The following is a 56,937-nucleotide window of genomic DNA, read 5'->3' as shown; positions in this document are numbered from 1 at the left end:
ATCACCAAGGCCAAAATTCCGCTCAGTCAGGCCGTAACCGTTGCCGAGCAGCACGCCAATGGCAAGGCGTCGCGCGCCGAGTATGAGAACTCGAAACAAGGCTGGGTCTATGACGTGGAAGTCGTCAGTCGTGCCAAGGTCTTCGACGTTCGGGTCGATGCTGACAAGGGCACGGTCATCTCGTCTGCCGAGGACAAGGCGGATCACGATGACGACCACGACAAGCAAGACTGACCTCCCGCCAATGTGGCCGGATCACGCTTGACGCAGTGATCCGGCCCGGAGACCCCATGGAACATCTCAACCAAACACTCTTTCTGTGGCTTAACGCGCCTGAACACCCGAACGCCTTCGTGGTGACGCTGGCCACTTTCTTCGCGGAATGGTTCATCTGGACCATCCCGGCCTTGATCGGCATCGGCTGGTTGCGCGGCAACGAGGGCATTCGGAAAACGATGCTCATTGCATCGGCATCGGGTCTGATGGGGTTGCTCATCAATCAGCTCATCGGTTTGGTATGGACGCATCCACGGCCTTTCATGATCGGTCTGGGCCATACCCTCATTCCCCATGCCGCCGATTCGTCCTTTCCGAGCGACCACCTGACGCTGTGGTGGGCAGTCGCCCTCAGCTTCCTGCTTCAGCCACGACTGCAACGCGCGGGCGTCGCATTGGCCTTGTTGGGCGTACCCATCGCCTGGGCCCGCATCTATCTGGGAGTCCATTTCCCCTTCGACATGTTCGGAGCCATCGCAGTCGCCGCGTTCAGCGCTTGGCTGACATTGCATGTCGCGGGCTGGTATCTGGGATCGATCTACCGACTTGCCAGCGGCATCCATCACCGGATTTTCGGCAGGCTGATCGCGCTGGGATGGGTGCGCGAGTAAGCCTATGGCCGGGCTAAGTCTGTCTGGTCAGACTAACGGCCAGCCCTTTCACATCGGCAGGAGAACACCATGAACAAAATGCCCGCTACCAGCTTCACAGATTGGCTCAACAAAGTCCCCGAAGTCACGCTGTCGTTCTGGATCATCAAGATCATGTCCACCACGGTGGGCGAGACCGGTGCCGATTTCTTGGCGGTCAACGCGGGCTTGGGCCAGGGTGTAACTCGCACCGTCATGGCCGCCTTGCTGGCAGCCGCCTTGGTCACGCAGTTGCGCACCCGCCGCTACACCCCTTGGATTTACTGGATGACGGTGGTGCTGGTCAGCGTGGTCGGCACCCAGATCACCGACCTGTTGACCGATGGCCTGGGCGTCAGCCTGTACATCAGCACCTCGGCGTTCGCCGTGGCGCTCTCCGCGATCTTCTTCGTTTGGTATCGGGTCGAGCGCACCCTGTCCATCCACGACATCGTGACGCGCAGCCGGGAGCTGTTCTATTGGGCGGCCATCCTCTGCACGTTTGCGCTGGGCACCGCTGCCGGCGACTTGGCTACCGAGGCATTGGGCCTGGGCTTTACCTGGGGCGCGGTGGATTTCGGTGGGCTGATCGCCATCACCTATGCAGCTTGGCGCATGGGCGGCAACGCCGTGCTGACCTTCTGGATCGCCTACATCCTGACCCGTCCCTTCGGGGCCGCGCTCGGCGATCTGCTGACGCAGGCCAAGACCTATGGCGGCCTCGGCATGGGTGCCATGTGGACAAGCGCCCTGTTTCTCTCGGTGATCATCATGCTCGTAGCCGTCGCACAGATCGGCATGAACGCAAGCCGCTCTGCCCAACCCGCCGAGTAACCCTCTTTCTAACTCTCAACGAGAAATCATGCCTATGCAGCACTCAATCGCTCGTCCTGTGGCCGCCGTGTCGGCAGTCGTGCTCCTGGCCCTGGCGGCTGGTTGTTCCAAACCGGCCGATCAGATCAACGCGAGCGCAGCACCTAGCACACCGGCCCAGACTGCCTCGGCACCGCAGGGCAAAACTGCGTCCAAACTGGGCGACCTATCGGCCTTCCGCAGCATCGCCGCTGACGTAGCCGCCATCGTTGAGAAGGGTGATCTACCCGCCGCCAAGACCCGCATCAAGGATTTGGAGGTCTCTTGGGATTCGGCCGAGGCCGGATTGAAGCCGCGAGCCGCCGACGACTGGCATGTGCTCGATAAAGCCATCGACAAGGCGTTGGCCGCCCTGCGTGCGGACTCGCCGAACCAGGCTGATTGCAAGGCGGCCATGACCAACTTACTGACAGCCTTCGACACGCTGCAAGGCAAGGCCTGATGAGTGAGTTCCCCATGAAAACATCCACTGAACACGCTCTGACCAAAGTGCCCGAAGTCACGCTGGGCTTCTGGCTCATCAAGATTGCCGCCACTACGCTTGGCGAAACCGGCGGCGATGCCGTCTCGATGTCCATGCACCTAGGCTACCTGGTCGGCACCGGCATCTTCGCGGCGATCTTCCTGGCCGCCGTGATCGCACAGGTCAAGGCGAAAGGCTTCCATCCCTTCCTGTACTGGACCACCATCATCGCCACTACCACGGTCGGCACGACGCTGGCCGATTTTGCAGATCGTTCGCTCGGAATCGGGTACGCTGGCGGTTCGACCTTGCTGCTAGCCTTGCTGCTCGGCTCGCTATTTGTCTGGCATCGCACCCTCGGCTCTGTGTCGGTGAGCACTGTCAGCTCACCCAAGGCGGAAGCCTTCTACTGGCTGACGATCATGTTCTCCCAGACGCTGGGCACGGCGCTGGGTGACTGGACGGCTGATACGGCGGGCTTGGGCTACACGGGCGCGACCGTCGTGTTCAGCGGGTTGCTCGCCTTGGTCGTGGCGGCCTACTACTGGACCGGCGTGTCCCGCACGCTGCTGTTCTGGGCGGCGTTCATTCTGACCCGTCCGCTGGGCGCTGTGGTCGGCGACTTTCTAGACAAGCCGCTGAGCGCGGGTGGTCTGGCGCTGAGCCGCTATTCGGCATCGGCCACGCTGCTCGCTTTCATGCTGACGGCAATCTTGCTGTTCAGGCAGCGGGCGGCCAGGACGACGCATTGAACAACGATTGAAAGGAGGGAGATGCGGGTATTGCTGGTCGAAGACGATCCCATGATCGGTGGAGCCATTCAGGGCGCATTGAAGGATGCGTCCTATGCGGCTGACTGGGTGAAGGATGGGCAAACTGCGCTCACCACAATGGCTTGCCAGCACTACGACCTGGTGCTTCTCGATCTGGGCCTCCCTGGCAAGGATGGGCTGGAGGTGCTGGCCAGCATCCGCGTCAAGGCTAACCCGATTCCCCTGCTCATCATCACGGCGCGCGATGGCCTGGATGATCGTCTGCGCGGCCTGGACGGTGGGGCCGACGATTATGTGCTCAAGCCTTTCGCGATGGCGGAGCTGCTGGCCCGGATGCGCGCAGTCCTGCGGCGCAAAGGCGGAACGGCAGCGCCCGTGCTCAGCAACGGCGTAGTGTTGCTCGATCCGGCCACCAAAGAGGCCAGAGTCCATGGCGGTTCTCCGCTTCAACTGTCCAACCGCGAGTTCTCGCTGCTGCAAGCATTGCTGGTGCGACCCGGGGCCATTCTCTCGCGCAGCGAGCTGGAGGATCGCATCTATGGCTGGGGGGAAGAGGTCGAAAGCAATGCCGTCGAATATCTGATCCACGCGCTGCGACGCAAGCTCGGCAGCGAGGTCATCAAAAACGTCAGGGGGGTCGGATGGATGGTCTCAAAAGGCGCTTGAACGAATCGGTTCAACTCAAGCTGTCCTTCACCCTGTCACTGGCCATCCTCGTGGTGGCCATCGTGGCCGGTGTCTTCTCGTTCCTGTCGGCCTTCAACGAGGCCCACGAACTAAAGGACGATGTTCTGCGCCAAGTGGCGCAGCTCACGGATCGGCAGCGCCTGTCTCCGGCCCCTCCCACCACCGATGCCCGACTCAAGGATGTCGATGAAGAATCGCGCGTAATCGTCCAGCGCTTGGGTGAGGCCAATCCCTCTGCGGCAGGCGTGGATGCTGGTGGAACACTCCCACTCCCGAAAACCTTGGCCGATGGGCTGCATACGCTGGAGGTCGGTGGCGAGACATTCCGCGTGCTGGTCAAGACAACAGCTGCCGGTGAACGCATTGCCGTGGCTCAGGAATCCGGCTTTTGTAATGAAATCGCCCGCGATCGGGCGCTACGTACCGTAATGCCCTTCCTGATCCTCGTGCCGGTGCTGCTGTTAATCGTCGCTGACCTGGTGCGCAAGACGTTCCGGCCCATTGCGGCGCTTTCCAAGGAAATTGACCGGCGTGCCGATCAGGAACTGCACCCCGTCGAAGACCGTCACCTTCCGGTCGAGGTGCGCCCGTTCGCAGTAGCGATCAATCGCCTGCTCACCCGTGTCGGCCAGTCGATGGAGTCCCAGCGCCGCTTTGTGGCGGATGCGGCGCACGAGCTGCGCTCGCCACGGCGTTGTCAAGTTGGCGGCTGTAGGCCAACTATGCGGCATACGCGTAGTTATCCTTATCAGATAACTGTCTCGATTGCGGCAGAGACAGTCCAATCATGCCAATTGCCGAGGCGTTCTTTTAGTATGGCGCGATGATGTGCAGCGTTCATCTGATGTCTTGGAAGCGCGAAGTGCTGACGGATCGGGCCGAAGCATGAAAGAAAAGCCTGCGTGCGACGCGCATCGCGAAAGCCACACATCTGGCGTTCGCGCCTACGGGTTGGCTGGTGGCTATTCTCGGCGCGGTTGTTTACGCGTGCGGCCGCTTTGACGAAAACGTGCTCTACCTGAGCGAGCTCAGGAATATCAGCCTTCGCCGCCGGATAACTGCGCAGTTGGTCGGTAACGATTTTGCGCGGCACCGGGTTTGAACGCAGCACCCGCCGAAAGAAGCGCTTTGCCGCGGCCTTGTCGCGATGCTTTTGCACCAGCACGTCGAGTTCGGCACCATGCTCGTCGACCGCGCGCCACAACAGATACGGCTCACCGCGCAGCGTCACGAACATCTCATCTAAATGCCAGGTGCTGCCTGGCTTCCGCCGCACCGCCTTGGCGCACTGAGCGAATCCAGCGCCAAACTTGTCGCACCAGCAACGGATCGTTTCGTACGTGACCACGACGCCACGCTCGAGCAACAACTCCTCGATGTCACGCAGGCTCAGGCTGAACCGGAAGTACCAGCGAACGGCGCAGCTGATGACGATAGCAGGGAAACGGTGGCCGTGATAAAGCGATTTGGTCTTCTTCATCGCTTCATTCTACCGCCACATCTCCAGCAACCTGACAGTGCCGCCGATATCACTGACCTGCTGCCGTTCAACTTCTGGAAGCCTACGGATTCAGCGCGTGAAATCGCTTGATCCAACAACCGTATTAACACGACTCGCGCCGATTACCGCGACGCGGTAAGCGCAGATCTATCGCCACGCAACTTTACCGGTCCCGTGTGCCAAATTGAGCGCTTACGGTCATCCTGACTGTCATCCAGTCTGGCTTATCAATGCTATATGAACCGGTTACCTCAATCTCATTGATTGTGACCGTAATATCGTTCCAAAACGTGGGCGCATTTTTGCGGTTTCATCATTTTCCTCTTTTCTTATCAGTGAGCGACAGTCAGTCGATACATAGCAAACAGACGCCAGCCTACGAAGCTCGCAGAACCTAGAACAAACGCGGCGAACTGCCATCGGCTATAACGATGTGCCCTTTCGGAGTTACTTTCGAGCGCTGAGAGGACGCCACTAACCGCCGCGCCTAGAAACGCACCTGGAGGTGGTTGATCAGTGTGCGTTCCCTCACGCAGCTTCAAGAGGTTGAAATTGGCGTATAGCGATGTCTGCATCCAGTGCAGATGCTTGCATCCGAAAAGGAAGCTAAGTGCCCATGCGAAGATCGCACCGCGGAAGTTTTCCAGCTAGTTGTCGCCTCGACGTTTTGAATTCAGGCTGCTTTTAATTCCTGGTTACGGGGTCGTCGAATGCCGACGGTCGGCTCAGCACGATCGGGATTCAGATGCACGACATGAACGCGCTGCCAGTCCCGCGTGGCACCTTTCCATCGTAGCGGATGACGTTCGCGCGCAACCTCGTAGAGCGCCTTGCGGCGCTCGAGGATGTCCTGATCAAGATTCGCATGGCGCTGGGCCGGTGTCACGAAACGGATCGCACTGTGGCGGTGTTCGTGGTTGTACCAGCGCACCAGTTCTGCAACCCAGGTGCGGGCTGCGAACAGGGTATCGAACGCCTCTAACGGATAAGCGGGCCGGTACTTCAGCGTTTTGAACAGCGATTCCGAATAGGGGTTGTCGTTGCTCACGGCGGGGCGACTCAACGACGGCATCACGCCCAAGGTCTGCAAGGTGGCAAGCATCGTGGCGCCCTTCATTGGGCCGCCGTTGTCGGAGTGCAAAATTACCTGGTTGGGCTGTATCGCCTCACGCGCGCATAGATCCTTGAGCACCTCGCTGGCCTGAGCGCTACTCTCTTCGGCGTAGACCTGCCAGCCGACGATCTTGCGGCTGAACACGTCCATAAACAGATACAGATAAAAGTACTGCCCGCGGATCGTCGCCGGCAAGTACGTGATGTCCCAACTGTAAAGCTGATTCGGCGCGTCCGCGCGAACCGCTCGTGGTTTGCCGCACGATTTGACCGGCCGTTCACTGCGCCGATGGGCAAGCTGCTTCTCGGCTTTCAGCACCCGATAGAACGTCGACTCCGAGGCGATATAGCGTTGCTGGTCAGCCAGTCGAGGCACGATCTGGCTCGGCGGCAAATGACCAAACTCGCCTAAGTTCGCGACTGCCAGCAGCTCGGTGCGTTCTTCGGCGCTCAGCTTGTGAGATGGCTGGTGGTGTCGTAACGAGCGCCCGTCCACCGCGTCAGGTTCGCCGCCTCGCCAACGCTGAACCGTCCGTGCGCTCAGCCCCAGCATCTCACACGCGGGCGCCTGGCGAGCCCCGGCCAGCGTCGCCTCGCTGATCAGGCCGATCAATGTTTTGCGCTCTTCAAGGCCCGTCATTCGGCCTCGCCCTCGAACAGCGCACGATACTTTTTTTGCAGCACCAACAGCGCCGCCGCCTCCGCTAGCGCTTTCTCCTTGCGGTTCAATTCGCGCTGTAATTGCACGTTGGCTTGCTTCAGATCCCGTACATCCTGGGCGTTCTCACGCCGAGCGCCGGTCCTGCCGACGGCGCAAAAGTCCATCCGCCACTGGGTGAGATGATGAGCGAACAGCCCCCGCTCACGACACCACGCGTTCAGTGCTTCGTCGACCAGGCCGTGGCTCTCATGCAAAGCCAGCAGCCGTTCTTCCGGCGACCAGTCTTCTGGACGTTTTGCATGTCCGGAGTCCGAGCTCCGGTTCGCAGCGGCGCTACCTCTCATCCACTTCCTTAATGTCAGTAAATTCATGTTCAATTCGTCGGCCACCGATCCAACGGTGCGGCTTCCGCGCTGCAGGACTTTCGACAGCGCTTGCTCTTTGAACTCGACAGAATACGTTTGTTTTTCCTTCAACCTGCACCTCTGACTCTTCAATTTAAGAAAATTCAGAGGCGACAACTATTGTGACACCGGGGGCACCGAAAAAAGGGATGAGCCACATCGATAGCTTGTCTCCATCCGCCTTTTGCAGCGCGTATCCTATCGCCGCACCAGCAGCGGCCAAAAGGAAGTAGGTGTACTTGTCCTGTCCGTCGTGATGGCGTTTCCACAGCTCGTCAGAATCAACCTGGCTCATTTCTCTTCCGAGGGTCAGCTAACCGATTTCGATAAATCGAGTTTCAGCAACGTCGTCAGCTGAAACCCCGCGAGGGCCGCATCGAAGTTCGGCATGGTCCACTCGCAAACAAAAAATACCTGCTCCAACTGCGCAACGATGCGGTCGCAACTGTCAATCGACATGTTCATTTCACGCACTTCCTCAACAACGGCCTTCCGGTCGATCTTTGCCGAAAGCTGATGCCGCTGGACACGCGAAGCCGCAAGTTCTTCTACTGCGGTTGCAACGTGCCTTGCGGTCCAATCATCGGCGTCTGGCAAGAGCCGTGCGGCGATTTCTTTACTGGTGTAGAGAGTCGGAACGGTCATGGTCTGCTAATTAGTAGATGCTTACGCAGCAGTGGGCGATGGAGGCTTTTCCGTCGTCGGGGGTGGCGCACCGCCGGGTATGTGCGTCATTCGCGAAGGTCGGTCTCCCGAGATGCCAGTTACGATCGGTCGTCAGTGCGGGAGGCTAGATCGTCATTAACTAGCCACATTCGATCTCCTTCTGGGGCTTCCGGGAAATTCGGTGACTGTAGCGGTCGGAATTCGACGGCAAGGCGATTAGTTGCGTCGAGATCGGACGAGAGATCGGTATTTAGTTTTCGTAGAGTGATCTTCCAGTTCTTCATCGGAAGATCGTTCTTGACAAACCAGAAGCTGAATGGAAAGAACTTGAAAACGTGTCCATACATGATATCGCCTGCCGATCCGGCAAAACCCATGGCGCCGTGCTTTAAGATTATGCGCCACCGATAGGGATACAGCCAGTAGTAGATATCGATGTTCGCAGGGAAAGCCGCATTCGGATCCATAAAATAGGCTCGAAGTGCGGAATCGATTGGGGGAGCCACTCCGTTCGATCGGACGTCGTTGACCGCATTGGCGGCCAACAGATGCCCTACGATCGACCTCACAAATCGATCGGGAAGATAATCAAACAACTGAATCCTGGGGAGAGACAGGCCGCTCGCGGCGTAATTCATGAAGCATGCATGAACCTGCCGAACCACCGATCCCAGGGCAGGGTCGTAGTGAATCCTAAGCCGCGTGCTGTTGCATTCGTTGCATACGGTTCTGAAATGTAGCCCGCTCTGGGACATGGATGGCTTGCTTCGAACCTCGCTTGGACTGGTTAGGCCGTTGCCAAATAGATGCTGTATTACGCTATCACGCACGTTGCCACAATTCTTTGGCGGGACGTGATCCCTGGTGAGCGAACCGAAGTCTCTGCATATGGCACAAAATCCGTCAGGTGGCCCGTAAGTGGCAAACCGCTTCATTATTTCGTTCGAATACTTGGCCATTCAATTCGCCGTCCCTTGGTTCTTTTCCTTCTCACAAACCGGCTGCGGTTCGTCGCACGCGCGCCGTTACTTTCGCTTTTGCCTCTTTCTCGAACAGTTCGTTCTCGGTAATTGCGTCCCCAAGATACATCGCCGTGACCCATCCACCGTGAAAGTCTTCAAACAGAGGCAAAGCATTCTTCACAGCGTTCCGCTGCTCCTGATCGTCCGGTAGTTCAATGACGACCGTCAAGTATTGCTTACCCATGATAGCTTCCAATCGGCATCCGGCCGTCGCGGTGCGCGCAGCGCGCGCCAGTGCTTTTCCCGGTTAATTCGTAGCCGTGCGCCTCAGCCGCGCGAAGCTTTGATTTGCCTCAACAATTGCCTGGAGCCGGGTCTCCCGCACGAGCCTGTCGTATTCATTGACGACGACGACAAGTGCGTCGACTAACTCAGCCGCGAATTTCCATTCGCCGGCAACGCTGCCTTGATTCATATCACTCAGCAGCCGCTTTTCGACATCGTCCAGGAACGACGCATCGAGTCGCCCAAACCCGCCTTCTGTCAAAAATCCCGTCAGCAACAGTATCTCTGCCATACATACCGCCGCGTCCCGATCAACCTTCCCCTGGCGTATCCGCTCAAAAGCGATTCTGACAGGAAGGACCAACTCATCTGCCGTCCCGCGATCCATCGGCAGAAAGAGCGCCTTCTTATGGCGGGATTGCTTCGCGAGCCCCGAGGGTCGTGAGTTTCGATTGCCAGGACGATTCATGAATTGCTTTTCCTATTCCGCGAACACTTCCTGCAAGGTACGCAGGGTGTCCAACATCGTTTTATCGGCAATCGCGCCTTCTTTCTTTACCAGTCGCACCTTGTCTACCGCGCGAATCTGATCCAGCAGGATCATCCCCTGTTTCCGCTTGAACGTCACGGGTATGCGAAACGGCGCAGGGCGTCCCTTGGAAGTCATCGGTGCGACGATGACCGTTCGCAGATGGTCGTGCATTTCGGGCGGCGATACCACCACACAGGGCCGCGTCTTTTGAATCTCGCTACCCAGCGTCGGATCGAGCGCAACGAGCCAGACTTCGCCGCGCACTACCATGCAAGCTCCGCATCGTCGGCGTTGTCAAACTCGCCCATCACCAGCGCGTCGTCACCGCTCTCAGCAAGCGCCTTGCTCGCCTCAGCCCAACCTTCGCGAGCCTTCTGACGAGGGCGACGAAGCACAATCGCGTCGTTTTCAACTTCCATTTCCACTTCGTTGTCCAGTCCCAACTGCGCGAGGACGGGCTTTGGAATCAGCACGCCCTGCGAATTACCCATCCTGCGAATCGTCGTTTTCATAAATTCACCGTAAGTACAATGTTATGCCATTGTGCATGTCACGTCAACACAATGTTATTACGCTGGCCGCTACATGTCACTATCGGCCTACAGGCCATCGTGGATCGCGGCAAGTGCCGCTTTCATGTCGCTCTCGGTGACTTCAAGATACGGAGCCACGTGGTCGAGGTGTGAATGACCAAGCAGCAACTGGACCGTGTCAAGCGAGTGGCCCTGAGCTACCAGACGGCTCGCGAACGTCCTGCGCCCGCTGTGGCTGCTGTGTCCCGCACCGAGACCAGCGGCACGGTACAGACCGGTAACATAGCTTTGAAGGCTGTCGGCCGCGAGGTATTCGACGGTCTCACCACCAAAGTTGACCCGCCGCTTAACGCTCAACTCGAATGCGCCGCCCTTCTGCGTGAGGATTAGGCGGGTGTGGGGCATGAGGCCGCGATACTCCCTGCGGTCCAAGGCAGCGCCCGCACCGCGTTGGTAGCGCCATTCGATATAGCGGTCGAACGCAGCAATGGTGCGCTCGTGCGACAGATAGATACATCGAGGGCGGCCACCCTTCGTGATCGAGCCACGCAAGCTGACTTCTTCGCGCCTCGTCCCCGATCTGGCAAGCACGTCGCGGATTTCGATGCGCGCGATTTCTATGACACGCATACCGCATGCAATCCCGAATAGAAGTATTAGGGTGTCGCGTTCGGGGAATCGGCTTGTCGCCTCAGTGACGCGCAGCAGATGGCGAAATTTGGCGGGAGTAAGGACTTTGGCGCGTTTGGGTTCCATGTTTCCTGTCTCGGAATACGCTCGAAAATCGAGCCGGTTACGAGAGAAAAAAGCGTCGGGCGCTCCTTTCCAGTCTAACGCAGACGAATGCTCACTTCCTCGGAAAGAACGTTGCCCACCGAGATGAACAACACGGATGAATAATTGAAGGAGGTATGCGCGCCCGTCAGACGGCAGTGCCTGGCGAACGGGCAAAAAAACCCGACCGGTAAGGGTCGGTTAAAAGTTCTGCCAATTCCGAGGAGAACCTGAGAGAGGCGGCGTTATGCCAGCAGTTTGCCCTGCCTCTTCAGGCCCGTTTTCGCATGCGAAATAGCCATGCGATCCACGTCATGGCATCTTATAGCCTCGATCGCATGCTTCAATCAGCGCGTTGTGGACTGCGAGCGGCATCGACGCCCGCAATTCCGGCTTCAGGCTCGTGATCCCCTTGTCGACAACGTCGGTCGCCTGGGCGAGCGTGACCCGGTTCAGACACGCCGCGAACACGGGTTGCGTTTGCTGGAAGAACACGCGATCCGCGTCTAGTACACCAGCCACATAGATCTGTCGCTCCGCCGGCGGCATTGACTGGTAGTGATCTGGCGAGACGGTTTGTGCTATTCCGGCCGGCGTCTGCGCGACCGCCGCCGACACCATCACGCTGGTTGTCAGCGCAAACAGAGCTTGTTTCATTTGCATCCTTTGTTCCTCGATTCAATTTGTCACAAGCGATCAGGTCTGCCAAGACCGTGCGCAACGATGCGCCGGTATGCGACCTCTTTCTAACGGCAACTAATCCAGTTTTCTTGACCTTGGAAAGTGGCCACAGGGATCAGGCCGCGTACGGTTGCTCGAGCGTTGCTTCGGCCAGCTGCCGGCGCAGCGTCATCGCTTTCGCCTGTGAACAGCGGAAGAACTTGCGGATCTCGGCGACCGTGCCGCGCGAGCGGCCCGCAGCTACCTCTTCAGCGATGCGCGCGACATCGGCGCTGACGGTCCTGGCCACCAGCATCGTGACCTTCTTGTCGTGCGCCTTTGCGGTCGCGTCATCGCGGTTACCGGTCGCCACCGGAGTGTGACTGGCAGTCACGCCACTCGGACCCGGCAAACCGGCGTCAGTCGGGGCAATCAACTGCTCATGACTCGCGCGAACTGCTGCGTTACCGGGCGCTACTGTCGCGTTACTGTCCGTCCCCACCGGCTGACTGCCGGGCCGGTTTTCCTGCAGTGCAAGTAGCCATCCAAGGCATGCAACACCCTCAAGCAGCGCCCCGAATGCGATACCGACGGCGAGGTCTACCTTGCCCGTCGACATACCGAGCAGCTGGGCAACGCGATCGGTAACCGGGTCTCGAGTCGCTTCATCGCGCCAGATGGCCTCACGATCCCGCGCCGCGCTCAGCCGGTCGGCCGATTGCTCGCGGCGCCGGGCAGGGTTCGAGAAGGACACGAAGATATGTCACACCGGAATCAGGCCACCGGGCAAGGCAGGCGTCACGCATGCCTATTTTCCGGATGGCGTGCTGCGGCATGCTGGAGTACATGGCCGCGCTTTACCTTGGGCAGGACTGAACAGCGTGCAGATCTCTGCGTACGCCACAGCGTACATGCGCCAACCTGACTATGCTCCTGAAACGGTCAGGATCCTCTTTGACGCGTTGCGCAATCCGATCGCGCAACGCAGTATCGCAACAGGGGTTTGGGCGGACCGTCACGACGAGTTCCGCGGCCGCAGACTGACCTGGAAGGTGCTTGCAGATCGCGTTCGGCCAGCCATCCGGCTCGTGGAAGAGGTCGGCGAGGTGCACCGCGATTCGCGGTGGCCGTGCCGCTATACGCACCGGGTACATGTCCATCTCGGCAGTCTGTGGCGCGACATAGCCGCATCAGTACCGGCCTACGTCGACAGTCTTACATTAGCGTAATCTATGGACACGATTAGCAGTTTTTAAGGACTTCAACACCACCTCGGCCTTCTCTCCCTCAGCTCGTGAAACTGCCAAGTTCCTAAGCAAACGCATCGTCCTGATTGACGGCCGCCAACTGGCCCGGCTGATGATTCGGTACAACGTCGGCTGCCGTGTTGAGGAAACCCTCCACCTAAAGAAGGTTGACGAGGAATTTTTCGAGTAGCAGCCGTCGTCAACAGGTCGATGACGCGACATACGCAACGGCCGTCGAGCGTCCGTAGTCAGATCGGAACCAATCTTCGGATGTCTGCGATAGGGCTTGGTTCAACGTCTGCAACTGTGGCCGGTTTGCGACGGCCGCGCCAAGTCGCGTTCGGTAAAACGTTCGTTTTATCGAACGCTCCGGCGTGAACTGCCGGAGCGTTCGTCCGGCCGAATCACGGCGTAGCATGAACACCGCATAGCACCGAGGGCTGCCGTTTTCGGATCGAGCCCCTTGAACTGGAAAGAAAGGTATCCACCTCACCATCCAGCGCCAATGAGAGCGCAACGCCGAACACTGCCTTTAGTGGCAGTCGAACGTCGTCCTCGGCAATCAAGTCCCAAATTCGCGTGGGCGCACCTGCATATTTTGGGTGTCCAATCACCTTAACGTTCAAGCCAACTGACAAACACACCTTAGCCATGGGATCATCTTGCCGGACCTAAAATAAATGGACGTTACTTGGCATGCCTCCCCTCGCCGTCGATCCTGCTGTTACCGCCTTTCGCCGTGTGACCTCTAAACAATGGCACGCGCTTTCAGGTAAGGCCGCGATTAACACCGCACTCGCAATCTTTAAGGAAAATCACCCACCCCAAGCTGACCTTATCGGCGTGGAAGCGGCTGAATACCTGGAGCAATTCATAGCAGCCACGCAAGAGCATATTCAGCGTGCACATTCAGGGTATGGGGGCGTACGCTGGCTATGGTATTTGCGGAGAGCGCCGGATGCCTTCTTTTCCGGAAGTTATGGCACGACCATCGGATACGATAGATTCCTTGCGGAGATCATGTCGTCAGCCTTCGCTAGGGAGGACCGGAGCGAGTTAGCCACCCGAATCACGTTCAAGGTTGACGACGCTGCTATCCGTCATGTCGCCTCGTTCGTCGGTCGGGTAAAACTGCTTTCGCAGCTACATATTCTCTATCGACGCGTAGGCAAAGGTGCAACGCTTGATGCACGTCAGCCGATCCTAGTCGCGAGGACTCCAGCCGACGTTGAAAATGCGATTGCAATATATGATCAGCGGCACGACCGTTCACATGAATTCTTCGGTTCAGGTCTTGGTTTGGCCACTGTCGAGCCAAGTTCCTCGGATTTCGTGGAAGCGGCTGAGCGCTTCGGCCTGACCGCCTTCTTGTCCTTTGGCTGCCACCCGAGCTACTACCCCTCCATCCAATACCCGGACGCTAATGGCGCTCAAATGGAAGTGACGGTGGAGGCGCGTCATATGCTCAAGGCATTAGATTTACGGAATGTTCTCCAGCCTTTTGATGGTGAAGCTGGGTCGCCCGAGTACTTGCGCGATGTCGCACCGCTAATCCAACTACTCGTCATGTTGCCTGCTTTGATGACACAGGCCCCTTGGGCGTTCGGGTCCATCCTACAACAGGGCTACTTCTTCTATGGTGCGAAGCGGCTAGAAGCCCTATTCGACGCCTATCTTCCAGAAGTCGCAGCCATACTCACAAGAGAAACACCGGGGTTCCGATGGTCTACCAAGGCTGCCGAATGGCTGGAGGACGTCAACCAGGTCAACGCGTCCCCGTGGCCCTTAATAGCTGGCAACGTTTGTCGCCGATGCGCGGAGCAGTACCTGCTCGACATTACTGGCTCCTCCCACGCATTTCTGCAAAGACTCGAAATGTCTAGGGCGCCAACGCTGGGCAACGTGCGCGGGGCAGCGTTCGAATTCCAGTGTCAAGAGATTATTGATCGGTCACCTTGGGCACCCCCGCCAGCCATCAGGGAACTTCGCGGGCGACCACTTCGGCGTGCCGGCCAAAGACTCACGGACATCGATGCTTTGGCAGCAAGGGACGGAGTACTATTGATTGTTTCATGCAAGAGCAGGATCTACGACCGTGAATACGACCGGGGTACTTACCGTGTCGTCCAGAATGAGCGATCCAGTATTGACGAAGCAGTGACGCAATGGGATTCGGTTGTAGAAGGACTCAATCGTGAACCTACCGGCGACAACTTCGACTTTTCAGCCTTCAAAGAGATTTTCGGTGTCGTATGCACGCCTTTCCCCGTTTATACCAGCAGCCAACAGAGCTTGAGATTTGTCAGGGAAGGACTGCGAGCGAGTTGCTCCGCGCACGAGTTGCGGGACTGGTTGCAATAGCGGTCAGCAACTACGGCGAATATAACTGACGCGAGTCCGCGCTGCCGCATGAACGGGTAATTGGGTTACCTGCTTTTGAATCGCGGGCTTCTCAGGATCATGGGGAGTCTCTACCGGCGTGGCAGACCTGCTTACAAGACGGCGTAACTGATCAGTTCATCCTGATCCTGGCCATCTCGTCATGTGTTGCCGCAGCGGCAGCGCGGAGGCGCTGCAATGCATCGCGAACAGCGTGCAGCTCGGTTCTTACGCCGATGGCCGAAACAGCGTCGATCATGTCGACACACGCAGCCATGGCACGAGAACATCCTTCATCGATGACCCGACAAGCTTCATAACGCTCAGTCGCAGATTTTGCCTGTGTATTGTCCATAGGCGGTCTCCTTTCGCGCGAGTAAGACCGGTTGATTCTGAGGCTTCGTTATGGGCTAGGAATGCACACGTGTAGCCGCAACGCACCATCAATGGAATCAAGTACTTGCCAAGTTCTGACGACGGTCCGTCAAACTCCGTATCGTCGTTGCAGCACATCCTTATCCAGCAAGGCTTTGCCGTTCAAAACGTGCCGATCAGGTCGGTCCGATCGGCAACTGCCACGACATCCCCATTGTGACCTTTTCGAATACGGGCGCTTCCTGCATCCCTCCTTCGGCACCGATCTCGCCGTCATGAGCGTTCGGTGCGAAGCCGAGTTCGAGCAGACGTTGGCGTTCGGCTTTCGCGTCGTCGACGCAGACTGCGACATGGCGTACCCGTCGCCATGCGTATAGGGTTCGGCGCGGGGGCGTGGATGCGCCGGCAAGATCCGTCTCGTTGTCGCCACCTGCGGATGCTGAAGTCCTTGCAGCCGCCGGCTTTCAACGAAAAGAAGGGGACCGTCATGCCAAACAGAACCCCCCTGCTCCAGCGCGCGGCAGCCGCCGCTGCTTTCTTTGTGCTGATCGCGAGCCATGTGGCCCGCGCCGAAGATAGCGTCGCGCCGGTTCATCCGGTCGCTCGCGATATTGCCCAGGAAGAGCGCAACCGCGCGCTAGTCGTGAACTTCTACGATGCGGTGTTCAACCGGCACGATCTCAGGACTGCTAGCACCGAGAGGTGGCTCCGGGAATTCGGACAGTTCCTTGAGCGGAAAAGCTGGGGCGTGAGTCGGTCATAATGGCCGGCGACAAGGAACCAGAAGATGACGAAACGAAACCGACGGACACACTCACCGGCGTTCAAGGCAAAGGTGGCACTCGCAGCGCTGAAGGGCGACAAGACGCTGGCAGAGCTGGCCCAGCAATTTGATGTCCATCCGAACCAGATCACGGACTGGAAGAAGCAGCTGCAGGAGCGGGTTGCCGATGTGTTCGACGCGGGCACCGCGGCCCCAGCTGCACCGCCAATCGACGTGAAGGTGTTGCACGCGAAGATCGGGCAGTTGACGTTGGAGAATGATTTTCATATGGCCTGTTTTTGCAAGGAGGACGAGCGTATCTCTCGCTACCGCGATCTCGAACGTCAACGTATCCGACCTGATTGGTAACGCGACACATGGGCTGTTTATCGACGATGGATCAAGCTCATATCCGCGGGCTGATTACCGCATTTCATCTTTCCGTCACGGGGCTGCCTCGCTCTTAACCACGGAGATCACGCAGTCGCGTGCTCACAAAAAAATCTCGAGGGTTCCCCACATCGCGCCCAGTGCCGCGTTACCGATCAGGTGGAATATAATGGTTTCGCGATAGCAGTTCCGTATTGAATAAATCGATGAGGATCTACGGAGATGTTCAGACTGGCTGCAGTCGCGTTCCGATGTCCCAGATGAATCCGCATAGTTCACGCGCGATTGCCGCACACGTCTTGTTCTGGTGAAGACCTCGTGCGCGAAGCCGACGAAATCTGTGGCAGAGACGAACCTGTGCTTTCCAGGCGATGTCGATGACATGTCGAGGTTGTCCCTCAAGCCGAGGCTGTAGCGATTCGCCGATTCTCGCGGGCAACCGATAATTCCACGCTGCCTCGACAAGTATCCTTCGGACGTGCGTGTTGCCCGTCTTCGTCAGGCCGCCGCGTTGCTTTGTGTTCCCGCTGGAGTGTTCCGAAGGGACAAGTCCCAGGTAGCTCATGAATTCGCGTGGATGCGGGAAGCGTCGCAAATCGCCAAGTTCAGCGACAATGGTCAGTGCGGAGATGAAATCAATGCTGCGCAGGGTCATCAGGCCTTTGACCATCGGCAGCCAACGCCAGGTTTCGGCGTGGGCACGCAGCGACTGCGTGAGGCGTTCGACGAGTTCGGAGGCGAACCGCACCGCCATCCGGTATTCGGTGAAGACGATGTGCTGGGCGGAATCCTCGAATTTAATCTTTGAAAGAAAGAGCTCGTGTTTCGGCCCCCAGCGACTACCCGTATATGCGTGACCATGGCGAAGCAGGAAGGACTTCAGCCGCTGTCGCACCCTGCGCAAATCGGTCACGGCATCCTCACGGGCACGAACCAGGTCGCGGATGGCTTCGTCCTGTGGCTCGGGAACGGTAACTGGAACAAGTTCTCCGGCCCGATGCAGTCTCGCTAGCAGTAGTGCGTCGCGACGATCCGTCTTGATTCTGTCAGCCGGTCGGCGGGCGACCCTCGATGGAGCAACCACTTCACAGTGATACCCTTGTTCGCGCAGTGCCCGAACTAGCCCATACCCGCAGGGGCCTGCTTCGTGGCAAATGCTGATCTGCGATGGTTCGCCGAGCTTCGAGAGCGCTTTGGATAGCGAAATGACGCTGTAGCGGGTCGTCCCGACGAACTGAGGATCGCTCCGTGAATGCGCCGTGGCGAACGCGATTGCAATCGAGTCCTTGTGTACGTCGAGACCGACGTAAAGCTTGACCTTGTCCATGACTGTCTCCGCCGTTCCGTGAAGGTCGTCCGATTATCGGACGAACGCCTATGTCGCGTTTCCCTGAAGGCCATCATGTCTTAGAAAGCGCGCTCAGCAAGGCGGGACTGCTGGGCGTAAGGCGATGATCGATCGTGATCACGCCCTGCCGGTGACGCAACAGGCCCGGCTGTTAGGCATAAGCCGCTCGAGTGCCGATTACCAGTCGCGTGGGGTCAGCGAAGCGGATCTGAAATTGATGCGCCGAATTGACGAGCTTCACCTCGAGCATCCATTTGCCGGGGCGCGAATGTTGGCACGGCTGCTGCGTCGCGAAGGTACCACGGTCGGGCGCAGGCACGTTGGCACCTTGATGAAGCGCATGGGCGTCGAGGCGTTGTATCGCAAGCCAAACACGAGCCGCAAGCATGCAGCCCACAGGACCTGGCCGTACCTGCTGCGCAACTGAAGATCGATCGGGCCAATCAGGTCTGGGCGCTCGATACGAGCTATATCCCGATGGCGCGAGGCTTCGTCTATCTGAGGGCCGTCGTAGACTGGGCGAGCCGCCGGGTGTTGGCACACCGGGTGGCGATCACGCTGGAGAGCTGCCATGCTGTCGAGGCGCTGGAGGAAGCGTTTGCGAAATACGGCCTGCCTGAAATCGTCAACACGGATCAAGGAAGCCAGTTCACCGCAACCGAATTCACCGACGCGGTTCTCAGCCGGAAGGTTCTCCTGTCGATGGATGGGAAAGGCGCCTCGCGTGACAACGTGTTCGTCGAACGGGTGTGGCGCAGCGTCAAATATGAAGAGGTTGTGTGCTACGAACGCGATGGTTCGAGGTTTGAACAGTTGCGATGCTTTACCAAAGATGAGGGTGGGCCCCTCCGAGTCGGCTTGCAGGAGCAGGCTTCAAACCACCACAAGCTGCGGGAGTTAAGAGCTTCTGTGGTGAGCGTTGCTGGAAAAGGCGGAGCTCGACTCCGTCAGGTGAGGATCAGGAAGACGAACGTGAGTGAACCGCTGATGACGTGTCGAAACGTATTAACTGAAGTCGAAACCGGGATCTTGACTTCTATCCCGCGACAAAGGTTGGGGGCATACCTGCTTACTGCCCAACCGGCTTCCGGCATGAAGGCGGCGTGATCTTGATCCAGGCTTTGGTAAGGAACGTAGGAACCTGTCGTCCCGATGCTAAGGGAGAAGCCCAAGCGGATAGCCTTCGCAAGGGTGAGAGTACCGATGCGGGGCACAGGGGCGGAGGCGTTCGTAGTAGGGTTGAAGGCTCTGTAATGGAGCTGGACCGAAGGAACGCCGTCGTCCGGCCTGACCATGTGGGCAACCCGCAAGGGGAGGACTCGCATGGATAAGGCAAAGCCGTTTGATATTTCCAAACGTGAAGTGTGGGAAGCGTTCAAGCGGGTGAAGGCAAATCGCGGTGCGGCGGGCGTCGATGGAAAATCGATTGCCCGGTTCGAAGAGGACTTGAGTAATAACCTCTATCGACTCTGGAACCGGCTGTCCTCGGGCAGCTACATTCCGCCCCCCGTCCGGCGCGTGGAGATCCCAAAGGCTGATGGCACGACAAGGCCGTTGGGAATTCCGACCGTGTCGGATCGCATCGCGCAGATGGTGGTACGGCGATATCTCGAACCGATTCTGGAGCCAGTGTTCCATGACGACTCGTATGGTTATCGGCCGCGCCGCTCGGCGCATCAGGCGCTCACAGTCGCGCGTCAGCGTTGCTGGCGCTCAGACTGGGTGCTTGATCTTGATATTAAAGGCTTCTTCGATAATATCGACCATCAACTTCTGATGCGAGCGCTACGTCAACATACGGACTGCAAGTGGGTGCTGCTATACGTCGAGAGATGGCTGGTCGCCCCGGTTTGTATGCCCGATGGCGCTCTGGTCTCGCGGGATCGAGGAACACCACAAGGGGCAGTCGTCAGCCCTATATTGGCTAACTTGTTCTTGCACTACGCGTTTGATCAATGGATGTCGCGGAACTATCCCGGCGTTCTATTTGAGCGTTACGCCGACGATGTCATTTGCCACTGCAAGAGCGAGACGCAAGCTAGGCAACTACGAGCAGAGCTCGATGCCCGGCTTGCGGCGTGCAAACTGCAGCTTCATCCGGAGAAGACCAAAATCGTCTACTGCAAGGACGATAACCGACGCGGCAGCTATCCAGTGCAACGCTTCGATTTCCTGGGCTACTGCTTCCGGCCCCGGAGTTCGATGAATCGCTCTGGCGCACTGTTCGTTAGTTTCGCCCCTGCGGTCAGCGACAAAGCGGCCAAATCGATGCGGTTGCGAATGCGGCGGTGGCGGCTGCACAGTCGCAATGACCTTGAACTTGTCGAAGTTGCCCGATGGACGCAGCCCGTACTTCTGGGCTGGGTTCGCTACTACGGGCGGTTTCGGCCTTCCGCTCTTCGCGGGGCCTTGCGCACACTGGATTCATTCATTGTGCGTTGGGCTCAGCGCAAATATAAGAAACTCCGGACGCACAAGCTGCGGGCATGGGATTGGTTGCGGCGTCTCAAAACGCGGCGCCCGACCCTGTTCGCGCATTGGACGCTCGGAGCCACGGCTGGACGATAGGAGCTGTATGAGTCGAGAGGCTCACGTACAGTTCTGGGAGGGCCTGGCGGTGCGACTCCGCCGGGCTACTCAACTATTTGAAAGCGTACGACCCGGTCTATTTGAAAGCGTACGACTCGGTCGGCCACGCACGCCGCTCAATCGGCAATTACCTGAACTGGTACAACCAGAATCGGCCTCATTCGAGGTTGGCCGATCAGACACCGGATGAAGCATACTTCGCCACGCTGCCAGCGATAAAATCGGCAGCTTGATTGCCTCAGCAGTTCCACTTAAAAACTCGCAGATCCTGTCCGGACGAACGACGCCACCTCTCAAAGACCAGTTTATAAGGCACAGCGAGCAGGGGTATTCGTACTTTTTGTGCAATTTCTGACGGTTTGCCCCTTATCGATCAACGATTTGCATACTCTCCGATGGCGCAAGAGCCGCGGAGCCGCCGAGCCTTTGCAAGCGGCTCTGCATGCGACTACCGCCAGATTCCACACGAAAAGTACGATTGCCCAAACCGCCATTCGGCTCACGAATCCGCCCGAAGCCTCGCAAAACGAACGCGGCCACCGCCGCACTCAAATTTTGAGTCGCGAGACCTTGGTTCCCGAGAGCGACACATCTCCCATCAGACCGGCATTGGTCAGCGCGATCGCATTGACTGGTGCGGTTGCCGTTGTCGTATCGATCGCACCGTGCGCACCGACCTTCAAGAGCGCGACTGACCCTTCTCCACCGACCGACCAGCCTTTGGAACGGCGAAAGCTGTTGAGCGCATCATGGGTCATGAACAGGAAGATAACGGCCTTCGATTGAGCCCCTGCCTGCAGGCCAAATGACCCGGATACCGTGCTGTAGTAGCCAACGGATTTCCCGCCTACGCGCAATGCGCCTTCGCCGTACTCGCCACCGGCGACAAAGCCAACCTTGATCACCGATGGGAACACGAGCACACCGTTCGCCTTGTCGACCAATTCCCGGGAACCCCTGACGTTCGCGTACAGCTTCGACAGGGTCCCGTGGACCTTTGCATCGATCGCTCGCCGCTTCGAACCGTTGGACTCGTTGGCAATGGCATCGCTTACCGCCCCCAGGGAGACCGTGAGCGTAAGACCCGCGCCAACTAGTATTGCGCCCGTCCGCACAAACCTCTTCTGTTCATCGCTACCTCCGTCGTTGTTGCATGGGTTACCGGGTCGCGGCCTCGTCTCAGATGACCGGGATGGGATCGGTCAGGCATCGGGACCGAACATTACGAAGCGCCGGTACGCCGCTCCAGTTCCGCTGTTGTGCGCTCCAGCTCCTGCACGATCATCGCCTCATCGGGCAACACCGTCTGGTATTCCGCCGCGAGAATCTTGTTCGGCAGGTTGATCGAAGTCGGGGACTTCGACCAGCCCAAGCGAACGCTCGATATCGAAGCTGGCCACGTTGAAAATTGCCGCGCGATGGATCAACGGCCGCTTCGCCCCGACAGCAAATTCGTCGCGCGCCATAAAAATGGTACGCGTGGCCAGCGTCTTGTACGTAAGCCATAGCACGTCGACCAGCTGTGCGGTAGTTGGCACGGGCACGGGAGGGTCGTGGCTCTGGCCAAACAGGCGCTTTTCTGTCGCGGCAATCGCGGTGTAATGACGCCACGCTGCGGTTTGGGCATCAATGAAGGTTTGAATGAAGTGATTGAACATGCCGGAATCGATATGTGATCCGGGGCGCATGCCCAACGGGGCGCCCCGTTGTACGGTAAGCCGGATGTCAAGCGAGACGCCATGCGTGAGTTGTCGCCGCTCAGCTACGTGGAGAAAGTACGCGCGCCGACATTGATTTTGCAGAGCGAAGCCGACGAGCATTGTCCTGTTTGCTAGGCAGAAGAACTCTTCACCAACATCACGGCGACAACCGACACACCGGCGGAATGGTCACGTGTCCGGGCAATTCCCCTTGCATCGCCGAGTGCAATAACGACGATCCCCGCCACACTGTCGATCATAGCGATCGCCATCCTCTCGTCCGACGATTGAGAGAAGCGCATCGCCGCCAAAGTCCCGCCGGTAGCCTATTCCAGGCACACGAGGTGCTGTGTTGAAATCGCGGCACGCGCCGCATGAGCAGAGCCCGCACTTCTTCCCGGCTTTTGCCGTTATCGGTAATCGTCCAGATGGAAAGGCGATGCAAAAGGTCATGCGCGATGCAGCGGGTTTACCCCGCACGAGCGTTGCGCGGAAAACTTGCACCACTAATGAAAGAAGTACAGGCCGACGATGCCAGCAAGCGATAACCCTGTGTCGTATCGAACCGGTCATCGAACGACCGTGGTCGCGGACGACCTTAAGCGGCTATTAAATAACGTCTCCGTTATCGGCTTCATGGCGTGGTGCGACGTGCGCTCCCGCTATAAGAGAACGGTACTTGGCCCTTTGTGGTTGACACTCGGAACGTTGCTCGGAACCGCTGGCTTAGGCTATATCTGGAGCGAGCTATTTCGGCTCGACCGCTCCACCTTTGTGCCAGCACTGACTTGCGGGCTTATCGTCTGGCAATTCCTCTCAGGATGCATTACCGAAGCACCGACCACGTTCAATCGCCAGGCCGGGATCATCCGCAACATGGATGTGCCGCTGTCCATTCACCCCGTGCAGATGGTCACCAAGCATTTCATTAACCTGTTGCACACTGCGCCGGTTTTTGTCGTGGTGGCGGTACTGCTCGCAGTGCCCGTCGGCTGGAACACGCTGCTGGTCGTGCCGTGCCTGCTTCTCGTCATCCTCAATCTCGCGTGGATCACTTTCCTGCTCAGTATTCTGGGCGCGCGCTTTCGCGACCTCGAGTATCTCATTGCCGCGGTCATGCCACTGCTGATGTTTCTCAGCCCTGTGATGTACCGCCCGAACTATTTGCCGATTAGTGGTCGCCTGCTCTGGCTCAATCCGCTATCTCATCTGATTGAGATCGTGCGTTATCCGTTACTCGGCAGCGCACCGCCGAGCTTCGTCGTGTGGACGAATGTAGTCATGGCCGTGGTTGGCTGGACGCTCGTGCTCGTGCTCTTTCACCGGGTTCACTCCCGCATCGCATTTTGGATCTGACGGCATGACACATCTCACTTTCGATCGGGTTACGGTCTCTTACCCGGTTCACAACAATCGCACCAAATCGCTGCGCAATAACCTCGTGCGCATTAGCACGGGCGGACGGCTCGATGCGGAGTCGGGTCGCATCCAGGTAGTCACGGCTTTGCAGGATGTGACGCTGGACCTGCGCCAGGGCGACGCCGTTGGACTCGTGGGTCACAACGGAGCGGGCAAAAGCACGATGCTTCGCACGATGGCCGGGGTCTACAAGCCGACCAATGGCACCGTCAAGCGTCAAGGCAAGACCGCCACCGTGCTGGAACTCGGCGCGGGTATCGATCCCGAATTGACCGGCTACGAAAACATCACGCGTATGGGTGTGCTGCTTGGCATGAGCATCGCCGAGACGAAGGCGCGCGTCAGCGAAATAGAAAGCTTCACGCAACTAGGTAACTTCCTGCAATTGCCGGTACGGATGTACTCCTCCGGAATGGCGACGCGTCTGATGTTCGCAGTTGCGACTTCCACGCGTCCGGACATTTTGCTCGTCGACGAGGTTTTCGGTGCAGGCGACGCCGAGTTTCAGGAAAAGGCGCGGCAACGCATGGCGCAGCTCATCAGCTCCGTTGGCATCTTTGTGTTTGCCTCGCACGACCACGAACTGATACGCACCTATTGCAACCGTTACTTGCGCCTTGAGCACGGACGGGTGAGCGAAATCGATCGCCGGGACGTGCATTGAAACTGGCATTGGGCGCGCTACGCGCCGGTAGACATTGAGACGAGGCGAACGGTGAAAAGACTGATAGTCGATCTGGACCATACAATCACGCTAGGCGCGCCTTCCGGCTATGCGGACGCGGTTGCCAATAGAGCGCTGATCGACCAGCTGCATCGATACAAGGAAGACGGCTTTGTGATTGTCATTAGCACGAGCCGGTCGATGCGCACGTACGAAGGCAACATCGGCAAGATCAACGCTCATACGTTGCCGGTCGCCATAGAGTGGCTGCGTCGCCACAACGTGCCGTTCGACGAAATTCATGTCGGCAAGCCATGGTGCGGTCATGACGGATTCTATATAGACGATCGTGCTGTACGACCGTCGGAATTCCTCTCCAAGTCGTATGGAGAAATCGTCCAGATGCTCGACGCCGAAAAGGGGAAGTCGCCGTGCTTCTGATCCTTTCCGGCGAATACGTCGAGAGCGAACTCGCATCGGAATTCGGCAAGATTCCGCCATGCTTCCTGCCAGTCGGAAATCGCAGGCTCTATACGTATCAACTCGGCCGGCTCGCGCAGCACTACAAGCGAGTCAACATGACACTGCCCGCGGATTTCGATGTGGACGCGATCGACTTCGCGCATCTTGATGCAGCAGGTGTCGCGATCTTCCGCACCGCGCCGCAGATCATGCTCGGCGCGGCCGCGCTGACTTTTCTCGCCGAGACGCGCCACGAGGGCCGCATCGACATCCTGTTCGGCGACACGCTCGTGACCGAGCCGCTGCCCACGCATTCGGACTGGCTCGCAGTAGGCGAATCGGACGAGAACTATCGCTGGCACCATGAGCGACGCACCGCCGGGTTGCAGGACAAGGTCTGGGTCGGCATGTTCTCGTTTTCCGACGCTGTTGCGTTACGCCGCCTGCTGGCAACCGGCCTCTCGTTTATCGAGGCCATCGAGGCTTATTCGGCATCGGTCAGTCGGCTCGAACTCGTTGACGTAGGCAGTTGGCTGGACTTCGGTCACGTTCACACCTATTTCTCGTCAAAACGACACGTCACGACGCAACGCTTTTTCAATGACATCACCGTGGCCGACGGCATCTTGCAAAAGACCAGCCGCGACTCCAGAAAGATTCTCGCTGAAGCCAACTGGTTCGAGAACGCGCCCGGATGCGTGAGATCTTTTCTGCCCAATCTCATCGAGGTCGGACGCGCCGAACCGGCTTTCTATGCGCTCGAATATCTTCCGCTCGCGGCGCTTAACGAACTCTATGTATTCGGAAATTTGCCGGAGAAGGTGTGGGCAAAGATCTTCCGGGCTTGCAACAATTTTTTCTCGGCGACTGAGCGGCTCAGCATCCCGGAGCATGATCGCGTGAGCCGGCAGGAACTGGACGCGTTATACCGCGGCAAGACGGTATCGCGTCTGGAGAAGTTCGGCGCGGAATCGGGAGTGAGCCTGCATGAGCCCTGGGTTTTCGAAGGCAGGCGCGTGCCCTCGCTGATGGCTATCGCCGACGAAGCAGCGGACGCCGTCCTCCGTTCGCCGAACCACCGAACGTCGTTCGTACATGGTGACTTTTGCCTGAGCAACGTGCTGTTCGATTTCAGGAGCGGCAAGGTCAAGCTGATCGATCCGCGCGGTCTGAATTGCGACGGAGAACAAACGCTATTCGGCGATTTCCGCTATGAGGTCGGCAAACTCGCCCATTCTGTCATCGGCCTCTACGACTTCATTATCGCGGGCCGATTCAATGCGTCGGTGGAGGGAAAAAAGGTGCGCCTGACATTGCCTTCAGGCTCGACAAGCTCCGTGCGGCAAGTGTTTCTGTCCACCCATTTCCGCGGACGCCTGCCAGAAGAATGGGACTGCTATCCGATCATGGTTCTGCTGTTCCTGTCGATGCTTCCGCTACATGCCGACGATGTGGAACGCCAGACCGGCCTGATGGCAAACGCACTGCGCCTCTATACGGAATGGAAAAATGATAGTAATACCTATGGCCGGAAACAGCAGCCGGTTCTACGCGGCGGGATTCAGTCGTCCCAAGTATGAACTGGAGATCGGCGGGCAGTCTCTGTTCTCGCTGACCGTTCGCTCGTTCGAGGCGTATTTCGAGTCCGAGAAGTTTTTGTTTATCGTGCGCGCGGAATTTGCGGCCAAGGGCTTTGTTGAAGAGTCTTGCCGCGCGCTCGGTGTATCGAACTACGAGATTGTCGAACTTGCCACGCCGACGCGCGGCCAGGCGGAAACGGTATTGCTCGGCATGACAGGCGCCACCTATCGCCGCGACGAAGCGCTGCTTGTTTTCAACGTCGATACCATTCGTCCGGGATACACGCTCCCGCCGGAAGCGGCGAACGCCGACGGTTATCTGGAAGTATTCCGCGCGCAGGGCGATCACTGGTCCTTCGTGCGGCCGCTCTCGCCGACGAGCAAGCTGGTGGCGGCCACTGCCGAGAAGCGGCGCATCTCCGACCTGTGCTGCACAGGGCTGTACTATTTTGCGTCGGCAGCGGACTTCGTGTCTGTCTGCACCGCGGCGATTGATAACTTTTCCGAGTTCGAAAAGGAGTGGCGCGAGTTATACATCGCGCCCATGTATAACGCGCTGATCGCAAAGGGCCGGCGCATCACATATCACGAAGTGCCTGCATCCGAAGTACTACTTGCAGGGACCCCGGACGAATTTGAAGCGCTGGTGAGCCAGCAGGTGCAAACGTGACCGTGTACTTTTCGCTGCCGGTGCACGAAGCGCCGCTCGTGGTTGCCGACCAGCTGACCAATTTTTCCCGCTACGCGCCGCAGGCGCGCGTGGTATTGCACGTATCGAGCAACGCTGCAATTGACGTTGCTGCCTTGCATGACATTCTTCGCCGCGCCGGCAACGATAACTACCTGATCAATCCGGTACGGGAGCGGACGGCATGGGGCGGGATTCTGCGCGCGCACCTTGCGAACATTGCATTCATTCGCGCGCTCGGGGACGCATCGCATATCTGCTTTCATGCGTCCAACGACATGCTGATTCGGCCCGGTTGCCTCTCGCATATTACGGCTCAGGATCGTGCGTTCAATGTTAGGCCGATTTTTCCGGAGTCGTACTGGTGGGTCGCGCGCAAAGCTTTCTACGATCCCGCTCTGCGGACAGTGCAAAAACGTCTTGGCGGCTGCGCTTTGTTCGGCTCACAAATAGAAGGTGCCTTTTACGACGCGCCGACGTTGTTCGAGATAGCCGACATCTTGCGACAGGAGGCGCTTGCGACGGCCGACTATCCGCAGGAAGAAGTCGTCTTTGCAACGGTGGCCAAGGCGCTGGGCGCGACCCCCAACGCGATGCCTTACGTGTTTTCCGAGGCGCATGTATTCGACCGCGCGTACTGGCGGTTTCTGCAACAGTTCGAATGGATGTTCGGTAACAACTGGACGCGCGCGCCGGGGCTCAGGTATTGCGTCGAGTACGCGTTCATCAAGACACCGTTTTATCGGCTAAGACCGGATCTGGTCGAGCTTATCGCACGACCTGTTCATGCCACGTCGAAGAATGGGCGCGCTTTTGCCGGGCGCTCCGCTCAGGCGAGACGGCTTGGGGACCTCGAATGGATGGACGACGGCAACAGCATATGGCGAGTGTTTAGCGTGGACACGCTGTACGGCGTTAAGCGAGTGCCGCGCTCGCTCGACAATCCCCTCAGGCGTTTTATTCAGCAGCTCCCCACAGGGACTCTGCGGCCCACTCAAGATCGGGAAGCGTGATCGTGAAAACGAGCGATATCACCGTGGTTTTCCAAGGGGCGGTAAAGCCCTACGTTGGCGCCGACAAAGACTCGCTTCGGGAAAACGTTCGAAAGACGCGTCGCGCGTTGCCGAATGCGGACATTATCCTGTCGACATGGAAAGGGGCAGAGTTGCCGCGAGGCCTTGCGGTTGACGCCATCGTGGAGTCGGACGATCCGGGCGGCTTGCCTGGGATCAAATACGACTCGCCAAAAGGCAATAACGTTAATCGTCAGCTGGTGTCGACGCTGGCGGGGCTCGACGCTGCCAGGACCAAATATGCGGTCAAGTTGCGTACGGATAGCTGGCTCGAGCACGCAGGGTTTATCGACTACGCCAAGGCCGCATCGCGCCTCGGAAGGTCCGATAGCCGTATAGTCGCGAGTTCGTTTTTCACGCTCGACCCCACGATTTTCGAGCGCGTTCCTTTCCATCTGAGCGACTGGTTTCACTTTGGCCGCACCGAACGCCTGCGCGAATACTGGGGCGCACCGATCGTGACCTCAGCCGACGCCAGCTGGTACGACCGCGAACCCCATGCGCCGCATTCGACGTTTTTCGAACGGAATTTCAGAGCGCGGTTCGCTGTCGAGCAGCACGTTTGCATTCACTACGCAAAGCGCTATGGGTACACCACACCCGAATCGCTGAATGACACCAATCCTGATGTGCTCGCGTCGTTTCAACGGTTCATTGTGCAGGAAACGCTCTTACTCGATCCGTGGCAAATCGGCCTGCGCATGCCGAAATACGACTGGGTAGGCGCGTCGCTCTTTCAAAAGATCAACACGCTCATGCACCTCGACTGGATCGCGCTATCGGGTAGCGGCCCATTGGACGATTGCAGCGAGGAGGCGACGCACAGGCTGCTCGCCCGTCGGCGTCAGCTCAAAAAGCTCACGCGCGCCGGGTTTCGCGCCAGTACACCGCTGCACAAAGTGATGTTTACGACGCAAGGCGGCTTCGCATTGCGCCGCGCCGCAGTACTGCTGCTGGGGAGATTTCAGTGAGCTTGCGGGAGGGACACCTCGCTACCGTTAAGGCGCTTGTTAGCAATCTGTTTCGGGTCGTGTCGTGATGAGATCGGAGAACCGTACGGTCTGTGTTGTCGGTGCGGGATTCACGGGAGCGGTGATCGCGCATGAGCTTGCGCGCTCGGGCTATCGCGTCGATGTCGTCGAAGAGCGCGCCCATGTGGCCGGAAATTGCCATACCGCGAGAGACGCTCGTACCGACATCATGGTGCACGTCTACGGTCCTCATATCTTTCATACGGACGACGAAGAAGTCTGGACATACGTAAACCGCTTCGGTCGGTTCGGGCCTTTTGTGAACCGCGTGAAGGCGGTCTGCAAAGGCAAGGTTTATTCGTTGCCGATCAATCTGCATACGATCAACCAGCTGCTCGGCACCAATTTCACGCCGCAAGAGGCGCGCGCCTGGGTGCAGCAGTGCACGACGCAAAGCGACGGGGCTCCGACCTCATTCGAGGAGCAGGCGTTAAACGTAGTCGGCCCGGATATCTACCGCACCTTTCTTTACGGATACACGAGAAAGCAGTGGGGCACCGAACCGGCGCAGCTTCCGGCAAGCATCCTGCGGCGCTTACCGGTCCGCTTCAATTACAACGACAACTACTATCACTCCGCGTATCAAGGTATTCCAGTCGACGGCTATACGAGCCTTGTCGAGAGGATGCTCGACGATGCGAGGATTCATGTGAGCCTCAATAACCGTTTCGACGCGTCGTTACGCGACGAATATCGCCACATCTTTTACAGCGGATCGCTCGACGCATGGTTTGGCTATGCGCTGGGGCGGCTCGGATACCGGACACTTCGCTTCGAGACGGTGCGTGGAACGGGCGATTTACAAGGCAACGCCGTCATCAACTATTGCGACGAGGACGTGCCTTGGACCCGTAGTTACGAACACAAGCACTTCGCGCCGTGGGAGAGCCACGAGGAGTCGATCCTTTACCGCGAGTACAGCGCCGAGTGCGGACCCGGCGACGTCCCTTTCTATCCAATTCGTTTGCTTCGTGAACGGGAATTGCTGGGCCGTTATGTGGCGCGTGCAAACGAAGAACGCGGTGTGAGTTTCGTCGGACGTCTTGGAACGTACCGCTACATCGATATGGACGCTGCAATACGCGAGGCGCTGGACGCAGCACGTCAATTCATTCGACAGGACTCGAGCGGCGAGGCGCCTTCTGCTTTCTACACCGCACCTATCTGATCATGAAAGTCACTGCCGTTGTTGTCACCCGAAACCGTCCCAACCTGCTCGGACGTGTACTTAACGCATTGTTCGCGCAGAGCAGGCCGCCCGATGAGATCATCGTCTTCGACAATGCCAGCGACCAGGCGACGCAGGATATGCTGATGGAAAGGCGAGGGCTTACCGTCTTGCGAAGCGAGTACAACGTGGGCGGTGCCGGCGGTTTTGCGCAGGCGTTGCAAACGGCGGTCGCTCGCGGCGCGGACTGGGTGTGGCTTCTCGATGACGACGCCGTGCCGCTTACGCATGCGCTGCAGCGGCTGCTCGCGGCGCGCCCGCATTTACCGGACGACACGGGCGCTTTGTGCTCTACGGTGGAAGAATTCGACGCTATCGCGTTGCAGCACCGCCGCTATTTCGACCCGTTGTTTGGCCGTGAGCGAACCGTCGCCGCCGCGGCCTACAGTGAGCGGGCGGTGGGGATCGATACCGGCTCGTTCGTCGGCTTTCTCGTCAGCGCACATGCAGTGGGCGTGGCAGGACTGCCGCGCAGCGACTACTTCATCGCCTATGACGACACCGAATACTCGCTACGCCTGAAGGCGAGCGGCTTTACGCTATGGCTGGTTCCTGCAAGCCGGATAAAGCACCTGCGGCAGGCGGAATCGCGCATGCGTCACCATGCGTTCGGCGTACGTCACTATTACAACGTTCGCAACAGGATTGCTGTAGCCACGATGTATAGCCGATGGCGCCTGCTTGCCGCGGTGCGCGCCTCACTCATTGGAGTCGCTCTATGGGCGATTTCGAGCCATCCGTGGCAGTTGCGCAGCATGGCGATGATGTGCCGCGCGGTAGCGGATGGCAATCGCGGCAAGCTGGGTGAACTGGGTGGGTCCTCTAGCACAGTGGCCGCGCCAACGTTGCCAACGTCTGGATACTGAGCCGCTCAACCGCATCGGTCATGTGCAGTATTCCCTGCAAGGGTGCTAGCATGCTGTGGTTTTACCGTTCCGGAACATTAAAGAATCTGCCTGGTGATCGGGATGCCGCGGACGGCATGGGCGCGACCGTGGGCTCCCAAGCCCCGATGGCGACGCATGAGAAGGAACGCAATGCGCAGCTGGATCTCTCGCGCGCGCTGGCGATCGTGCTGGTGGTGATGATCCACCTGAATGACCGCATCTTCGACCCGATCGCCGCGCAGGCAACAGGGACTGAGTGGGCGCTTCACGCCGTTCTCAACGCAATTGGCCGGCTTGCCGTACCGATCTTTTTCATGATCTCCGGCGCGCTGGTCATTCCACGCGCTGACCCGACGCATATTGTCCGGTTTTACAAGAAGAGGATTCCGCAATTCGTCGTGCTGCTGGTGCTCTACTATCTCGGCACGAACTACGTTGCCTACCTGATGCACTACGAGGACGACTTCAACATCTGGAGCCGTCTGCAGGATCTGGCGGTGGGGCGAATGCGCGACGCCTTCCACCTCTGGTTTATTCCCGCGTTAATCGGCGTGTACCTCGCGGCGCCGTTCATCAATGCCATCTCCCGCATGGCTCCGGTTTCAACGTTGCGCGCTTACTGTGTGGTCGGCGTTGTGATGACTATGCTGCCTTTCACGACCGTAGCATTAACGAAAGATCGCATATGGACCGCAGAAAGCGTGGAGTTCTTCGGCAGCTATGTCATTTACTTCGTGCTCGGGCATCTTTTCGTGAACACGGAGATGGCCCGACACTGGCCGACCTGGAAGCTGACGTGCACCGGATTGCTGAGCATGGCCATCGCAATTGGCGTGCAGTGCTACTATTACAGGGAGAACGACCCGCATTTCCATCACGCCATAACCGACTACCGCGGTCTGTTCACGGCAATACCTTCTGCCTGTCTCTTTCTCATGTTGCTGCGCGTGAATGTACGCAGCGAAAGAATGCGCTCAGCGAGCGAGTACTGTAGCAGGCTCAGTTTCGGCGTCTATCTAATACATCTTGCGATATTGCATGTTGTCCTGCGTCTGTTGCAGCAGCAGTGGGCGGCGCACTACGCGCTGTTGCCGCCCGCGCTGATCGTTATCGTGGCCTTGAGCTTCGGGTATGCGCTGGTTCTTTCCAGGATTCCGGTACTGCGCAAACTGGTGGTGTGATGCTTCGCTCGCGACATCGCGGCAGATCAGGGTTCCCAGACTGTTCTGATAATATCTGACCGATCAGTTAGATCGCGGATCACTCAGGAGCCGTTGCGTGCGTCACTACAACAAAGATAATTTCAGGCTGACGGAGAGCGTCGGTTTGCAGTTGGTGAAGGCGCGCAATCTGATGGTCGCCGAAATGGACGCGGCGATCGGGATCTGGATATCTCCAGCCAGCAAATGGGCATCATGCTGGTGCTTGTCAAGGGCTCGCGTCTACCCCGTTCGAGTTGTCGAAAATGCTCGCTATCGACACCAGTCTGATGACGCGCATGCTCGACAAGCTCCAGACCAAAGGCCTTCTGCCGCGTTCGGGCGACCAGAGCGACCGCCGCGTGGCCAAGGTCTCACTTGCGAAAGAAGGCATCGCCGTTGCCGTTGAGGTTCCTCAGGTCGCGCCGAGGTTCTGAACGCACGGCTCACCGACTTCTGAAAATCTCAACTGGTCGAAATACGGTGCTTGCTGCGTAAATTCCGGAGCGACTCAGGCACGGTTCGTCGCGGACTTCGCCGGCTCTCCCTCTACGGTAAAAAACTGTCGCCGGCGATGAGACAATGAGTTTCACGTCGCGTCGTTGCTAGTATCTGACAAGCCAGCTATTGTGACGACGGATAACCGGGAGCGAGCGATGTCGAGCCATCGAAGCGCCAAAGAAAAGGCGCCGACCTTTTCGGGTGCGGCGCTTTTCGTCAGGGCGGTCTCAAACTGAAGTGCAACACGGAGTCTACTGTTTAGAACCGTGAGGTTGGCGCCCTGCGGCGAGCGTGGCGGCGAAGACCTCGAATGGAGAATGGAACGCGTGAGTCGCCCGAGGCCGGCTGTTCAGGCTGTCGGCGATGCCGTCGAGTTCGTCCTGACTCTAGACCGATAGGTCGGTGCCTTTAGGTAAATATTGACGAAGCAATCCGTCGGTGTTTTCGCAGGTCCCGCGCTGCCAGGGGCTGTGCGGGTGGTAAGTAGGCCAGAGGGGTTGCACCTCAAGCCTCTCGCAGAACCGTACGTGAGACTCTCGCCTCATACGGCTCCCGTCAGCCAACCGTTGCCCCAGCGACCCGCCAGTGAACGAACAACCGTGGGTAGACAGCTGCCATCTTGCGTAGCCATTCAGCGCTACGTCGTTTGTGTCGCGACAGTGTCTTGTACTTCCGTCTGGACCAGCGCTCGAGCTTCCGATCGACATATTGGAAGATCGCATACATCGCCGTTCGATAGAACGCCCCATAGTAGTTCCACCACCCTTGTATCGTTGGATTGCATTGCTGCGCAAAGTCTTCAAGCGTGGCTGGAGTCCGACGATGTATCTGCCAACTCCGTACCGTTTGCCTCATCCGTTTCAGCGCATCGTTGCTCGCCGCCGGCAGGAAACTGGTGAATCGCCGGTTGTACCTGCTCATTGCCTGTCGCGGTCTAAACGGTAAGCGGCTCGTGCCGGCCGTTGTAGACGGTGGCTGAGGGAGACATCAAAGTGATGTCCATCATTTCCGATCTGATGGGCACCACTTTGACACAGTCTGCAGAGAAGAAGCCGGGTTCCCGTACGGGACGCCCTAACTACCCCCGGGAGCTTCGTGATCGACTGGCAGCAGCAGCTTGCGAGCCTGGCGTATCAGTCGCAAAGCTGGCCCGGGAGAATGGCATCAACGCGAACATGCTGTTCACCTGGCGGCGGCGATATCTGGCCGATCAGCAAGCTCGATCTGCCGGGCTCATTCCGGTCGTATTGCTAAGCGACTCGCCGACGGAGGTCATGGCATCAGCTCCGGCAGAAGCGCAAGTGCAGAGCGCGAAGCCTGTACCACCTGTCGGCGCGATCGAGATCCGGATCGGTCGTGTGGTAGTTAAAGTGGACGGCCTGGTCGATGCCGATACGCTGCGGATCGTGTTGGGAAGTCTGCGCTCATGATCTCCCTGCCGGCAGGCACGCGCATCTGGATCACCGCAGGCGTTACCGATATGCGATGCGGGTTTCAGGGGTTGGCAGCGAAGGTGCAAACCGCGCTTGAAGAGAATCCACTGGGCGGCAACGTCTACATCTTCCGGGGCCGTCGGGGCGATCTGGTAAAGATTCTCTGGGCCACGGAGGACGGAATCTGGCTTCTTGCGAAGCGGCTTGAACGAGGCCGTTTTATATGGCCCAAGGCCGACGGTGGGAAGGTCCATCTGAGCTCTGCACAACTGTCGATGCTGCTTGAGGGCATCGACTGGCGACAGCCCCGTCGCACCGCCGCATTATCGATGTTGTAAACCGCGCGGCAGACTCGTAAACTACGGCGCATGTCGAGCGGCGCCGATCTCCCTGACGATGTCGAACTCCTGAAGGCCTTGCTGGTCGAGGCCCGTAGTCTGCTTGCCGAACGCGATGTCGAAATTGAGCAGCTCAAGGCACAGATCGACAAGCTCAGGCGCATGCACTTCGGTCGCAAGTCCGAGCAGCTGCAGCGGCAAATAGAGACGCTCGAGACTCAACTTGAGGATCTGGCCGCCGGGCGCGGCGTTGTGGATGTGCAGCGTGCGCAGGCCCGTGGTGCAAATGCGTCTACTTCGAACGCAACGACGGACGAAGCGGCTTCGAAGCAAGCGCTTCCCGTACATCTGCCTCGCGAGGATCATGTACTCGAGCCCGAATCGAATTGCCCGGACTGCGGTCAACCAATGCAGGTGCTCGGCGAGGACGTGTCCGAACAACTCGCCCGGGTCACAGCCGCGTTCAAGGTCATTCGCACGATCCGCCGCAAACTGGTTTGCCCATGCTGCAGCACGATCACCCAGCCGCCGATGCCCGGCCTGCCGATCGGACGGAGCATTGCCCATCCGAGCTTGCTGGCAGACATCCTCGTCTCGAAGTATGCAGACCACCAGCCGTTGTACCGGCAATCGACGATCGCGGCCCGCGACGGCGTGACGCTTGACCGGGCCAGCATGGGCCGCTGGGTCGGCCAGTGCGAGGCGCTGTGCGCACCGCTAACAGAGGCGCTGCGCCGCTATACGGTGTCGGCCGCCAAGCTGCACGCGGATGACACGCCGATCCCGGTGCTCGCACCGGGCAGCAGGAAGACCCGCACCGGCCGGCTGTGGGTCTACGTGCGCGACGATCGCCGCTCCGGCTCGACGCAACCGGCTTCGGTCTGGTTCGCATACTCGCCGAACCGGCAAGGCATCCATCCTCAAACCCATCTCGCCAGCTTCAAAGGGATTCTGCAAGCGGACGCTTACGCAGGCTTCGACGAATTGTTCCGCGATGGCTCGATACGCGAGGCGGCATGTCATGCCCACGCGCGGAGAAAGTTCTACGACATCCACGTGCGCACACCATCTGACACGACACAAAAGGCACTCGAATATATTGGAGGCCTCTATGACATCGAGGCCTCCATTCGCGGCAGGCCGGCCGCCGAACGGCTGCGAATACGGCAGGAGAAAGCTAGACCACTGCTTCAAATCTACGAAGCGTGGCTCAGGGCAAAGCTTGAAACGCTATCGTCGAAGTCCGACACAGCCAAGGCGATCAACTACACGCTGAACCAGTGGAGCGCACTGACGTTGTATTGCGAAGACGGTACGCTCGAGATCGACAACAACATCGCTGAGAACGCGCTGCGTTGTGTAAGCCTGGGCCGGAAAAATTTTTTATTCGCCGGCTCAGACAGCGGCGGCGAACGGGCAGCCGCGATGTACGCCCTGATTGGCACTTGCGCACTGAATGACATCGATCCGCGTGCCTACCTGGACTATGTACTGACCCACATCGCCGATCACAAAATCAACTGCATCGACGAGCTCCTGCCTTGGTGTGTGGCCGACAAGCTGCACACGCGAGCCAGTCCGCCGCATTCCGCCACCTGACCGGCAGCTCCAGTTCACCATCATGCCTCACACGCACGAGCGTGGACAAACGGCCCAGCTGAGCCGCTTACTCTAAACGTAAAACCGAGGAAGGTAAATTGCACGTTCGGATAAGCCAAGCTGCGGTTCACGTCCTTGCAGTACACGATCTTCGACTTCTCCGGATGCATCGTCAAACCACACTGCTCCAGCCGTGATGCGATAGCTCGCATCACTTCTTCCGCCTGCCCGTGACTGCGGCAGTGAACCACTGCGTCATCGGCGTAGCGGGCGAAAGGAAGTTGTTGGTAAGTCCGCGTCATCCAGCTGTCGAACGCATAATGCATGAACAGATTCATCAGGATAGGACTGACTACTCCGCCTTGCGGGGTTCCCCTCTGCCGAGGTAGTCGGGCACCGTCTGCAGTCTCGAATGGCGCAGTAAGCCACCGCTCGATATACAGCAGGATCCAGTCTTCCTTGATGTGGTTTCGCACCGCCTTCATCAACAACGCATGATCGATCTGGTCAAACGCCGCCTTGATGTCAAACTCAACGACCCAGTCGTACTGCCAGCAACGCTTGCGCGTGACGGCAATCGCCTGTTTCGCCGACTTACCCGGCCGGTATCCATACGAATCGGGATGAAACACCGGATCGAGTATCGGCTCGATCATGAGCTTGGCAACAGTTTGAGCGACTCGATCAGACACAGTAGGCACGCCCAGCTTTCTCGTGCCGCCCTTGGCCTTCGGAATTTCCACCTGCTTCACCGGCGGCGGGAAGTACGATCCCGATGACATCCGGTTCCACAGTTTGTACAGATTTCCCGACAGGTTCTGCTCGAACATGGCGATCGTTTCATCGTCCACGCCGGCAGCGCCGCGGTTGGCCTTCACCAACTGGTACGCCTCCCACACCGTTCGCTTCGCAATGCAATACGGTTTTGTTGATGTCATGTCACTCATCCCCGCCATGCAGGTTGGTGACCTTCGTCAACCGGCTAACGCCGCCCCTTCGCTCCGCTCCCATTACAGAAGTTTCAACGCTACTACGGGCGACTCCGCCCCTCGCGCTGGCATCGGTATTCTTCCTTATGGTGTTGGCCATTTGTCATTTCCCTTTGCATCCAGCGAGAGGTTCTCACGTTCCATACCAAAGCCTGCATTGAGCTCATGCCGCCTATACACCGACTGCCGACGGGTCCGTAAACAGGTGCCGTCCCGACTGATCCTGGAGCTTCTGTGCGACTCCAGTTTTGGCAGTACCTTGGGTCTATAACGATGCGTCATCGGACGGTTCGCTTTCGCTCATCTTCTCAATACGTACCTGACGTCCTGAACCGGACGCCTTTTCCACGGTCGCTCACCACCACGTCTTTTGAACGCAGCAGCACCGGGCGGTTTGAAGCCTGCTCCTGCAAGCCGACTTCGGGAGGCCTGCTCCCATCTTTGATACAGCATCACAAGCTCTCACTTGTGTTCGTGACACACCGCAGAAGTAGACGCGTACGCCAGCGGCAGCAGTGAGTTCTTGATGGCGCGACATTTCTTTGCCCTGGTCGTAGGTGAAGGTTTGTCCCAAGGGCGCGGCAATCGAGTTGAGTTTGGCAGAGAAGCCCGCCAACGCTGAAGCGGCGGTGGCATCTTCCATCTTGGCGAGCAGCACTAGGCGGCTGGTCCGTTCGACCAGAACGCCGACCGAAGATTGGTTGCCGGCGCCCTTGATGAAGTCGCCTTCCCAATGACCAGGCAGCAGTCGGTCTTCGATTTCGGGCGGCCGCACATGAATGCTGACCATATCCGGAATCTGTCCGCGCCTGTCTGTGCCGCGTGTGCGCGGCATACGCGTGCTGTGGCCGTGGCGCAGGCAGGCAATGAGCTGACGGCGCAGTTCACCGCGCGGCTGGGCGTAGATGGCCGTGTAGATGGTTTCGTGCGAAACCTGCTGGGTCGGGTCGGTCGGATACATACGCTTGAGTGTGCCCGATATCTGCTGGGGCGACCATTTCCAATCGAGCAGGGTGAGAACGATGCGCCAGCAGACGCTTTGCAGGCAAAGCTTCGCGGCGCGGCGGCCCGCGCTACGGCGGGCGGCGCTGAGCGCTTCAGCCGGCACCGATGCGTAGCCAGCAGGAGAGCTGTTTCGAGTCAGTTCACGGCTCACGGTGGCCGGCGAGCGCCCGAGTATTCGGGCCATGGCCCGAATACTCACATCCTGTAGCCGCAGGCTTGCGATGGCGCGGCGTTCTTCAGGTTGAAGCTGCTGGTACGAAGTTTGGTCGGGCATTGCGACACCTTATACGAGATAGGTGTTGCACTTCGGTTTTGAGGCCGCCGATCCATACGGCGGCCATGTTTTTTTATCGTCAGGGGGCGCCGTGGTGATCTGTTGAAGGCGTTGTACTCGAGCGATGGCGGCCTATGTCTATTTGCAAAGCGTCTTGAGAAAGGGCGTTTTGCACGGCCCCCCGCCGACGCCGGCGTCGTGGCGTTGACCACCGCTCAAATACAAGGTGGATGGTAAGTTATGCAAAACGCCGGCCGCTGTCTACGGCGCTGCCTCTCCGCCTTTTTTTCCCGAGGCAGGTAGTGCAAGCCGCACGCGGCGCGCGCGCCTGCATTTGCGGTAAGCAAGGATGCGCGTAACGGATTGGTCGCCCCGGACTGGCACACGGGACCACCAGAACGGTTCGCACTACGACGCCGGCTCCGTCGTCCGATCAGATATGGTGGGCTGCCCTGGAGTACGTTCACCGTTTTTAGGCGCGCAGGACTGGACCGTGTCGCCCCGCAGCGGTTGCTCGACCCATTTTTCCAGCCAGCCAGTCAGACGCGTCAGCATGTCCTTACGATGCGACGGTCGGCCGGATTCGAAGAAGTGGTGACTTCCGCCCGGGTAAGTGACCAGTTCCGCCGGTGTGTCGGTTGTGGCCATGATGCCGGTGAACAGTTCTTCTGCCTGGCAGACGGGACAACGCTCGTCGGCTTCGCCCTGCAGGATCAATGTCGGCGTGCGCACTTTCTCGACGTAGCTGAGCGGCGACAGCTCACGCATTGCGTCTCGCTCTACGTTCGGCTTGCCGTACATCGAGTAGCAGTCGGAGTAATAGCCGCTGTCGGAGACACCAAAGTGCGTCTCGATGCTGGTGACAGGTGCTGACACGACTGCGGCGCGGAATGCGGTGGTATTGCCGATCGCCCACGCACTGAGGAAGCCGCCATAAGATTTGCCGGTGATGGCGAGCCTTTCGTCGACCAGCCCTTCTTTGCGCAGCGTTTGCACTGCGGCTAGCTGCTGGTCGAGGTCACACTTGCCCCACTTTCTGCGCGCTCGCGAACTGAAATCTCTTCCGTAACTGCTCGAGCCGACCGGGTTCAGAGCAAGTATTGCCCACCCTTGCGACATGAGGATGTACCAGTAGACATGCCAGTTGAAGCTCAGCAACGCATAACTCGCCGGGCCTCCATGTGCGTCAACAAGAAGCGGCCCCGGTGCTTTGCGGCCGGGCGGCGCCAGCCACCAGCCGTCAACCCGTTCCGTTCCGCCGTCTCCGTCCGGGACTTCGAATTGGCGCAGGGTGACTATGGGGACCGTCCGTTCGCGCCACCACGGATTGAAATCCGTAAGCCGCTGCGCGCAGGTGCCGTCGAGGCGCGAAGCCCACACATCGCTCGGCGTGCGACCGTCTTCCGAGGTGTAGAGCAGACGGTTCTCGCCGATCGAGAGCTGGCTAACTTGCCTGTCGCCAGTAACCAGGCGCTCGAGTTGTCCATCCGGCACCGAGACGGCCGCGACTTCCTGCCTGCCGTGACGCGCCAGAACACAATACAAGCGTTTTGAATCATGCGACCAGAACACCGTACTCCCGGAAACTACCTCTATGCTCTCGTCACCAAGTCCGCACGTTTCGCCAGTATGAAGGTCGTGTAACCACAGCCGCATCTGCGCATCGCCGTCATGCTCACTGCCGGTGAATGCGACGAACCGGCTATCGGGAGACCATCGCGGGAAGCCCGCCGATGCTACTGTGCTAGTGATCTGTCGCGCGTTGTTACCGTCGGCGTCGATGACCCAAACGTCGGTTCGGTGTGCGACGCGTCCCTCACGGGTTCGTGTGAACGCGATGCGTTTGCTGTCAGCCGACCATTCAGCGCCGCTTACTTCGAATGATCCCCGCGTCAGGCGGCATGATTCGCCGGTTTGCGCGTCGATGGTGTAGAGATGAATCTCGGTGTCGAGCGTGTAACCGGCGCCGTCGATCTTATAAGGAAGCCGCCATATGAGCCGCGGCGCGTCGGCCGGACGGCCTGCGCCCTCGTCGTTATCGTCCTGCGTGAGGCCGCGCTTCTCGGGATCGGCCGATATCGTGCATAGCGCAAAGAGCTTCCTGCCGTCCGGAGCCCACCCGAATGACATCGCACCGGAGGGCAAGTTAGTCAGGCGTTTCGCCTCTCCGCCATCGGTTCGGATGGTGTAGACCTGACGACCGTCACCCCGGTTAGAAAGAAACGCGAGCGCATTGTCGGTGGGACACCAGCGAGGCGCCGAGTCGGACCCGCCAGATGTGAGTTGATGAGGTGGTCGGCCACCGTCGAGATAAATGAGCCAGATCGAACTCTGATTGCTGTCGGTATCACGCTCGGGCGATGACAACTCACAAGCTGCCAGGTCGCCCTGTGGCCGGCATTGCAAATCGGTGATGTCCCGGTACAGATAGAGATCGTCCGGCTCAAATGCAGTCGACATTTTAGTCGTCTCCAAACGGGGCCTTGCGCTATATGCCAGTCGCCTTGGCAACACGCATTGGCTTATTCGTCCTTAAAGCGACTGCGCAGGGTCACTTCTGTTCGTTCCGGCGCTGTTGTTCTTCCCGGTTTTCTTCATTGCGGTTCTCGTTACGGTTCTCGTTTCTGTTCTCCTGTTTCTGGTTGCGCTCCTGCTCATTTTGCTGGTTGCGCTGGTTCTGCTCGTTGCGCTGGTTTTCCTGATTCGTCATGATCTTTCTCCGGTAGGTTTGGCGCGCCAAGCGACGCGCGATTAGTCGAGCATCTTGCGTGCCGCGATACCGACCGACGATGTGATTCGCTATCCTAACGTGGGAACGCGACCGGTCCCCGTGAGGCCCATAACCCGGATTGCAGCACATACGGCGGTAAGTCGAAGGGGTACGGGCTTCGCCTTATCCGCCGCGTGTTGATGTTTATTCACTTTGCTCTGCCCGCAAAATTGACTGGGCGACGCGTGCCGACGCAGACCTTCAGGCGTCATGGGAGCGAACTGTTAATCGGCGCGTATCCCGAAGCTGGCGCCAATAAAGAAAGGCCCGCCGATAGGGCGCGGGAGTTGCCCTTCTTTTGCCGGACGCCCCGGTATGCTCACTCAGCGCATCGCTCGCCGACGTTGCGACTGGTCAAAATTGCGCCTCTTACGCGCGAATATTGCACGGGAGGTGCTCGCCCCCCAAGCGTTAGACAAACGCCGGTCGAGCCAGCCGCGTTCGACAGTACGGGTGCCGGGTGCTTGCACCAGCGAGCGGCTGGTGTACGTCGCTAACGGCACCGCGCCATGCGCAAATGGACGGTCGATCATCAAGACTGCAGCCCCCGCTAGACGAATCAGGCAGGACACGCAAGCCGATAGGTCCGGCAAACCCGCGGCGACCGGTATCAGCAAAGCGGGCAGTGACAAAATACCCTGAACCATACAAGGGCCGGCAGCGAGCACGGCGCCGGCCCAGGTGGTGTCGGCGCCGGTGCAAAGCAACGACAAGGGCCCGTCAGAGCGCGGCCTAGCGTGACAAACGCCGTGACGTCCGCATCGCCACCGCGCTGCCTGGCTTGCATACAGGGAACAGAAGAGCTCGCTCAAACCGCCGAAGAGGAAACGAGAAGGTCGCCGGTCGCCCCGTCAGGATGAACCAGCCATACTGGACTCGGATTACTGCGGCGTCGCTGTCTGGCGACGACAACGCGCCAAGCCGCATTGTCCCGTGAGAGCCATCGTCCAAGTCAGGGATGCGGCGGTACAGCCAGAAGTCGTCCGGCTCAAATGCTTTTGACATTTTGTTCGTCTCTAGCGGTGCCTTGCCCAACGCCCCACTCGACTACGTAGCACAGGGCGTCGTAAGCATCGCAAATCCGGTCGCTCGCTCATGCGATCGGGGCAAGGCCGTCTTCCGTGCGAACCTCCTGCCCAACTACATAAGCACTTCCTGTAGCCGCCGGTGCGCCTTTCGCGTTCTACTACGTTACCCGTTGTCATCGCCGCTAGGAATACCTCATGCTGCACCTGCAGATTGAAGCGGTACGACGCCGTCGCATCGATATGCGTTGGGTGTCGGGACGAAATCAAAGTGCGATGGTCTCAAGGAGTGGTAAATCATGATGCACGCCAGGGGCGGTGTGTTTCGCCGAGCAACGAAACACAGGTCACGCATTCACCAACTTGTTCCAATGCTAGTGTTTGCGGGCGCTCTAGCCACAGGCGGCTGTCGGTTAATGCAGTCGGAAGCAGATGTCACGCCGAGCGACCAGCAGTTCATGTTGACCGCGGCGAGCGTAGGTACGTCTGAGATTGAGCTTGGGAAGCTGGCCTCCGAACGTGGAGCTTCAGCTGACGTTCGGTCGTTTGGGCAGCGCATGGTGGCCGAACATACTCGCATCAACGCGGAGCTTTCCGAGCTCGCAGACCGGAAGAAAGTTCGCCTTCTGAAGAGCATGGACCCCGCGAGCCGGACACTGTACGACGAGCTCGCGCATATGTCCGGTGCCGCGTTCGACCGGGAATACGCGGTTGCGCAGGTGCACATTCATATGATGGGCAATGGACTATACAAAAGCGAGGCGCAAAGCGGCGAGGACCCTGATGTCAAAGCGTTTGCTGAACGAGGCGTGCCGGTGGGAACGAATCATCTCCAGCATGCCGCCCAACTGTTACATGGACTACGGAAGGCGTCGTCGCAGTAGCGGCGACGTTCGTCCCCCTTAACGTACCACTCGTCATGCGCCTGCATCCGATCATCGTCCAGTCGTAATGAAGGCGGCGTCTAACGATGCCGGGACATGGCGCGCGCGCACCCTTTGAGGCACGGCACATGGGCGTCGACCCGGGATCCTGCGCAGTGCGTGGCCCGAGCAGGACATCTGCACGGACGTCAGATGGACGAGGAGTGTGGGGAGGTGGAATGCGCCGCGGCATGTCGCGCCAAGCCTGACCCGGCGCGTGAGCCCCCGCGCGGCGAAATGGCCTGGCCGCGCAGGACATAAGAGCAAAACGTAGCTGAGACGAACTTATCGGACGCTGGAAACGTCTAGGGGGGGAACCCAGCACGACTGCGGACAAGCCGGAACAGAGACCGGGCGGTAATAATCTCGACGCGGACAGCAGCACGGCGACATCATTTCTTTCTGCTGCGAACAAGGAACATGCTTTCGTCGCAGCCATCATGACAATCATCGCCGCATCCGGCGCTGGCGGTTGCGCTACCGGCACTGCGATTCAGCCACTAACGGCTCACGGGCGGCCCGCTGACTGGAAAGGAACGATCGTATCCTGTGACACGTTGTTCGGATGATGACACCTCGTGGGCTCGATCGTAGGGTCTTGATAGTCCACGCCACGCAATGCGTCCATAGGTACGGCCTATGCTGACTTATGCTGGGGCAACACTGCGTGAACGAGCCAGTTTTTTCGCGTGCTCTTGCAACGGCTTTTGGTGCGGCCTCCCTGGCAATGCAAAGATGCGTCATCTTCTATCTGCGGTGCGTATGTGAAAGCCGCGGCTCCATAGTGGAGATTTGCGAGGCGCAGCTTCCTGCCAAAGCGTGGGACCGTTCCCGGTTTTCGCTCCGCGCGCTGTCCATGGACGGCGGGTATGCCGGTGCCAACCAGCTGTTGGCGCGCTTAAAACCCGCATGCGAAAACTGCGGACGCGCACTAGCGCCGGGAAGCCTCGTGGCTGTCAGCGAACTTGGGCGGCTCGCTGTCATCGCACCGGCGCCCGGCGCCCGGCGCCGGCGCGCGGTTGGCCTGGATGCATCGATCGATAGGACCGCTCTGTTTTTGCGCACCCTGGCTCGAGAAGTCGCGCCGTCCGCTTGATGCTTGTCGTCCTGACAAGACGATGACACATACGGCGCTTCCTGAGGACTGCCACGCGTTCAACCCGCGAGACCACTGATCGTGAAGACCAGGGGACGATAAAACGGTGAAGGCGGCCATGATGTTACATTATTCGCACTGCACCATACCCGACGATAGTCCACAGGCGAACGGTGGCGCCGCAACCAAGCGGCGCCGATCTCGGCTAAGTGCTAGCGCTGGCCAATTCGGCCAGGTAATGGTGGCCAGTGTGGCGACTGGAAGCCATTCGCCGTATACTCACGCGGCACATGGAGGACGAGAGACGCACGAAGGAATGACCGGCATTGCTCGCGCGACATCAGAAGAGCCACCGTGCTTGCGATCGCGGCCTTATTTACGTGACCCCGTGACCCGATCGCTACGGCGCTGCGCCGTCCACTTGACGCGCCGACATAGCCTCTTCTGTCGTTAGGCCTGACGAGACCTGCAACACTGCCACGCCGGGAAACGATGCGATCTTGTCACATGCGCACGCGAGGCCGTCAAAAAATCCGGACGATGCCGTCAACACTGCTGCTAAAGCGGACCCGGACCGGTTTGCGTCTCGCGCTGTCAGTGGATGTTGCGCCCAGCCCATGGGCAAACAGCTATCCTCCCCCTGCGTCACACTAGATGTCGCCTCTGAATTTTCTTAATTTGAAGAACACAGAGGTGCAGGTTGAATGCCAAACAGACGTATTGTGTCGAATTCAGGGAGCAGGCGCTGGCAAAGGTCCTGCAACGAGGCAACCGGTCCGTAGGAACGGTTGCCTCGGAACTGAACATGAATGTATTAACCTAGAGGAAGTGGATCCGCGTGTCTAACGCCGCAAACCGCAACCCGGGGCCAGTCAATGCACGGCGCCCGGAAGACTGGTCTTTGGAAGAGCGCCTGCTGGCCTTGCAGCAGAGCCATGGACTGAGCGACGAGGCGCTGAACGCGTGGTGCCGTGAACGGGGCTTGTTTGCCCATCATCTGGACCAGTGGCGCGCCCGGTTCTGCTCGGCCGGCACCGCGAGTAGCGCACGTGCAAACGCCCCAGAGCTGCGCGAGCTGAAACAGGCCAATGCGCAACTGCAGCGTGAACTGAAACGCAAGGAAAAGGCTTTAGCGGAGGCAGCCGCGTTGCTGGTACTTTCAAAAAAGTATCAGGCGCTGTTCGGGGACGAGGGCGAATGAGTTCCCCCGAAGAGCGCGCGACATTGCGCGAGCTGATCGGTGAGGCGACTACAGCCGGGGCTCGTCAGGCACGCGCATGTACCGTGCTGGGGCTAAGCGCGCGCACGTTGCAGCGCTGGCAAGGCGGCGGTCCTGAAGCAGTGGATGGGCGCACCTTACGCCATCATGATGCTGTCCACAAGCTGTCGACCGATGAGCGCGCCGAACTGCTGGCGGTGGCCAACTCTGTCGAATTCGGTCATCTGCCACCGAGCCAGATCGTCCCTCGCCTGGCCGACCAGGGCCGCTATATCGCCTCAGAATCGACGTTCTACCGGGTGCTGCGTGCGTATTCCACGCAAAGAGAACAGCCATTCCACTGCAAAGTGAATCGTGATTCCACGGCAAAGAGAACAAGGATTCCACACCATCGCGAACGAACTGAGCGCAGCGACGCGGGACCTTTGCCTTTTTACTCGGACTGCTGCTTCGCGGTCAATCGGCTACGCGTCTTGCGCAGTGATTCGCCCGCGAGGGTGATGCGATGTGCGTTGTGCACGAGCCGGTCGAGGATCGCGTCGGCGACGGTCGGCTCGCCGATCGCTTCATGCCAGTGATCCACTGGAATCTGGCTGGTGGCCAGCGTGGATCGGTGTCCGTGCCGGTCATCGAGCACCTCCAGCAGGTCGCGCCGCGCGGAATCGGTCAGCGGCGCCATGGCCAGATCGTCGAGAATCACGAGATCCGTCTTGGCCAGTTGTGCAAGCCACCGCGCGTAGCGCCCGCTGCCGTGTGCGATCGCCAGTTCCTCGTTCAGTTTCGGCACGCGCAGATAGCAGGCAGAGAACCCCTGACGGCACGCCTGGATAGCGAAGGCGCAACCCAACCAACTCTTGCCGAGCCCGGTCGGGCCAACCAGGATCAGGTTCTGCCTCTCCCGAAGCCACTCACCGGTCAGCAGTCGGGCGGTAAGCGCGCGATCCAGTCCGCGTGCGGTGCGATAGTCGATGTCTTCAGGCGATGCGTCGGGGACCTTCAGTCTGGCCCGGCGCAGCCGGGCCGCCGTTTGTCGCGAGTCACGTTCACTGGATTCACGCTCGACCAGCAGCCCCAGACGTTCTTCAAAGCCCAGCCGGTCAATGCCGTCCTGGGACTGTTGCTCGGCAAGCGCCGCCGCCATGCCGGGCAGGCGCAGCGCGTGCAGTTTGTCGACAGTGTGTGGCGCGACAGTCTGGATGAGAGGCGCGCGACAAACAGGATGAGAATGTCGCGGCGAGCTTGATGATGCCGTTGTTGATTGACGCTGACAAGCGATTAAAGTTGATTGACGCGCGTTCGTTGATTGACGCTGGGCAATGTCGGATTAGAGTGTGCGTCAGGCGACGCGTGTCATGATTCGTTCTCTGGAGTCGCAGGCATGCCGACATTGTTTGGCGTGGCATAGCGCGCAGGGCGTCCTGGCCCCTGCTGTTTGCGCTGCATGGCGGTGCGCCGCCGGTAGCTTTCGACATTCATCTCGAAGATGGTCGAATGATGGACCAGCCGGTCGACCGCGGCCAGCGTCATGGCGGGGTCGGGGAAGACCTTGTTCCAGTCACCAAACGGCTGGTTGGCGGTTAGAAGAAGGGATCGGCATTCGTATCGGGCGCTGATCAGCTCGAATAACACGGAGGTTTCGGCCTGATCCTTGGTGACGTATGCAAAGTCGTCGAGAATGAGCAGGTCGAAGCGGTTCAGACGGTTGATGGCGGCTTCGAGCGCCAGCTCGCGACGTGCAACCTGGAGCCGCTGCACAAGGTCGGAGGTGCGGGTGAACAGGACCTTCCAGCCTTTGTCCAGCAGGCTCAGTCCGATGGCCGACGACAGGTGCGACTTGCCGCCGCCAGGCGTCCCGACCATGATCAGGTTGGCGCCGTTGCGCAGCCACCCATCGCCGGCACACAGTGCCGAGACCTGTGCTTTGGAGATCATTGGCACTGCATCGAAATCGAAGGTCTCCAGCGTCTTGCCCGGTAGCAGCCGGGCCTCCTTCAGATGGCGTTCAATACGACGTCTATCGCGTTCGGCAATCTCGTGTTCGGCCAGCGCCATGATCAGGCGTGCCGCGGGCCAGCCCTCCTTGTCGGCGCGCTCGGCGAAGGCTGGCCAGATCTGTTTGACAGCGGGTAGCCGCAAATCGTTGAGCAGCAGCGACAGGCGGGTAGCATCGAAATCGTGGCTCATGCTGTCATCTCCTGATCCAGGGTAAGCAGGGCTTCGTAGTCGCGCAACGAAGCCAGTTGTACGTGCACTTGTGGGACAGCTGCCGGATCCGGAGCAAAACGCGAGCGCAGTTCGTCCAGATCGGGTAGTCGACCATCGGCCAGGTTCTGTTCGAGCGCATGGGCCAGCTCGGCCTCGCAGGCGCGCTCGTGAGCCAGGCTCAGCAACTCCACCATGGTCTTGCACGCCGCGCGCGAGGACAGTTGCTCGCACAGGCGATCGAAGGTCAGCCGATAGGCCTCGCGCGGGAACAGCTGGTCGCGGTACACAAGGTTGAGCAGCGCCATCGGCTTGCGGCGCAGCGCGTGAATGACATGCCGGTAGTCAATGACGTGGCCATGCTTGCCGCTGGTGCCTGGGCGGCCACGCCGCAACGTCATCAGGGCCGTGCCGCCCAGGAACAGTTCCAGCCGGTCGTCGTACAGCCGCACCCGCAACCGGTGGCCGATCAGCCGCGACGGAACGGAATAGAAGACCTTGCGCAATACGAAACCGCCGGTGGAGGTGATGTAGACACGCGTTTCCTCGTAATCGCTGGTGCGCGTGTTGGGCAGAAGCTGCAGGAACGGCACTTCCGCCTTGATGCGCTTGCCATTACGCGCGTTGATGCGGCTGACGATCTCGTCGATGAAGCAGCGATAAGCGGCAAGGTCGATGAACTCGACGCTGCCGCGCAGCAGCAGCGCGTCGCGGATCGCACTCTTGAGGTGACCATGAGGACTCTCAATGGCGCCGTTCTCGTGTGCGACTCCACGGTTGTTGCGCGTGGGCTGCATGCCGTAGTGAGCACATAGGGCTTCGTAACGCGTGGTCAGATCGTCGCGCGCATCGCGATCCAGATTGCGAAACGCCGCCGACAGACTGTCGCTGCGATGCTCGAGCGGTGCTGCGCCAAGTGCCCAGAGCGCGTTCTGAAGCCCTTCGGCGAGGGCAACATAACTCTCGCCACCGAGAATGACGTGAGCGTGTTCAAAGCCCGAGCAGGCCAGACGGAAGTGATACAGGCGATGGTCCAGCGCGGCGCCGGCCACGGTGACGCCGAGAGCCTGCATCTCGGTGAAATCGGACAGCCCGAGCCGACCGGGCTGATGTACCTGGCGAAACATGACCTCGCGTTCCTCGCCATGCAGTGCCCGCCAGACGCGGATGCGCCGCTCCAGTGTGCGGCGCACGTCACGTGAGAGCTGCGGATGGCGCCGAAGCATCTCTTCCAATACTGCAACGGGCCGGATGCCTGGAGCGGAGGTCAGTAGTGGAACAATCTCCGCGTCGAAAATCCCGGCCAACGGATCCGCGCGCCGGCGCTCGCGCGGCGCCTTCTTCTGCGATGGCAACCGTGGATCCTCTTCGATGCGGTAGGCGGTGGCGACGCTAAACCCGGCCCGGGCAGCCGCCTCGGGTGGCGCTTCCTTGAGTCTGTGCTTCATGTAGAGCCTCATCTGGTGGTCGTTGACGTGGCGTCCGGGCACGGCGCACCTCCCATGGCATGGAAGGTTTGTTCATACCCGATCTACCGCGACTACCAAAAAAGCTCCCGGTGAAGGTCGCCTCCTGGCGCGGCATGGCGGCAGCGGTTCCGGGCTACGCCCGTTCCCGCTGCCGCCATGCCCGTTCTCTCATCCTGACTGACGCGCTCCTCTCATCTTGATTGACGCGCGGCAGACAGTGGGATGTTGCAGCATAACGACTCCATTTCAATGATAGTAAGACGGCCCACGCACGTTGGCGTGCATGAGCGGCAGGTCAGCCTGGGTGGTAGCCGCTTCGGGCTCCCGGTCCAGGCCGTTCTTCAGCGTCGAGGCAATGAACTTGTAGTTCGGCGCTTTCAGATCGATGGCGCGGCGGCAGGCGGCTTCGAGCCGGTCGCGCCCGTAGTCCTTGCCCATGCGCAGCACGCCCAGGCAGGTTCGATAGGATTGCTGCGGGTGCTTGCGGGCACCCAGCAGGTGCTGGATGACGGCCGCCGTATGCGGACCGATGTCGGCGGCCCAGTTGCGCAGCCGCTGCGGATCCCAGCCTTTCGCGACAGCCAGGTGCTCCGGCGGCATGTGCGCGTCGATCGTGGTGTGGTGGCGAGCTCGGGCGCTTTTGCCGTGGGCGGCAATGCGTTGGCCACGATGGAAGATTTCGACGGTACTGGCCGTGTGACGCATGTCGACCTGCTCGCGCGCGTAGCGGTACGGCACCGAGTAGTAGTGCTGATCGAGCTCAACGTGGTAGTCCGGGCCGACGCGTGCAACCTTCCATTCCGCGTACTGATACGGCCGCTCGGGCAACGGCCTGAGCGCCGGACGATCGATCTCGTCAAACACGCTCCGGCGGGAGCCGGGCAATTTCTTGAAGGGCCGGTTGTTCAGATCGGTCAACAAGGCGGCGACCGCCCGGTTTGCCCCGTCCAGACTGAAGAAGCGCTGGTTGCGCAGGCGGGCGAGGACCCATCTCTGCACCAGGAGAACCGATAACTCTGCTTTCGGCTTGTCTCGCGGTTTTTTACTGCGAGCCGGGATCACAGCCACGGAGTAATGCCTGGCCATTTCCTGGTAGGTTGGATTGATGTCCGGATCGTAGAACCCAGGCTTGTGGACGCCCGACTTCAGATTGTCGGGGACCAGGATCTCGACCAGGCCGTCATAGAACGCGAAGGCGCGCACGTGCGAGCCGATCCAGTCGGGCAACTGCTGGGTCCAGGTGAGTTCCGCGAAGGTAAAGCCGGACACGCCGAGCGCAGCGACGAACAACTCGGCCTCGCGGATTTCACCGGTGTCCGGGTTGATGATGCCCAGCTTCTTGCCCGAGTAGTCGACGAACAGCTTCTGGCCCGGCACGTGCGTTTGCCGCATCGTGACCGGCAGCCGCTGCGCCCATTCCTGGTAAGCCTTGCAAAACCAGCTGTAGCCGCAGCCGTCCGGATGCTGCGCCTTGTATTCCTGCCACAGCAGATCAAGCGTGACGCCTTTCCTGCCGATCTCGCGATGCACCATCGGCCAGTCCGGCATGCCGCGCGTTGGCTCGCGCCGCGCCGGCGGCGGATACAGCCTCGCCTCGAGCGCCGCGTCGTCCGTTAGCAGTTCCGCTGGCAGCGGCCAGCCCAGCCCTGCCAGCCGCGTGCGGCGCAGGTAATGCCACACCGTTGTTGTCGAGGCGCCGACCGCGTCGGCGATCTCCCTCTGGTTGCGGTCGCACTCGAAATGCAGCCGCAGCACTTCCCTGATTTTGCGCATGGTCAACCTGACATTTGCCATTCGGCACTCCCGACAAAACCGTCGATCGTGCCACCGTTGACCCGCGTCGCCGCCACCCCGAAATCCTGTTCGCGATGGCGTGGAAACCCTGTTCTTTTTGCCGTGGAATCGGCATTAACTTTGCCGTGGAATTCGTGTTCTTTTTCCCGTGGAATCCCTGTTCACTTTGCCGTGGAATATTCATGCTGCGTGAAGAAAAACAGCTTGCTCATCGGCGCAGTGAACGACCAGTCCGAGCCCGCAGCAAGCCCCGCGCAGTATGTGCCGACGGGCCCAATCAGTTGTTCAGCTGGGATATTACTCTCGCCACCCTGCAGGGTCTGGGTGTCATGCCGTCATTGAGTCGACCGGGCGTGAGCAACGACAACCCGTTCTCGGAATCGTTGTTCAAAACACTGAAGTATCGGCCGGCCTATCCTCTGCAGGCGTTCGACACTCTATTTGCCGCGCGCGCCTGGGTCACCGGGTTGGTGCGCTGGTATAAGCACGAACATCGTCACAGCGCGATCCGTTTCGTCACGCCTGCCCAACGGCACGCCAATCTCGACCAGCGGATCCTCGATCGCCGCACGACGCTCTACGAGGCGGCAAAGCAGCGCAACCCGCTACGATGTAAAGGCCCCACGCGAAACTGGAAGCGCGTACACGCGGTCCATTTGAATCCCGACCAGACCGACAACTCTGAACTCATCCAACGCCCCCACCGACAGGAGCAAAAAGCCGCCTGAATTTAAATCGTTGAGGCGACATCTAGCTTGAAATTTACCGATCTTTGTGCCTTCGCTTTTCATGACTCCAGAGTGTAGCGTTAGATGGAGGGCACCGCAAAGGACGGCATCTGTTTGCCGCGGGGATCACCCGCGATGAGCCTGCGTTACACGGCGCTGGAATAACAACGGACCAGTGACTATCCTTCGATGCAGCGTGTGCGATCCTGGAGACTGCAATGGCAACAGCAACTGTTGGACGATATGTCGTCGTCACTGAGGAGCGATATGAAGGCGCTAAGTGGCGGTCCGAATGCTTTGTTGGCATCGGCGAGTCCGGCAACGTGGCAGCGCTGTTCCGCGAGAAGGATTGCAGCCCTGCGTTTGACTCGCCGGAGGAAGCTGCCCGGTCGGCGGTTCAACGCGGAGTTGCATTCGCCCGTTCGCTGGGCGACCCCGCCGTTATCGGATTGGTAACCCTCTATTCGTAGGTTCCACGCGGTGCGTGAGCCCCCGGGCAACGCGGTGGACGAAAAGCGAGTCTCACTACAAACTGGCTGCAAAGACAGGTCGATGGTTCGTTCGGGTGCCAGCGTCGTTGTACATCCCAGGGGACCCGTATTGTCCGACGCTTCACTCGTCACCGCGGCGTGCGTCACCAGCGCTTAAACTTGGATGTAACGTGTGCCCCGGCTTCCTGCTGCCGCAGCGTCAGGATCTCGCCGCGCTCATGTCCAGCGTTTGCGCACTCGGCTCACCTTTGTTTCTGATCGGCGCATTGGGCAGCGTAACCGCGGATTCCCACCGACTGGCGCGGCATGCTGTGCATGGATGCGACGGACGCTGGTCTGCGGCGACGGTGACACCGCAATTCCAGCACGAAAAGTATCCGTCCGCACCGATTGCGTCGAGCAGCGAACGCTCCATGTCAGGCCTGACCGTCAATCCCGGACGCTCATCCCTTCGCCGAACGATGCTGATCGATCCTGATGCCTCGAGATAGACCCGGCGAAGCTGCCCCAGGTGGGCAACCTGTGCCGCGCGCAGCTCCGACGCGAGCATTTCCCGTGACATGTCGCACACCTTCAGTTGGTCGAGCAGCATCCGGCCGTCCTTGATCAATATCGTGACATCGCCCTGCTGCAGGACCTCAAAGCGGCGCCAGCGCAAACCCGCCTTGCCCGTTAGCCGTTGCAGGACGACAACGGCGCACAGCACTACCACTGCCGGCAGGACGCCCTGCGAGGACACCTGAATCGGAACACCGATTGCAGCTCCGAGCATGAGGACGACGGCGAGCTCCGTAATGCTGAGTTGCGCCGCTACGCGTTTGCCCATCAGGCGCATCGCAACTAGCAGCAATCCATAGACGATCACTGCGCGAGGCGCGAGTTCAACGAGGAACGCCCATGGCCCGTCGCCGACGAGAAGACGCTGGACGAACTCCATTAGCGCTCCAGTTCGGTGACTGCGTACGTCCAGTCTCGCGAGCCGCAGCGCTCGCACACCCGGCCTTGCGGTTCTGCGGTGTCGATAGTTGTGCCGCATTCAGTGCAGGCGGAACAACCATCGACCCGGCCCTCGGCGCGCAGTTCGTCGTCGATTGCGGGCAGCACGGACAGCCCCGGCCTGGGAGGTCGTGCAGGAATGAAAGAGAAAGAGCCTGACGGCTCCATATAGAGGCGACTGATCTGCCCCAGGTGTTGCCAACCTTTGACCCGCATTGCCTCAAAGACCTTTTCTCGAGGCATCGCGGTCCGGGCGAGTTCAACATGCTCCAGGTGGCCTTCGCTAGCAAGGAGGGTCACATCTGATGAGATCAGCGTCTCGAGACGCCGATGCGTTGATCCAGTTCGTGCAATCAAACGCTGAAGGAGAACGACGACCACCGCAATAACAACAGGCGGTAGCAGCCCACGGTCTGCGGCCTGCAGCGGCACACCGACGGCCGCCGCCAGCGTCACGGCAATGGAAATCTCGAAAAGAGTATATTGGCCGGCCACGCGCCTCCCGAGCAAACGCATAACCACAATGAGCAAGACATATGTGACGCTCGTTCGCAGCAACACCTCGAGCAGAAATGGCCAGGAGGCATTCCCAAAAAGGAATCGATGCCAGTCGGTCAGGCTGAACGGTTGGTCTTTCATGGTTGCAGTGATTGGCCATTTGCATGTCTAGCGCATGGCGTGTGCCTGGCACGAGGTCGGCAGCTTTAGCCTGCGAGAGTGGCGATATGACGGGCGCAAACGAACAGAAGCTCGGCGCGCCGACCGCTGCTTGCCTTGTGACCGATGCGATCTGGCACGTCATCGGGACAGCAGCCGAAACCGGCTTCATCGCCATACTGCCGCTTTGTGGTTTCCTGGCACGCTCGGCTTGGCCGGCAAACCAAAAGTCGTTTAATCAAAAGTCGTTTGCGGGTCCTAGTGCCGAAGCGCGAGCGCCGACGTTCACACCCACCAGGCGACGCTGCTCGCTAGCATGCCGCGCGGCAATCAAGATGAGGACCAGGCGCCAATCAGGACGAGAGAGCAGCGTGGCGGTAGCGGGGGACGGGCTTAGCCCGCACAGTTGCCCCCCGCCCCACCGGAGAAGTTCTTGCCAGTGAGAGCTTTGTCGGTGGTCGCGTAGCCCGGGCGGAGCGGCGGATCTAGCCCAGGCATCCTCGTCCCGTCGTGACTTACCACGACCGGGGAGCCTGCGACTATTCTGGCGCAGTCAAAAACGCGTCGCGTAATGAGGTTCTCCTTGCCAAAGCGACCGATCGGCGCGCTCGCCGGATCGCCGGACCTGGCATGCACAGAAAGTGCTAAGGGAAAACCGTGCGCGCCCGACAACCCTGCCTGCGCACAACCGCGACGTGTTCTTTTTTCCAAGGAGGGTTCCATGATTCGTCTAAAACTCAACGCCGTGCTGATGCTTGCGGCCGTGGGGGCAGGCATGGTGGGCTGTGCGCCGAATGTGCCGATGCAGGGCGCGAGGCCGTCCGAAGCTGCTGCGGTCACGCAGGCGAACCCCTTGCCTTCGCCAGACCGAGAGTTCGTGCAGGCGGCGTCGATGTCAAGTTCGACCGAGATTGACGCGAGCAAGCTCGCGCTTTCCCGTTCTAATGACCCGGACGTTGATGGGTTCGCCAGGCAGATGATCGCCGATCACACGAAGCTTACGTTGCAACTGAAATCGGCGACCGCAGGCTCACCCGTGCAGGCGCCAAAGGACAATTCGGACGTTTCGGTGATGAATCTGCTGTCGCCGCTGTCGGGAAAGCAGTTCGACGAGCAATACATCAAGCTGGTGGGCGTCGAGGGTCATAGAAAGGCGGTGGACGCGTTCTCGGCTGAGGCGAACGGCGGCCAGAACAGCTCGTTACGCGCGCTCGCCCAGCAAGGACTGCCCATCATCGAGCATCACTACGAGATGGCCAGGCAGCTCGCGGCGCGCAAGGGCATCGCTCCATGAAGCGCCATGTCAACGATGATCCCCAACGGCCCAGCGCGTTACGGGCGCAATGCCCGCCGTCGTGGCGGCATACACGATGCTAGCCTCTGTTGCGAACCGGTTGCCACGACAATCCGTTCGTAGACGCAGAAAAATGTCATGACGGCGAGTTTGGCTGCACACCGGTAGCGCAGCATGCCAGTGTCAAGCACGCCTTGCGGAACATTAGTAGGCGCCGCGCCGGGAAGGGCAGCAAGACAGGCCACTGGCGACATAGCCGACGGCGGTTTCAGCGGCGACAAAGTTTTGCGTCAGGAGAAGGCTAAATTGCATCGCAACCGCACTGTCGGCGACCCTTGGACTGGAACCGTCGAACTATTGCTGGGAGTCTCCCGCCCGTCCATCGTCTCGCGGTGCATTGCGAGACCTGTCCCTTGGGCGGGGTGCATGACCAGTGCCCAACGCAAGGAGTCTGCACAAACCCTCACAACCGCAATTCGTGCGATAGACCGCCTGACCGACTGTACGGTTGCGATCGCCTGGAGCGATGCGACGCGCGGAGCATACGGCGATCAGGTGTGGCGCCGCATGCGTGCGCGATGTCGAGGAATGTGCGCGATTAGCGGCGCCGCGATTGCGCACGGGGACGCCATCTATAGCCCGCGTCCTTCTCGCTTGCCATGTGCGAACGCCGATGCCATGGTGCTCGCCTCGGTGATCGATGCCGTCGCGCTCAAGGTGGACTAACTTTGGCCTCCTGATGCGCGCATCAGCTAGCCGGCATACCGGTTTCCCGTCCTATCGCCACAAGCTCCTTTTTTCAGCCGGTCTGTATGCTGGGCGCCTCGCGCGCGCCTGCATACGCTAGGACAGCGGTCCGTCAATGTTTGCCCGCACGGAGTCGATTAGGCAAAATTACGACTGTTGCATGTATCATTTGCAATGCCGCCTTTCCGGGCGCCGCAATGCCGCTGACTCAAGTATCCATGTCGGCGGGAGTCGCCGGATGACCATCGGGGAGCGAGGCGCTCTGTATTGGCGCGTGCTGAGCGAAGGGTGAGGGTCGCGCCAGTCGCACCGCGCTAACGCAGTCACCGCGCACAACGCGGCGCCCAAAGCGGCAAGGTGACCTCGCGAAGCCGGGGGAACTATCACGGTCGTAAAGCGCGAGCTCCGTTCAGACGCACCATCGCCGCGATTCCGCTGAGCGAACGCGCCATGTGGCTTAACGCATTCATGGCGCGACGCTGTAAGCCCTGGGCGGTGATCGCGGCCTAGGTGAACACTCATCGCCGGCCAGCGATGTCATCGCCAGGCGAGCGTGGCGTGGCTAGGCGGGCG

General features: G+C 59.5%; 54 protein-coding genes and 11 pseudogenes (1 of these 65 cut by a window edge). 36 read left to right on the top strand and 29 right to left on the bottom strand.

Annotated elements, in window-relative coordinates; genetic code table 11:
• The 7 genes and pseudogenes from RW095_RS00605 to RW095_RS00575 all read left to right on the top strand — a co-directional run.
• Positions 1-234: the 3' portion of a PepSY domain-containing protein gene (locus RW095_RS00605; protein WP_317015823.1), read on the top strand. Its footprint begins 102 nt before the window's first position; 234 of the gene's 336 nt are visible here — the last part of the coding sequence; the start codon falls outside the window, past its left edge; the stop codon is at positions 232-234.
• Between the two features lie 56 nt (positions 235-290).
• Positions 291-887: an undecaprenyl-diphosphatase gene (locus RW095_RS00600; RefSeq protein ID WP_317015822.1), complete on the top strand. Its 597-nt coding sequence runs from the start codon at positions 291-293 to the stop codon at positions 885-887.
• 69 nt (positions 888-956) lie between these two features.
• Complete coding sequence (locus RW095_RS00595) at positions 957-1,739, top strand: COG4705 family protein (RefSeq protein WP_317015820.1); 783 nt, start codon at positions 957-959, stop codon at positions 1,737-1,739.
• 28 nt (positions 1,740-1,767) lie between these two features.
• On the top strand, positions 1,768-2,220 hold the full coding sequence (locus RW095_RS00590) for a hypothetical protein (RefSeq protein ID WP_317015818.1): 453 nt from the start codon (positions 1,768-1,770) through the stop codon (positions 2,218-2,220).
• A 14-nt stretch (positions 2,221-2,234) separates the two neighbouring features.
• A complete protein-coding gene (locus RW095_RS00585; protein ID WP_317015817.1) occupies positions 2,235-2,993 on the top strand; it encodes a COG4705 family protein in 759 nt (252 codons plus the stop codon).
• A gap of 21 nt (positions 2,994-3,014) precedes the next feature.
• Entirely contained in the window at positions 3,015-3,680 is a 666-nt protein-coding gene (locus RW095_RS00580; RefSeq protein WP_317015815.1) for a response regulator transcription factor, read from the top strand.
• Positions 3,656-4,390 (top strand): annotated as a pseudogene (locus tag RW095_RS00575) (two-component sensor histidine kinase); the annotation flags it as partial. The gene RW095_RS00580 and the pseudogene RW095_RS00575, both read left to right, overlap by 25 nt.
• 59 nt (positions 4,391-4,449) lie before the next feature.
• Here the strand turns inward: RW095_RS00575 and RW095_RS00570 are convergent.
• The 12 genes and pseudogenes from RW095_RS00570 to RW095_RS00515 all read right to left on the bottom strand — a co-directional run bounded on the left by RW095_RS00570 (position 4,450) and on the right by RW095_RS00515 (position 12,546).
• Positions 4,450-5,181, bottom strand: coding sequence for an IS6 family transposase (locus RW095_RS00570; protein ID WP_317015814.1), 732 nt, complete (start codon positions 5,179-5,181; stop codon positions 4,450-4,452).
• Between the two features lie 694 nt (positions 5,182-5,875).
• A pseudogene (locus RW095_RS00565) lies at positions 5,876-7,452 on the bottom strand (IS3 family transposase).
• Between the two features lie 22 nt (positions 7,453-7,474).
• A complete protein-coding gene (locus RW095_RS00560) occupies positions 7,475-7,675 on the bottom strand; it encodes a hypothetical protein (protein WP_317015812.1) in 201 nt (66 codons plus the stop codon).
• 14 nt (positions 7,676-7,689) lie between these two features.
• Positions 7,690-8,025, bottom strand: a complete 336-nt coding sequence (locus RW095_RS00555) for a hypothetical protein (protein WP_317015811.1) — start codon at positions 8,023-8,025, stop codon at positions 7,690-7,692.
• Positions 8,026-8,144: 119 nt separating this feature from the next.
• On the bottom strand, positions 8,145-8,684 hold the full coding sequence (locus RW095_RS00550; RefSeq protein WP_317015809.1) for a hypothetical protein: 540 nt from the start codon (positions 8,682-8,684) through the stop codon (positions 8,145-8,147).
• Positions 8,685-9,036: 352 nt separating this feature from the next.
• Positions 9,037-9,252, bottom strand: coding sequence for a hypothetical protein (locus RW095_RS00545; protein WP_317015808.1), 216 nt, complete (start codon positions 9,250-9,252; stop codon positions 9,037-9,039).
• Between the two features lie 63 nt (positions 9,253-9,315).
• On the bottom strand, positions 9,316-9,762 hold the full coding sequence (locus tag RW095_RS00540) for a Fis family transcriptional regulator (RefSeq protein ID WP_317015806.1): 447 nt from the start codon (positions 9,760-9,762) through the stop codon (positions 9,316-9,318).
• Positions 9,763-9,774: 12 nt separating this feature from the next.
• Positions 9,775-10,095, bottom strand: coding sequence for a type II toxin-antitoxin system PemK/MazF family toxin (locus RW095_RS00535; protein ID WP_317015805.1), 321 nt, complete (start codon positions 10,093-10,095; stop codon positions 9,775-9,777).
• Positions 10,089-10,337 (bottom strand): AbrB/MazE/SpoVT family DNA-binding domain-containing protein, encoded by a 249-nt coding sequence (locus RW095_RS00530; protein ID WP_317015803.1) that lies wholly within the window; start codon positions 10,335-10,337, stop codon positions 10,089-10,091. The genes RW095_RS00535 and RW095_RS00530 overlap by 7 nt, the downstream gene beginning before the upstream one ends.
• Positions 10,338-10,424: 87 nt before the next feature.
• Positions 10,425-11,114, bottom strand: a complete 690-nt coding sequence (locus RW095_RS00525; protein ID WP_317015802.1) for a tyrosine-type recombinase/integrase — start codon at positions 11,112-11,114, stop codon at positions 10,425-10,427.
• 330 nt (positions 11,115-11,444) lie between these two features.
• A complete protein-coding gene (locus RW095_RS00520; protein ID WP_317015800.1) occupies positions 11,445-11,789 on the bottom strand; it encodes a hypothetical protein in 345 nt (114 codons plus the stop codon).
• Positions 11,790-11,928: 139 nt separating this feature from the next.
• Positions 11,929-12,546, bottom strand: a complete 618-nt coding sequence (locus RW095_RS00515) for a hypothetical protein (RefSeq protein WP_317015799.1) — start codon at positions 12,544-12,546, stop codon at positions 11,929-11,931.
• A 518-nt stretch (positions 12,547-13,064) separates the two neighbouring features.
• Here RW095_RS00515 and RW095_RS00510 point away from each other — a divergent pair.
• Together RW095_RS00510 and RW095_RS00505 are read left to right on the top strand one after the other, a co-directional pair.
• Positions 13,065-13,229, top strand: a pseudogene (locus RW095_RS00510) (restriction endonuclease); the annotation flags it as partial.
• A gap of 506 nt (positions 13,230-13,735) precedes the next feature.
• A complete protein-coding gene (locus RW095_RS00505; RefSeq protein WP_317015798.1) occupies positions 13,736-15,400 on the top strand; it encodes a hypothetical protein in 1,665 nt (554 codons plus the stop codon).
• A gap of 151 nt (positions 15,401-15,551) precedes the next feature.
• Here the strand turns inward: RW095_RS00505 and RW095_RS00500 are convergent, their stop codons facing one another.
• Positions 15,552-15,773 carry a hypothetical protein gene (locus RW095_RS00500; RefSeq protein WP_317015796.1) on the bottom strand — a complete coding sequence of 74 codons (222 nt, stop codon included), beginning with the start codon at positions 15,771-15,773 and terminating at the stop codon, positions 15,552-15,554.
• A 456-nt stretch (positions 15,774-16,229) separates the two neighbouring features.
• Between RW095_RS00500 and RW095_RS00495 the strand changes: the two genes are divergently transcribed.
• Positions 16,230-16,556 (top strand): hypothetical protein, encoded by a 327-nt coding sequence (locus tag RW095_RS00495; protein WP_317015795.1) that lies wholly within the window; start codon positions 16,230-16,232, stop codon positions 16,554-16,556.
• 24 nt (positions 16,557-16,580) lie between these two features.
• Positions 16,581-16,841, top strand: a pseudogene (locus RW095_RS00490) (transposase); the annotation flags it as partial.
• 331 nt (positions 16,842-17,172) lie between these two features.
• On the opposite strand, the gene RW095_RS00485 reads toward RW095_RS00490, so the two are convergent.
• Positions 17,173-18,273, bottom strand: a complete 1,101-nt coding sequence (locus RW095_RS00485; protein WP_317015794.1) for an IS110 family RNA-guided transposase — start codon at positions 18,271-18,273, stop codon at positions 17,173-17,175.
• An 85-nt stretch (positions 18,274-18,358) separates the two neighbouring features.
• On the opposite strand from RW095_RS00485, the pseudogene RW095_RS00480 reads away from it, so the two are divergent.
• The 3 genes and pseudogenes from RW095_RS00480 to RW095_RS00470 form a co-directional block, all read left to right on the top strand.
• Positions 18,359-19,071, top strand: a pseudogene (locus RW095_RS00480) (IS3 family transposase); the annotation flags it as partial.
• Positions 19,072-19,617: 546 nt separating this feature from the next.
• Positions 19,618-20,862, top strand: a complete 1,245-nt coding sequence (ltrA, locus tag RW095_RS00475; protein ID WP_317015792.1) for a group II intron reverse transcriptase/maturase — start codon at positions 19,618-19,620, stop codon at positions 20,860-20,862.
• Between the two features lie 86 nt (positions 20,863-20,948).
• Positions 20,949-21,116 (top strand): annotated as a pseudogene (locus RW095_RS00470) (integrase core domain-containing protein); the annotation flags it as partial.
• A 315-nt stretch (positions 21,117-21,431) separates the two neighbouring features.
• Here RW095_RS00470 and RW095_RS00465 read toward each other — a convergent pair.
• The 3 genes from RW095_RS00465 to RW095_RS00455 all read right to left on the bottom strand — a co-directional run bounded on the left by RW095_RS00465 (position 21,432) and on the right by RW095_RS00455 (position 22,843).
• Positions 21,432-21,998 carry a BPSL1445 family SYLF domain-containing lipoprotein gene (locus RW095_RS00465; protein WP_394365021.1) on the bottom strand — a complete coding sequence of 189 codons (567 nt, stop codon included), beginning with the start codon at positions 21,996-21,998 and terminating at the stop codon, positions 21,432-21,434.
• A gap of 174 nt (positions 21,999-22,172) precedes the next feature.
• Positions 22,173-22,541, bottom strand: coding sequence for a hypothetical protein (locus tag RW095_RS00460; RefSeq protein ID WP_317015791.1), 369 nt, complete (start codon positions 22,539-22,541; stop codon positions 22,173-22,175).
• Between the two features lie 173 nt (positions 22,542-22,714).
• Positions 22,715-22,843 carry a hypothetical protein gene (locus RW095_RS00455; protein ID WP_317015789.1) on the bottom strand — a complete coding sequence of 43 codons (129 nt, stop codon included), beginning with the start codon at positions 22,841-22,843 and terminating at the stop codon, positions 22,715-22,717.
• Between the two features lie 322 nt (positions 22,844-23,165).
• On the opposite strand from RW095_RS00455, the gene RW095_RS00450 reads away from it, so the two are divergent.
• From RW095_RS00450 to RW095_RS00400, 11 genes and pseudogenes are all read left to right on the top strand, one after another.
• On the top strand, positions 23,166-23,939 hold the full coding sequence (locus tag RW095_RS00450; RefSeq protein ID WP_317015788.1) for an ABC transporter permease: 774 nt from the start codon (positions 23,166-23,168) through the stop codon (positions 23,937-23,939).
• A gap of 4 nt (positions 23,940-23,943) precedes the next feature.
• On the top strand, positions 23,944-24,666 hold the full coding sequence (locus RW095_RS00445) for an ABC transporter ATP-binding protein (protein WP_317015787.1): 723 nt from the start codon (positions 23,944-23,946) through the stop codon (positions 24,664-24,666).
• Between the two features lie 51 nt (positions 24,667-24,717).
• A complete protein-coding gene (locus tag RW095_RS00440) occupies positions 24,718-25,107 on the top strand; it encodes an HAD family hydrolase (RefSeq protein ID WP_317015786.1) in 390 nt (129 codons plus the stop codon).
• Positions 25,098-26,708 carry a phosphotransferase gene (locus tag RW095_RS00435; protein ID WP_317015785.1) on the top strand — a complete coding sequence of 537 codons (1,611 nt, stop codon included), beginning with the start codon at positions 25,098-25,100 and terminating at the stop codon, positions 26,706-26,708. Before RW095_RS00440 ends, RW095_RS00435 begins: the two co-directional genes overlap by 10 nt.
• Positions 26,638-27,378 carry a glycosyltransferase family 2 protein gene (locus RW095_RS00430; protein WP_317015784.1) on the top strand — a complete coding sequence of 247 codons (741 nt, stop codon included), beginning with the start codon at positions 26,638-26,640 and terminating at the stop codon, positions 27,376-27,378. The genes RW095_RS00435 and RW095_RS00430 overlap by 71 nt, the downstream gene beginning before the upstream one ends.
• Positions 27,375-28,409 carry a hypothetical protein gene (locus RW095_RS00425; protein ID WP_317015783.1) on the top strand — a complete coding sequence of 345 codons (1,035 nt, stop codon included), beginning with the start codon at positions 27,375-27,377 and terminating at the stop codon, positions 28,407-28,409. The genes RW095_RS00430 and RW095_RS00425 overlap by 4 nt, the downstream gene beginning before the upstream one ends.
• A gap of 2 nt (positions 28,410-28,411) precedes the next feature.
• The gene (locus RW095_RS00420; protein ID WP_317015782.1) at positions 28,412-29,440 is read left to right on the top strand and encodes a WavE lipopolysaccharide synthesis family protein; all 1,029 of its coding nucleotides are present in this window, start codon (positions 28,412-28,414) and stop codon (positions 29,438-29,440) included.
• A gap of 67 nt (positions 29,441-29,507) precedes the next feature.
• Complete coding sequence (gene glf / locus RW095_RS00415) at positions 29,508-30,668, top strand: UDP-galactopyranose mutase (protein WP_317015781.1); 1,161 nt, start codon at positions 29,508-29,510, stop codon at positions 30,666-30,668.
• A gap of 2 nt (positions 30,669-30,670) precedes the next feature.
• Complete coding sequence (locus RW095_RS00410) at positions 30,671-31,594, top strand: glycosyltransferase (protein WP_317015780.1); 924 nt, start codon at positions 30,671-30,673, stop codon at positions 31,592-31,594.
• 50 nt (positions 31,595-31,644) lie between these two features.
• Positions 31,645-32,796, top strand: a complete 1,152-nt coding sequence (locus tag RW095_RS00405) for an acyltransferase (RefSeq protein ID WP_317015779.1) — start codon at positions 31,645-31,647, stop codon at positions 32,794-32,796.
• A 97-nt stretch (positions 32,797-32,893) separates the two neighbouring features.
• Positions 32,894-33,274 (top strand): annotated as a pseudogene (locus tag RW095_RS00400) (MarR family winged helix-turn-helix transcriptional regulator).
• A 292-nt stretch (positions 33,275-33,566) separates the two neighbouring features.
• On the opposite strand, the pseudogene RW095_RS00395 reads toward RW095_RS00400, so the two are convergent.
• Positions 33,567-33,791 (bottom strand): annotated as a pseudogene (locus tag RW095_RS00395) (transposase); the annotation flags it as partial.
• Positions 33,792-33,870: 79 nt separating this feature from the next.
• A complete protein-coding gene (locus RW095_RS41100; protein WP_394365053.1) occupies positions 33,871-34,170 on the bottom strand; it encodes a group II intron maturase-specific domain-containing protein in 300 nt (99 codons plus the stop codon).
• 140 nt (positions 34,171-34,310) lie between these two features.
• Between RW095_RS41100 and tnpA the strand changes: the two genes are divergently transcribed.
• Genes tnpA through tnpC form a run of 3 tightly spaced genes read left to right on the top strand, consistent with a single transcriptional unit; the run spans position 34,311 to position 36,685 of the window.
• Positions 34,311-34,745 carry an IS66-like element accessory protein TnpA gene (gene tnpA / locus RW095_RS00390; protein WP_317015778.1) on the top strand — a complete coding sequence of 145 codons (435 nt, stop codon included), beginning with the start codon at positions 34,311-34,313 and terminating at the stop codon, positions 34,743-34,745.
• Positions 34,742-35,086: an IS66 family insertion sequence element accessory protein TnpB gene (tnpB, locus tag RW095_RS00385; protein ID WP_006051687.1), complete on the top strand. Its 345-nt coding sequence runs from the start codon at positions 34,742-34,744 to the stop codon at positions 35,084-35,086. The genes tnpA and tnpB (RW095_RS00385) overlap by 4 nt, the downstream gene beginning before the upstream one ends.
• A gap of 30 nt (positions 35,087-35,116) precedes the next feature.
• On the top strand, positions 35,117-36,685 hold the full coding sequence (tnpC, locus tag RW095_RS00380) for an IS66 family transposase (RefSeq protein ID WP_317015776.1): 1,569 nt from the start codon (positions 35,117-35,119) through the stop codon (positions 36,683-36,685).
• Positions 36,686-36,705: 20 nt separating this feature from the next.
• On the opposite strand, the gene ltrA (RW095_RS00375) is transcribed toward tnpC, so the two are convergent.
• Together ltrA (RW095_RS00375) and RW095_RS00370 are read right to left on the bottom strand one after the other, a co-directional pair.
• Complete coding sequence (gene ltrA, locus RW095_RS00375) at positions 36,706-37,632, bottom strand: group II intron reverse transcriptase/maturase (RefSeq protein ID WP_317015775.1); 927 nt, start codon at positions 37,630-37,632, stop codon at positions 36,706-36,708.
• A 526-nt stretch (positions 37,633-38,158) separates the two neighbouring features.
• Positions 38,159-38,953 (bottom strand): annotated as a pseudogene (locus RW095_RS00370) (IS30 family transposase); the annotation flags it as partial.
• 54 nt (positions 38,954-39,007) lie between these two features.
• Here RW095_RS00370 and tnpB (RW095_RS41095) point away from each other — a divergent pair.
• On the top strand, positions 39,008-39,190 hold the full coding sequence (gene tnpB, locus RW095_RS41095) for an IS66 family insertion sequence element accessory protein TnpB (protein WP_394365052.1): 183 nt from the start codon (positions 39,008-39,010) through the stop codon (positions 39,188-39,190).
• 171 nt (positions 39,191-39,361) lie between these two features.
• Here the strand turns inward: tnpB (RW095_RS41095) and RW095_RS00360 are convergent, their stop codons facing one another.
• Complete coding sequence (locus RW095_RS00360) at positions 39,362-41,413, bottom strand: S9 family peptidase (protein ID WP_317015774.1); 2,052 nt, start codon at positions 41,411-41,413, stop codon at positions 39,362-39,364.
• Between the two features lie 91 nt (positions 41,414-41,504).
• The gene (locus tag RW095_RS00355; RefSeq protein ID WP_317015773.1) at positions 41,505-41,663 is read right to left on the bottom strand and encodes a hypothetical protein; all 159 of its coding nucleotides are present in this window, start codon (positions 41,661-41,663) and stop codon (positions 41,505-41,507) included.
• Positions 41,664-43,047: 1,384 nt separating this feature from the next.
• On the opposite strand from RW095_RS00355, the gene RW095_RS00350 reads away from it, so the two are divergent.
• From RW095_RS00350 to RW095_RS41090, 3 genes and pseudogenes are all read left to right on the top strand, one after another.
• Positions 43,048-43,632, top strand: coding sequence for a DUF4142 domain-containing protein (locus RW095_RS00350; protein WP_317015772.1), 585 nt, complete (start codon positions 43,048-43,050; stop codon positions 43,630-43,632).
• A gap of 1,973 nt (positions 43,633-45,605) precedes the next feature.
• Positions 45,606-45,968: a transposase gene (locus tag RW095_RS00345; RefSeq protein ID WP_317015771.1), complete on the top strand. Its 363-nt coding sequence runs from the start codon at positions 45,606-45,608 to the stop codon at positions 45,966-45,968.
• A pseudogene (locus RW095_RS41090) lies at positions 45,965-46,279 on the top strand (IS3 family transposase); the annotation flags it as partial. The gene RW095_RS00345 and the pseudogene RW095_RS41090, both read left to right, overlap by 4 nt.
• Positions 46,280-46,419: 140 nt before the next feature.
• Here RW095_RS41090 and istB (RW095_RS00340) read toward each other — a convergent pair.
• The 4 genes from istB (RW095_RS00340) to istA (RW095_RS00325) form a co-directional block, all read right to left on the bottom strand.
• A complete protein-coding gene (gene istB / locus RW095_RS00340) occupies positions 46,420-47,184 on the bottom strand; it encodes an IS21-like element helper ATPase IstB (protein WP_317016671.1) in 765 nt (254 codons plus the stop codon).
• 152 nt (positions 47,185-47,336) lie between these two features.
• Positions 47,337-48,170, bottom strand: coding sequence for an IS21-like element helper ATPase IstB (gene istB, locus RW095_RS00335; protein ID WP_317014949.1), 834 nt, complete (start codon positions 48,168-48,170; stop codon positions 47,337-47,339).
• Positions 48,167-49,678 (bottom strand): IS21 family transposase, encoded by a 1,512-nt coding sequence (gene istA, locus RW095_RS00330; protein ID WP_449406524.1) that lies wholly within the window; start codon positions 49,676-49,678, stop codon positions 48,167-48,169. Before istA (RW095_RS00330) ends, istB (RW095_RS00335) begins: the two co-directional genes overlap by 4 nt.
• A gap of 225 nt (positions 49,679-49,903) precedes the next feature.
• Positions 49,904-51,451: an IS21 family transposase gene (istA, locus tag RW095_RS00325; RefSeq protein ID WP_317015770.1), complete on the bottom strand. Its 1,548-nt coding sequence runs from the start codon at positions 51,449-51,451 to the stop codon at positions 49,904-49,906.
• Between the two features lie 302 nt (positions 51,452-51,753).
• Between istA (RW095_RS00325) and RW095_RS00320 the strand changes: the two are divergent.
• Both RW095_RS00320 and RW095_RS00315 read left to right on the top strand, forming a co-directional pair.
• Positions 51,754-52,179, top strand: a pseudogene (locus RW095_RS00320) (integrase core domain-containing protein); the annotation flags it as partial.
• A 218-nt stretch (positions 52,180-52,397) separates the two neighbouring features.
• Entirely contained in the window at positions 52,398-52,649 is a 252-nt protein-coding gene (locus RW095_RS00315; protein WP_317015769.1) for a hypothetical protein, read from the top strand.
• Between the two features lie 220 nt (positions 52,650-52,869).
• Here RW095_RS00315 and RW095_RS00310 read toward each other — a convergent pair whose 3' ends face one another.
• Both RW095_RS00310 and RW095_RS00305 read right to left on the bottom strand, forming a co-directional pair.
• Positions 52,870-53,607 (bottom strand): DUF421 domain-containing protein, encoded by a 738-nt coding sequence (locus RW095_RS00310; protein WP_317015768.1) that lies wholly within the window; start codon positions 53,605-53,607, stop codon positions 52,870-52,872.
• Positions 53,607-54,305, bottom strand: a complete 699-nt coding sequence (locus RW095_RS00305) for a DUF421 domain-containing protein (protein WP_317015767.1) — start codon at positions 54,303-54,305, stop codon at positions 53,607-53,609. Before RW095_RS00305 ends, RW095_RS00310 begins: the two co-directional genes overlap by 1 nt.
• A 739-nt stretch (positions 54,306-55,044) precedes the next feature.
• On the opposite strand from RW095_RS00305, the gene RW095_RS00300 reads away from it, so the two are divergent.
• A complete protein-coding gene (locus RW095_RS00300; RefSeq protein ID WP_317015766.1) occupies positions 55,045-55,617 on the top strand; it encodes a DUF4142 domain-containing protein in 573 nt (190 codons plus the stop codon).
• A 426-nt stretch (positions 55,618-56,043) separates the two neighbouring features.
• Positions 56,044-56,343, top strand: a complete 300-nt coding sequence (locus RW095_RS00295) for a DUF3331 domain-containing protein (RefSeq protein ID WP_317015765.1) — start codon at positions 56,044-56,046, stop codon at positions 56,341-56,343.
• The last annotated feature ends 594 nt before the right edge of the window (positions 56,344-56,937 follow it).

It is taken from the genome of Paraburkholderia kirstenboschensis (genome assembly GCF_032806925.1).
Taxonomy (GTDB): domain Bacteria; phylum Pseudomonadota; class Gammaproteobacteria; order Burkholderiales; family Burkholderiaceae; genus Paraburkholderia; species Paraburkholderia kirstenboschensis.
This window is presented reverse-complemented; position numbering and strand designations above follow the sequence as displayed.

Coding starts and splice junctions, on each gene's coding strand:
- RW095_RS00600 (WP_317015822.1), top strand. CDS start 291: ATGGAACATCTCAACCAAACACTCTTTCTGTGGCTTAACGCGCCTGAA.
- RW095_RS00595 (WP_317015820.1), top strand. CDS start 957: ATGAACAAAATGCCCGCTACCAGCTTCACAGATTGGCTCAACAAAGTC.
- RW095_RS00590 (WP_317015818.1), top strand. CDS start 1,768: ATGCCTATGCAGCACTCAATCGCTCGTCCTGTGGCCGCCGTGTCGGCA.
- RW095_RS00585 (WP_317015817.1), top strand. CDS start 2,235: ATGAAAACATCCACTGAACACGCTCTGACCAAAGTGCCCGAAGTCACG.
- RW095_RS00580 (WP_317015815.1), top strand. CDS start 3,015: ATGCGGGTATTGCTGGTCGAAGACGATCCCATGATCGGTGGAGCCATT.
- RW095_RS00570 (WP_317015814.1), bottom strand. CDS start 5,181: ATGAAGAAGACCAAATCGCTTTATCACGGCCACCGTTTCCCTGCTATC.
- RW095_RS00560 (WP_317015812.1), bottom strand. CDS start 7,675: ATGAGCCAGGTTGATTCTGACGAGCTGTGGAAACGCCATCACGACGGA.
- RW095_RS00555 (WP_317015811.1), bottom strand. CDS start 8,025: ATGACCGTTCCGACTCTCTACACCAGTAAAGAAATCGCCGCACGGCTC.
- RW095_RS00550 (WP_317015809.1), bottom strand. CDS start 8,684: ATGAATTACGCCGCGAGCGGCCTGTCTCTCCCCAGGATTCAGTTGTTT.
- RW095_RS00545 (WP_317015808.1), bottom strand. CDS start 9,252: ATGGGTAAGCAATACTTGACGGTCGTCATTGAACTACCGGACGATCAG.
- RW095_RS00540 (WP_317015806.1), bottom strand. CDS start 9,762: ATGAATCGTCCTGGCAATCGAAACTCACGACCCTCGGGGCTCGCGAAG.
- RW095_RS00535 (WP_317015805.1), bottom strand. CDS start 10,095: ATGGTAGTGCGCGGCGAAGTCTGGCTCGTTGCGCTCGATCCGACGCTG.
- RW095_RS00530 (WP_317015803.1), bottom strand. CDS start 10,337: ATGAAAACGACGATTCGCAGGATGGGTAATTCGCAGGGCGTGCTGATT.
- RW095_RS00525 (WP_317015802.1), bottom strand. CDS start 11,114: ATGGAACCCAAACGCGCCAAAGTCCTTACTCCCGCCAAATTTCGCCAT.
- RW095_RS00520 (WP_317015800.1), bottom strand. CDS start 11,789: ATGAAACAAGCTCTGTTTGCGCTGACAACCAGCGTGATGGTGTCGGCG.
- RW095_RS00505 (WP_317015798.1), top strand. CDS start 13,736: ATGCCTCCCCTCGCCGTCGATCCTGCTGTTACCGCCTTTCGCCGTGTG.
- RW095_RS00500 (WP_317015796.1), bottom strand. CDS start 15,773: ATGGACAATACACAGGCAAAATCTGCGACTGAGCGTTATGAAGCTTGT.
- RW095_RS00495 (WP_317015795.1), top strand. CDS start 16,230: ATGCTGAAGTCCTTGCAGCCGCCGGCTTTCAACGAAAAGAAGGGGACC.
- RW095_RS00485 (WP_317015794.1), bottom strand. CDS start 18,273: ATGGACAAGGTCAAGCTTTACGTCGGTCTCGACGTACACAAGGACTCG.
- ltrA (WP_317015792.1), top strand. CDS start 19,618: ATGGATAAGGCAAAGCCGTTTGATATTTCCAAACGTGAAGTGTGGGAA.
- RW095_RS00460 (WP_317015791.1), bottom strand. CDS start 22,541: ATGTTCAATCACTTCATTCAAACCTTCATTGATGCCCAAACCGCAGCG.
- RW095_RS00455 (WP_317015789.1), bottom strand. CDS start 22,843: ATGATCGACAGTGTGGCGGGGATCGTCGTTATTGCACTCGGCGATGCA.
- RW095_RS00445 (WP_317015787.1), top strand. CDS start 23,944: ATGACACATCTCACTTTCGATCGGGTTACGGTCTCTTACCCGGTTCAC.
- RW095_RS00430 (WP_317015784.1), top strand. CDS start 26,638: ATGATAGTAATACCTATGGCCGGAAACAGCAGCCGGTTCTACGCGGCG.
- glf (WP_317015781.1), top strand. CDS start 29,508: ATGAGATCGGAGAACCGTACGGTCTGTGTTGTCGGTGCGGGATTCACG.
- RW095_RS00410 (WP_317015780.1), top strand. CDS start 30,671: ATGAAAGTCACTGCCGTTGTTGTCACCCGAAACCGTCCCAACCTGCTC.
- RW095_RS00405 (WP_317015779.1), top strand. CDS start 31,645: ATGCTGTGGTTTTACCGTTCCGGAACATTAAAGAATCTGCCTGGTGAT.
- RW095_RS41100 (WP_394365053.1), bottom strand. CDS start 34,170: ATGAGGCAAACGGTACGGAGTTGGCAGATACATCGTCGGACTCCAGCC.
- tnpA (WP_317015778.1), top strand. CDS start 34,311: ATGTCCATCATTTCCGATCTGATGGGCACCACTTTGACACAGTCTGCA.
- tnpB (WP_006051687.1), top strand. CDS start 34,742: ATGATCTCCCTGCCGGCAGGCACGCGCATCTGGATCACCGCAGGCGTT.
- tnpC (WP_317015776.1), top strand. CDS start 35,117: ATGTCGAGCGGCGCCGATCTCCCTGACGATGTCGAACTCCTGAAGGCC.
- ltrA (WP_317015775.1), bottom strand. CDS start 37,632: ATGAGTGACATGACATCAACAAAACCGTATTGCATTGCGAAGCGAACG.
- RW095_RS00360 (WP_317015774.1), bottom strand. CDS start 41,413: ATGTCGACTGCATTTGAGCCGGACGATCTCTATCTGTACCGGGACATC.
- RW095_RS00355 (WP_317015773.1), bottom strand. CDS start 41,663: ATGACGAATCAGGAAAACCAGCGCAACGAGCAGAACCAGCGCAACCAG.
- RW095_RS00350 (WP_317015772.1), top strand. CDS start 43,048: ATGATGCACGCCAGGGGCGGTGTGTTTCGCCGAGCAACGAAACACAGG.
- istB (WP_317014949.1), bottom strand. CDS start 48,170: ATGAGCCACGATTTCGATGCTACCCGCCTGTCGCTGCTGCTCAACGAT.
- istA (WP_317015770.1), bottom strand. CDS start 51,451: ATGGCAAATGTCAGGTTGACCATGCGCAAAATCAGGGAAGTGCTGCGG.
- RW095_RS00315 (WP_317015769.1), top strand. CDS start 52,398: ATGGCAACAGCAACTGTTGGACGATATGTCGTCGTCACTGAGGAGCGA.
- RW095_RS00310 (WP_317015768.1), bottom strand. CDS start 53,607: ATGGAGTTCGTCCAGCGTCTTCTCGTCGGCGACGGGCCATGGGCGTTC.
- RW095_RS00305 (WP_317015767.1), bottom strand. CDS start 54,305: ATGAAAGACCAACCGTTCAGCCTGACCGACTGGCATCGATTCCTTTTT.
- RW095_RS00300 (WP_317015766.1), top strand. CDS start 55,045: ATGATTCGTCTAAAACTCAACGCCGTGCTGATGCTTGCGGCCGTGGGG.
- RW095_RS00295 (WP_317015765.1), top strand. CDS start 56,044: ATGACCAGTGCCCAACGCAAGGAGTCTGCACAAACCCTCACAACCGCA.